The following is a 46,007-nucleotide window of genomic DNA, read 5'->3' on the forward strand; positions in this document are numbered from 1 at the left end:
CGCCGGCCTCGCCGCCGCGCTGCCGTCCCAGGCGGCCGACGCCTTGCAGAAGGCGCCCTACGGCACCACCGCCGACGGCAAGGCGGTCGAGCAGTACACCTTGAAGAACGCCCACGGCATCGTGGTGAAGTTCATCAGCTACGGCGGCATCCTCACCGACATCGACACGCCCGACCGCCACGGCAAGCTGGCCAACATCGCGCTCGGCTTCGGCTCGCTGAAGGACTACGAGAAGTACAACGGCAACATCCACTTCGGCGCCCTGATCGGCCGCTACGCCAACCGCATCGCGGCCGGCCGCTTCACCCTCGACGGCAAGACCTACCAGCTGCCGATCAACAACCCGCCCAACACCTTGCATGCCGGCCCGAACAGCTTCGACGCCAAGCTGTGGTCGGTACAGCCGGTGACGGTGCCCAACGGCGTCGGCGCCGAGCTGACCTACGTGAGCCCCGACGGCGAGAACGGCTTCCCGGGCACGCTCACCGCGCACGTGCGCTACATCCTCGACGACAGCGACGCGCTGCACATCCAGTACAGCGCCACCACCGACCGCGACACCGTGATCAACCTCACCAACCACAGCTACTTCAACCTGGCCGGCCAAGACGCCGGCAGCGTGGAGGACCAGCTGATCGAGATCGCCGCCTCGCGCTACACGCCCACCGACGCCACCTCGATCCCCACCGGCGAACTGGCCCCGGTCGCCGGCACGCCGTTCGACCTGCGCAAGCCCACGCCGATCGGTAAGGGCCTGCGCTCCTCCAACCCGCAGATGCTGTGGGCGCACGGCTACGACCACAACTTCGTGCTCGACAACGGCGGCAAGGGCAAGCCCGCCTTCGCCGCCCGCGTGTCCGACCCCAAGAGCGGCCGCGTGCTGGAGGTCTCCACCACCCAACCGGGCCTGCAGTTCTATACCGCCAACGGGCTGGACGGCAGCGTGGCCGGCAGCACCGGCAAGGCCTACCGCCAGGGCGACGCCTTCGCGCTGGAGGCCGAGCACTTCCCCGACTCGCCCAACCAGCCGAAGTTTCCCAGCACCGTGCTGAAGCCGGGCCAGACCCTGCACGAAGAAACCGTGCTGCACTTCGCGGCCCACTGAGCCGCGCAGCGCAACGCCACGCAGCCGGCGCCCACGCGGGCGCCGGCATGCCTTGGGATCAGCCCTTCGCCGCCAGCACTTCGGGGTTGAGCGGCGACACCGGCTTGCCCGGCTCCGCGCCGATCACCGCCAGCACGTTGTCCGCCGCCATGTCGGCCATGGCGCGGCGGGTGGTGAAGCTCGCGCTGGCGATGTGCGGGCTGAGCACCACGTTGTCGAGCGCGAGCAGGTCCGCATGCACCGCCGGCTCGCCCTCGAACACGTCGAGGCCCGCCGCCGCCAGGCGCCCTTCGCGCAGGGCCGCGGCCAGCGCCGCGTCGTCCACGATGCCGCCGCGGGCGATGTTCACCAGCACCGCCGTGGGCTTCATCAGCGCCAGTTCGGCCGCGCCGATGGCGTGGCGGTTGGCCGGGGTGAAGGGCAGCACCAGCACGAGGTGGTCCACCTCGCGCAGCAGCGTCTCCTTCTCCACCCAGGCGGCGTGGCAGCTGCGTTCGAGTTCGTCGGAGAGGCGCGTGCGGTTGTGGTAGAGCACGCGCATGTCGAAACCGGCGGCGCGGCGCGCCACCGCGCGGCCGATGCGGCCCATGCCGAGCACGCCGAGCGTGCGGCCGTGCAGGTCCACGCCCAGCCAGTCGTCGAAGTGCACGCCCTGCTTCGGCCACTCGCCCGCGCGCAGCCAGCGCTCGGCGGCGCCCACGCGGCGCGCGGCCGCCATCAGCAGCGCCCAGCCGTAGTCGGCGGTGGTCTCGTTGAGCACGTCGGGCGTGTTGGAGGCGAGCACGCCGGCGCGCGTCAGCGCCGGCAGGTCGAGGTTGTTGTGGCCGACGCCAAGGTTGGCGACGACCTTGAGCCGCGTGTTGCCTTCCAGCACCGCCGCGTCGATGCGATCGACCAGGCCGACCACGGCACCGTCCACGCCGGCCAGCCTGGCGCGCAGCTCTTCGGGGGAGTAACGGCGTTCGACCGTCTCGGCCTCCACCTCGAACTGTTCGGCCAGCCGCGCCAACACCTCGGGGAACAGCGGGCGCGACACCCACACTTTCTTCTTTTCGCTCATGCTCGATCCATCCAGTCGTAACGGCCACCGGCGGATCGACGGCGTCGCCGCCGGTGGCGCAGGGCCCGAAGGCCGTCAGGCGATGCGGGGCTGCACTTCGCCCACGTCGCCGCATTGCGCGCGATGGCGCAGGGCGTGGTCCATCAGCACCAGCGCCAGCATGGCCTCCACGATCGGCGTGGCGCGGATACCCACGCAGGGGTCGTGACGGCCCTTGGTGACCACCTCCACCGGCTCGCCGGCGAGGTTCACGCTGTGCCCGGGGATCAGGATGCTGGAGGTGGGCTTGAAGGCCACCGACACGGCGACCGGCTGCCCGCTGCTGATGCCGCCCAGGATGCCGCCGGCGTGGTTGGACGCAAAGCCGTCCAGACCCATTTCGTCGCGATGCTCGCTGCCGTGCTGGGCCACCGCGGCGAAGCCGTCGCCGATCTCCACGCCCTTCACGGCGTTGATCGACATCATCGCCGCGGCGAGGTCGCCGTCGAGCTTGCCGTAGATCGGCTCGCCCCAGCCCGGCGGCACGCCTTCGGCCACCGCGCTCACGCGCGCGCCGACCGAGTCGCCGGACTTGCGCAGCGCGTCCATGTACTTCTCCAGCTCCGGCACCTGCGCGGCGTCGGGCCAGAAGAACGGGTTCTGCTCCACCGCCGCCCAGTCGAAGCCGCGCGGCGTCACCTCGCCCAGCTGCGAGAGGTGCGCGCGCACGCGCACGCCGTAGCGCTCGGCCAGCCACTTCTTGGCGACCACGCCCGCGGCCACCCGCATGGTGGTCTCGCGCGCCGAGGAGCGGCCGCCGCCGCGCGGGTCGCGGATGCCGTACTTCTGCCAGTAGGTGTAGTCGGCGTGGCCGGGGCGGAAGGTCTGGGCGATGTCGCCGTAGTCCTTGCTGCGCTGGTCGGTGTTGCGGATCAAGAGCGCGATCGGCGTGCCGGTGGTGCGGCCCTCGTACACGCCCGAGAGGATGTCGATCTCGTCGCTCTCGCGCCGCTGCGAGGTGTGCCGGCTGCGACCGGTGGCGCGCCGCTCCAGGTCGTGGCGGAACTCCTCCGCGCTGATCGGCAGCCCCGGCGGGCAGCCGTCGATCACGCAGCCGATGGCCGGCCCGTGGCTTTCGCCGAAAGTGGTGACGGTGAAGAGTTTGCCGAAGGAGTTGCTGGACACGGGAAAGCCGGGGACGAGGGAACGGTTGGCGCGGCGCCCGGGCAAGGCCAGAGGGTTCGCGGCCTTACATCTTGCCACGTCGCGGCCGGTCACGCTCGGCGCCGCAAGGGTTTGCGCCCTCGCCGCCCGCCCCGCGCCGCCACGGTTCGCGCCCTGCGCAGGGGCATCGCGCCGATCCGTTTAGCCGTCCGCCCCGCGCCACTCGCGCGCCAGCAGGCCGAACACCACGTCGTCCATCCACTCGCCGCAGGTACAGGCTCTCGCGGAAATGCGCCTCCTGGCGCATGCCCAGGGCACGCAGCAAGGCCAGGCTGGCCATGTTGCGCGGATCGGCCGCCGCCTGGACGCGATGCCGCCCCAGGACGTCGAACACGAAGCGCAGCGCGCGCAACGCTTCGCGCGCCAGCCCCTGGGCCTGATGCGCCGGCGCGAGGCTGATGCCGAACTCCACCGAGGCCCGCGGGCCCGCCGGCACGCACAGCCCCAGGTCGCCGACCAGAGCACCGCTTTCGCGCAGGCGAATGGCGCGCTGGAACCAGCCGTCCGGCACGCCGGGGGCCAGTGCCGCCTGCGCCGCGATGAAGGCCTGCGCCTCGGCTTCGCTCTGCGGCCGCCAGCTCTGGTAGCGGGCCACGCGCTGATCCGCGCGGTAGGCGAACAGCGCGGCGGCGTCTTCGCGCCGCAGGGCATCGATGGTCAGGCGCGGCGTTTGCAGTTCCATCCGCACTCGCCCGCGGCGCCGACGCCGGCCCGGCTCAGGCGCGCGCCACGGCCGCCGCGCGGATCGCCGCCGCGTGCTCGACGAGATCGCGCCGCTCCAGCGCGAAGATGCCCATCTGGCCGACCTTGAACTCCAGCCACACGAAGGGCACCTCCGGCAGCAGCGCGGCCAGCGCCCGCTCGCTCTCGCCCACCTCGACGATCAGCAGGCCGTCCCCGGAGAGGTAATCGGCCGCCTGGTCGAGGATACGCAGGCAGATGTCCAGCCCGTCCTCGCCCGAGGTGAGACCGAGCTTGGGCTCGTGCGCGTATTCGCCGGGCAGCGCGGCGTATTCGTCTTCGGTGACGTAGGGCGGGTTGGAGACGATCAGGTCGTAGCGGCGGCCGGCCAGGGCGCCGAACAGGTCGGACTTGACCGCCTCCACGCGCCCCTCGACGTGCTGGAATGCGATGTTCTCGCGCGCCAGCGACAGCGCCTCGTCGCTGATGTCCACGATGTCCACCTGCCAGGCGGGGTTGTACTCGGCCATGGCGATGCCGATGCAGCCCGAGCCGGTGCACAGGTCCAGCGCGCGCTCCACGTGGCGCTCGTCCAGCCACGGCGAAAAGCCGTTCTCGATCAGCTCGGCGATCGGCGAGCGCGGCACCAGCGCGCGGCGGTCGCTCTTGAACTTGAGGCCCGCGAACCACGTCTCGCCAACCAGGTAGGCCACCGGCACGCGCTCGGCCACGCGCCGCTCGATCAGCGCCAGCACGCGCCCGCGCTCCTCCGCGGTGAGTTTGCCCGCGCCGTACGCGGGCGGGATGTCCGGCGGCAGGTGCAGGCCGGCCAGCACCAGGTGCGTGGCCTCGTCGATGGGGTTGTCGTGGCTGTGGCCGAAGGTCAGCCCGGCGGCCGAGAAACGGCTGGCGCCGTAGCGGATGAAGTCGATGATGGAGGCAAGTTCGGCGGTCACGAGGTCGGCTGCAAGAAGTCGCAAATCGCAATTATAGCCGACGCCGCGCGGCGCCCGCCGCCCCGTTCCGCCGCGCCCGGGCAAGCCCTGCAATTGCCGGAGGAAACCAATTCAGCGCAATTTATCGCGGCAATTAAATTCGAATGCAATGATTATCCGAAAAATAATAGCTGTCGTATTTTATTTCGCAAAAAACGAAACGTTGACACTCAAAAAACGAGAAGCTAAACATCACCGGTCGCCGTTATCGGCGACCTCCCTCCCACTTGATTTTCTTGCCTCATTTTTATTATTCCGGGGAAATCCACGCGATGATGTCTTCACTCCATACGCGCCGGCGCCGTTTGCGCCGAACCACCCTGGGCGCGGCGGTCGCCGGCGTGCTCGGCCTGTCCGTCCTGACGCTGCCGCAAGTCGCGCACGCCCAGTCCTCCTACGGCACCATTTACGGTTCCGCCCGCGCGGGCGATACCGTCCACATCACCTCCGCCAGCACGGGACGCAGCCAGGACGTCACCGTCGGTGGCAACGGGCAGTACGCCGTCAACGGCCTGCCGCTCGGCCACTACACGGTCACCCTGGTCGAGAACGGCGCCACTACGGCGACCCAGGAAACCACCGTGGTCGCCGGCTCGTCGATCCAGGTGAACTTCGCCAATGCGGCCAGCGCCGCCAGCGCGCGGCAGTTGCAGGCCGTCACGGTCACGGCTCCCTCGCCGAACTCGATCGACGTGAAGTCCACGACGGTGCGCACGGTGTTCACCGCCGAGCAGCTCCAGGACCTTCCCGTGCCGCGCAACGTGCTGGCCGTCGCGGCGCTGACGCCCGGCACCGTGGGCAACTCCACCTTCGGCCCGCCGTCCTTCGGCGGTTCCTCGTCGGCCGAGAACAGCTACTACATCGACGGCTTCAACGTCACCGACATGTACAACAGCATGTCCTTCGCCCATGTGCCCTGGTTCGCCATCGCGCAGGAAGACGTGCAGACCGGCAGCTACGGCCCCGAGTACGGCTTCTCCACCGGCGGCGTGGTGAGCGTCAACACCAAGCAGGGCACCAACCAGTGGAAGGGCGGCGTCGACGTGCAGGTCAGCCCCTACGCCTGGCAGGGCCATGCGCCGGACGTGTATTACCGCAACGGCAATCTCGCCAGGTCCTACGAGGGCGACAACAGCTCCGACCGGACCTACAGCGCCTGGATCGGCGGGCCGATCATCAAGGACAAGCTGTTCTTCTTCGGCGCCGCGCAGTTCAGCCAGGACAAGACCAGCGTCCTGAGCAACAACACCCAATTGCTCCCGCCCGGCGGCTACAGCACGCCGATCCAGGCCGGCGCCTGGAAAACGCACAAATCCTCGCCCTATTATCTCGGCCGCCTGGACTGGAATATCACCGACAACAACACGGCTACCTGGACCTCGGTCAATAACGTCAATCACGAGGCCCAGCGGATGTACGACCTGGCCTACGACAGCCAGCTGCAGCCGCATTTCGGCAATTACGTGGGCACTGGCAATTACAAGACCGGCGGCCGCGTCAACGTGTTCAAGGACGTGTGGCAGATCACCGACGGCCTGACCTTGACCGCCATCTACGGCCATGCCACGTTCTACAACCCGAACGAAGGCAACCCCCAGTCCGTCTTCGCCGCCAGCAGCGGCGTGAAGAGCACCTACAACGGCGTGCTGGGCTCCGCCGGCACCGCGTGCCCGGCCATCTCCGACCAGCGGGCTGGCATCCTCAACGGCAGCATCACCCAGCCGATCCAGGGCTGCTCGGTCTTCCCGGCTCAATCGACCTCCAATCCGGTAGACAAGCGCAAGACCGGCACCGTCAACCTCGAATGGGTGGTGGGCGACCACGACATCGTCGGCGGCGCGAGCAAGGAGAGCTTCACCAGCAAGGGCGGCTCGACCCAGACGCAGTACACCTACCAGACGGACGACGGCCAGGGCAGCTTCACCGGCACGCCCTATCAGGACTACACCCAGCAGTTCCTGTTCCAGACCTCGGCCTCGGTCGGCATCCACACGACCTCGGCCTACCTCAAGGATTCCTGGACCATCGACCAGAACTGGCTGTTCAACTACGGCGTCCGCTACGACAAGTTCTCCGACTACAACGGCTCGGGCGACACCTTCATCAAGCAGTCGCACATCTGGCAGCCGCGCCTGGGCCTGAGCTGGGACGTGTTCGGCGATTCCTCCCTCAAACTCTACGCCACTGCCGGCCGCTACGCGCTGCCGGTGGATTCGGGCGTGGCCCTGCGCGCGGGCAGCCCGTCCATCTTCACGTACGACTACTTCACCTACAGCGGCGTGGACCCGGCGACGGGCCTGCCGATCAATGCCAAGGAAATTCCCGGCTCCAAGCAGATCATCAACGGCGAGAGCGGCCAGCCCGTCGCGCCGGGTAGCTATTCCGACCAGTCGCTCAAGCCCTATACGCAGGACGAATACACCCTGGGCTTCCAGAAATCGCTGGACGACGGCTGGATCCTCGGCGTGCAGCTGATGCGCCGTCACCTGCACACCGCCATCGACGACTTCTGCGACTGGCGCCCGTTCGCCGCGTGGGGCGCCGCGCACGGCTACGGCGACGCGATGGCCGCGGCGGGCAGCAACGTCGCGCCACCGGTCGACCAGGGCGGCTGCTTCCTGTTCAACCCCGGCTCCGGCGGCACCTGGAACGTGGACCTCACCGGCAACGGCCAGCAGACGCCGGTCCACCTGTCCGCCGCCGACATCGGCTCGCCCAAGGCCAAGCGCGACTACAACTCGGTGACCTTCAGTTTCGAGCGCCAGTGGGACAACGTGTGGTACCTGAAGGGCTCCTACGTGTGGTCGCAGTCCTACGGCAACACCGAGGGCATGGTGGGCACCGACGTCGGCCCGACCGGCCAGGCCGACGCCGGCACCACGCAGGCCTTCGACTACCCCGAGATCATGCAGGGCGCCGGCGGCTACCTGCCGAACGACCACCGCCACGTGATCAACTTGTTCGGTGCCTGGAAGTTCAAGCCGGAGTGGCAGCTCGGCTTCACCGTGAACATCGCTTCGGGCGCGCCGATCAGCTGCTACGGCTACTACCCGGACACCGCCATCGCGGGCTACGAGGGCTACGGCAACTCCTACCACTACTGCAACGGCAACGTGGGCAGCGACGGCGTCATCGACACCACGACCAACACGGTGTCCTCGCGCGGCCATGCTGGCCGCACGCCGTGGACCTACGTGCTGAGCCCCTCGCTCAGCTACATGCCCGAGCGGGTCAAGGGCCTGACGCTGCGCCTGAGCGCCACCAACCTGCTCAACAACGTCAAGCCGGTCACCGTGTACTACACCGGGCAGACGGGCGGCAGTTCGACCGGCAGCGGCGCGCAGGCGGATCCCACCTACAAGCTGGGCAACATGTACGAAACCCCGCGGCAGTTCATGCTGGAGGCGCAGTACGACTTCAACCTCTGAGCATCAGGGATAGCTCAGCTCTCCCTTGGCGCCACCGCTCCGCGGTGGCGCCTTTTTTGTCCGTGGCGGTGTTATTTCTTCCCGACACGTCCGGGCGAGCCCATGGCTGCCCCTATAATTCACCGGATGACTTTCAACGTTCTCCTGCAATACCTCCTCCCCCACCGCGCCCTCTCGCGCGTGGTCTACTGGGCCACCCGCTGGACCTTCTCGCCGTGGAAGAACTTCCTGATCGGCCAGATCGTGCGGCACTACGACGTGGACATGAGCCAGGCGCTGCAGCCCGACGCGCTGGCCTATCAGCACTTCAATGCGTTCTTCACCCGCAAGCTGCGGCCCGACGCGCGCCAGGCGGATGCCGACCCCGCCACCGTGATCTCGCCCGCCGACGGGCGCATCAGCCAGGCCGGGCCGATCGTGGACGGGCGCATCTTCCAGGCCAAGGGCCAGAGCTATACCGCCGCCGAGCTGCTGGGCGAGGAGGCCGCGGCCGCGCCCTATCGCAACGGCCGCTTCGCCACCGTGTACCTGTCGCCGCGCGACTACCACCGCGTGCACATGCCGCTCAAGGGCACGCTGAAGGAGACCGTGCACGTGCCCGGCCGCATCTTCAGCGTGGCGCCGTTCGCGGTGGAGGCGATCCCGCGCTTGTTCGCGCGCAACGAGCGGCTGGTGTGCCACTTCGAGGGCGAACACGGGCCGTTCGCGGTGGTGATGGTGGGCGCGATCCTGGTGTCCTCGGTGGCCACCGTGTGGGACGGCCTGGTGATCCCGCCCTATGCGCCGTCGATCCGCCGCAAGTCCTTCGCCGGGCAAGACATCACGCTGGCGCGCTTCGCCGAGATGGCCCGCTTCAACATGGGCTCCACCGTGATCCTGCTGCTGCCCGAAGGCATGGCCGAACTCGACGCGCTCGCGCCGCAGCAGGCGGTGAAGGTCGGCCAGCGGCTGGGGATGCTGGGCCAGGACTGACGCAATGCGTCGTTTTGTGACGCCCTAGGCTCAAACCCGCCGTCACATCCCGCTATGTTCGGTCGTTAACGCCGGCGGCACCCTCGTCGCCGGCGGCAGACCGATCCGAGGGGAACGCATGCGCCTACTCAGCCAGCTGATCGCACTGGGCCGCCATCGCCAGTTGAACCGCCAGTTCCGCACCATCGAACGCAACATCCAGGCTTTGCCCCGCCAGGGGCGCGCACGCCTGGGCGCCCTCACCCTGCGCGAGATCGGCCAGGCCTCGCGCAGCGATTTTCCCCACCTCTACGGCACGCCGCCGGAGCAGCGCTACCTGCCGTGGGGCCAGGGCACCATGATCGGCTACGCCCGCGCCCGCTCCGAGAATGCCGAGGTCGCCCTGCGCGGCATGGCGCTGTGGCTGGCGGCGGCCTATCACGAAACCAAGGATGCGCCCCATGCCGGCCTACGTGCGCAGCATCGCCAGCTGATGCGCATCGTGCGCGAACTCAAGGAACTGCGCGGCGACAAGGCGGATGCCGCCAGCGCGTGGATGCACTCGGGCACAACGGCCTGAGCGCCGCGCCCGCGATCAGCGGCAGGACGGCAGCTTCAGCGCCTGCCCCACCTTCAGGTGGTGGTGCCTGAGGTCGTTGAGCTCGGCCACTTCGCGCACGTCGGAGCAACCCATCTTGCGCACGATGCCCGCCAGGGTGTCGCCCCGCCGTACCACGTAGGAGCGGGCCCGCGCGGCGGCGCGCGAGGAAGGCGCCGGCGGCGCCGAAACCATCGCCGGCACCACCGGCAGCACCGCGGTGTGCAGGTCGTTGGCCAGGATCGGCCACGGCCCGTCCACGCAGCGCGCGGCATAGGCGGGCTCCAGCAGCCTGGGCACCGCCAGCTGCGCGCCGGCTGGCTGCACCACCTGCGGGTCCAGCCGCGGATTGAGGTTGCGCAGGGTGCGGAACCAGCCCTCCGGCATGCCGCCGGCCGAGCCCAGGCACACGGTGAGCTCGCTGATCGACGCCGCCCGCTTCAGCACCACGCGGCCGGGCACGCCGTCCACCTTGGGGAAGCGCAGGTTGTAGCTGTCCGGATGCAGGAACAGCCACGCCGCCGCCAGCACCGCCGGCACGTATTCGCGCGTCTCCTGCGAGACCTGGCTGTAGATCTTCGGGTCGTAGAGGCTCACCGACGGGTCGTCGCCCGCCATGCGCCGCATGCGCCCCTCCCCGCCGTTGTAGGCGGCCAGGGTCAGTTCGAGGTTGTTGTTGAAGGCGCGCAGCTGCTCGTCGAGGTACTCGGCATTGGCACGCGCCGCGGCGGCCGGGTCGAAGCGCATGTCGAAGCCGCTGTCGCTGGTGAGGCCAAAGCGCATGCCGGTGGCGTACATGAACTGCAACGGCCCCGCCGCGCCCGAGCGCGACACCGCATGCACCTTGCCGCCCGATTCCTTGGCCAGGATGCCGAACAGCAGCGCCTCGGGCAGGTCGGCCTGCTGGTACTGCGGCCACATCTGGTAGCGCAGGTACTGGTAATTGACCCAGGCGTCCATCAGGTTCGGGCGCCACTGGGTCAGCCACATCTCCAGCGCGGCTTTCACCGGGCCGTTCATGGCGATCAACTCGGACAGCTTCTGCCCGCGCAGCAGGGTCACGCTGCGCTGGGCCTGCGGCAGCGCCTGGGTGACGGGCGAGCCCTCGTTGCCCACGGTGGCGCCTTCGGGCGCCGCGTCGCCCAGGCTGTCGGCCTCGTCGCCGTCGAAGAAGCTGCCGTCCTTGAGGCGCAACAGCCGGTCGAACACGGAGAAGAAGCGCTGCGGGTCGCAGCCCGCCGTGTCGCCGCAGCGCGCGGCGGCGTTCTTGAGCTGGTCGAGCGAGGCGTCGAGTGTTTTCTGCGAGGCCTGTGCGTTGCCCTCGCGCGCCTGCACCAGCGCCGTCTCGTAGCCCTTGCTGGCCTGGTCGAGCTGGGCGTACAGCGCCAAGGCACCCGCCGGCGCCGCGCCGCCCTTCACGCCGCCGCCTCCCGCACACGCGGCAAGCGCGGCCGTGGCCGCGGCGAGCAAGGTGGTACGCAGGATTCCGGAACGGGAGAGCGACGGCATGGCAGGCGACCACCTTCTAGAAGCGGTACACGATAGTGGGCGTAAGAAACTGATTCAATAAAACTTGATCGCCCATCGCATAGCCCGCTCACGCGCCGCGAAGGTGGCGCCCCTGCTGCCCCGGCCGCAACGGCCGGCATGGCGCCAAAGCAGTCCCGGCGGCAGCCCGCGCGACTTGGTCGCCGCCCCGCCCCGGCGACTACAATCGTCCCGTTCCCAACGGATGGATGTACATGAGCGAGATCCTGATCGGCCGCAACGACGCGGCCAGCGTCGCCCTCGACCCGCACTACGGCAACCGCCACGGCATGATCGCGGGCGCCACCGGCACCGGCAAATCGGTGTCGCTGATGGTGCTGGCCGAAGGTTTCTCGCGCCTGGGCGTGCCCTGCTTCCTGGCCGACGCCAAGGGCGACCTGGCCGGGCTCTCGCAGGCCGCCGGCGCACCGGGCGACAAGCTCAAGGCGCGACTGGAGAAGCTCAAGCTCGCCGACTGGAAACCACAGGCCAACCCGGTGGTGTTCTGGGACCTCTACGGCAAGCTCGGCCACCCGGTGCGCGCCACCATCAGCGAGATGGGCCCCACCCTGCTCGGCCGCGTGCTGGAGCTCAACGACACCCAGCAGGGCGTGCTGGAGATCGCCTTCAAGGTCGCCGACGACCACGGCTGGCTGCTGCTCGACCTCGACGACCTGCGCGCCATGCTCGGCTTCGCCGCCGAGAACGCCAAGGAGATCTCCACCAGCTACGGCCTGATCAGCACGCAGAGCATCGCCGCCATCCAGCGCGCCCTGCTCAAGCTCGAGCAGGACGGCGCCGAGCAGTTCTTCGGCGAGCCCGCGCTGGAGCTGGCCGACCTGATGCACCAGGACATGAGCGGCCGCGGCGTGATCAACGTGCTGGCCGCCGACCAGTTGATCCTAAAGCCCCGCCTCTACGCCACCTTCCTGCTGTGGCTGCTGTCGGAGCTGTTCGAGCAGCTGCCGGAAGTGGGCGACATCGAGCAGCCCAAGCTGGTGTTCTTCTTCGACGAGGCGCACCTGCTGTTCGACGACTGCCCGCCCGCGCTGCGCCAGCGCGTGGAGCAGGTGGTGCGGCTGATCCGCTCCAAGGGCGTGGGCGTGTACTTCTGCTCGCAGAACCCCGACGACGTGCCGGGCGAGATCCTCGGCCAGTTGGGCAACCGCGTGCAGCACGCGCTGCGCGCCTTCACCCCGCGCGACCAGAAGGCGGTGAGGGCCGCCGCCGAGACTTTCGTCGCCAACCCCAAATTGAACGTGGCCGAGGCGATCACCCAGCTCGCCGTGGGCGAGGCGCTGGCCTCCACCCTCGGCAACGGCGGCGTGCCCAGCCCGGTCGAGCAGGTGCTGGTGACGGCGCCCGAGTGCCGCATCGGCGCCATCACCGAGGCCGAGCGCGCCGCCGTGCGCCAGCGCTCACCGATCGGCGGCAAGTACGACACCGCGGTCAACCGCGAATCGGCCGCCGAGCTGCTGGCCAAGCGCGCGGCCGACAAGAGCGCGGACGTTGAGAGCGCCGCGAAGGACGCGCCCGCCGGCGCAGGCGCCGGCTGGGGCGATGCGCTGCGCGACGCCCTGCTCGGCACCAAGCGCCGCCAGGGCATGATCGAGGCGGTGGCCAAGTCCACCCTGCGCGCCGCCGGCACCAAGCTCGGCCAGCAGATCGTGCGCGGCGTGCTGGGCGGCATCTTCGGCGGCGGCAGCCGCCGCTGAGGGAGGAACTCACGATGAAACAGCTCAAGCGCATCGGTCTGCTCGCCATCCTGCTGCTGGCCGTCGCCGTCGGCCTCGGCCTGCACTACGTGCTGCCGCACCACGCCGTGGTCTACCTCACCGGCACCGAGGTGAAGCGGATGGACCACAACGGCATCGTCACCGCCAACAACCCCGCCGACGGGCCGACCCGCGACGTCTACTTCATCAACGCCGAGACGCCGCAGACGCACGAGCCGCGCGTGTTCCGCAACGACGACACGCGCTTCGGCTTCCCGTGGTACTTCAAGTTCGACGCCGCCGACCTGCAGGCGCAGGCCCAGGGGCTGGCGCGCAACGAGAAACAGCTGGTGCTGGTGACCTACTACGGCTGGCGCCTGCGCATGTTCTCGGCCTTCCCCAACGCGGTGTCGGTGAGCGCCACCGACAGCGCCGAGCCGCCGTTCCCGTGGTTCAACACGGTGCTGTTGCTGCTGGTGCTGGGCGTGGCGGTCTATCTCGCCCTGCTCGCGCGGCGCTGGAAGCGCTACCGCCGCGGCAAGCCGCCGGGCGGCGCCGGCGCCTGACGCCACCACACACTCCTGCATCCCCTCTTCCCCACCCCCGATTCCCTGTCTCACGCCCATGAGCCGCTGGCGCCCCCCCGCACCCCGTTCCACCGCCATCATCACCCGCGACGGCTTCGAGAGGCTCAAGGCCGAGCTCGACCACCTGTGGCACACGCTGCGGCCCGACGTGGTCAAGGCACTGGCCGCCGCCGCGGCCGAGGGCGACCGCTCGGAGAACGCGGAATACACCTACCGCAAGAAGCAGCTGGGCGAGATCGACCGCCGCGTGCGCTACCTGTCCAAGCGCATTCCCTCGCTGAAAGTGGCCGAAGGGCGGCCGGCCGACGGCGAGGTGGTGTTCTTCGGCGCGTGGGTGGAGCTGGAGAACGTCGCCAGCGGCGATAGCCACCGCTACCGCATCGTCGGCCCCGACGAGACCGACGCCAGGCTCGGCTGGATCAGCATCGACTCGCCGCTGGCGCAGGCGATGCTGAAGAAGCGCCTGGATGACGAGTTCGAGGCCCAGCTGCCCGGCGGGCGCTGCGGCTTCGCCATCGTCGCGGTGAGCTACGACGGCTAGCCGCCAACGAAAAAGGGCCGCCGGCGCAACGCACCGGCGGCCCCGTCCGTCGAACGCTTACTTGTCGCCGCCGGCGGACTCGTCGCCCGCCTGCATCAGCGCGGCGATCTGCGACTGGTGCGACTCGTAGAAGGCCACGTTGGCCTTGTTGATCTTGTTCTGGTCGACGTAGCGCGCCAGCTCCGGCTGGGTCTTGGCCTGCACCGCGATGCCGGCGTTCATCAGCGCGATGTTGGCGAGCAGGAACTCGCGCGGGGTGAAGCCGTGCTTGGCGACCAGTGGCTCGATGCGCTTGTCGCCGCTCATGGCCTGCTTCACCAGGTCGTCCAGGGTGTGGATCTGCGAAGGGTCGCCCGCCTGCTGCGACTTGATGCCCATCGCCTTGCCTTCCTTGGTGGTGGCCACCAGGCGGTTGAACACGTCCTCGTTCAAGGTGTAGGTGCGGATCGCCTGCTGGTCGGCCTCCGGCAGGCCGGGCGCGGCCTGCGCCTGCGCCCACAGCGGCAGCAGCAGCATCAACAGCGCGAACAGTCCGCCCCAGGCTCGGCGCAGCATCGGGCCTCGCGACAGTTGGGTGGTCCGTGCGTTCATCGGCAACCTCGTCGGTGCTTGCAAAAGGGACCACGAGCCTAGCACCCCCCGCCCCGCCTCGACCGCAAAAGCGGGGCCAGGGGTTCAGCTGCCGCAAAGACTCGCGATGCTCCCGCTCGATCTGCGCGAGGCGCGCGTCGCGAGCCTGCTCGCCGATCCAGCGAGCAGGCTCGGCCTGCTGGCAGCAGCATGTAGCGCATGTCGACGAAGGGCCGCAGCACGCGGCTGCCGGCCGGCGCGAAGCCCGCCAGGTCCGGGATGCGCGCGAGATTGCCACGCTCGCGCTCGCCGGCCACGCCCGCCCCGTGGCCGTAGCCGAGGATGAAGGCGGCCAGCCGTTCGCGCAGCGGGGCATCGAGGCCCTCGCGCAGCACCAGCACGCCCGCGGGGATCGGCGGCGAGCGCCAGCGCCCCGGCTGCGCCAGTAGGCCGTCGAGATCGCGGATCGGCCCGCCGGCGCGCACGATCAGCAGGGCCGCGTTGCCCTGGACGCCGTCGCGTCGCGCGAACTGCGCCACCACGCGCATGCGCTGGCGCGTGACCGCCTCCACGGAGAGGAAGGCCACGTCCACCTTCTGCGCCGCGATCGCCTCGGACAGACCCGCGTAGCGGCTCACCGACACCATCGACACCGGCCGGCCCAGCTGCCGCGAGAGGTCGTCCAGCAAGGGCTTCCACTGCTGGCGCGACTCGGCCGCGCTGCCGATCGGCAGGATGCCGAAGCGGATCATGCCGAAGCGGATCATGCCGAAGCGGATCGGCTCGCCGGCGGCCGGCGCCGCGCGCGGCGCGGCCGAGCAGCAAGCCCAGCACCCATGCGAACCCGACAGACCGCCCCCGGCCCGACCGTATCGCGCCCATGCCCTGTCCCCCGTACCGCTCCGGCAGGTTATCAGCGTTGCGCGGCCGCGGCGGACGCCGCCGCTAGCCGGCCAGCGGCGCGGGATAGCGCCGGCCGCTGCGCAGCGGCCGGAAACAGAGCGCATCGTGGTAGAACGCCTCCGCGCCGTTGTCCGCGTGCCAGTGCGGGATGCCGGACAGCGGCAGCGGGCGCAGCTCCTGCGGATCGCCCAGCAGGCATCCTTCGGCGATCGCCCTCGCGCAGCAGGCCAGCGCCCGCTCCATGCCGCCCTCTGCCGGCAGCTGCACCGCCAGCGCCTTGGCCACCAGCAGGCGGCCCGGCGTCAGCGCGTGCTCCAGCAGCGCGTGACCGAACACGGCGACCTCGATGCGCCCGTCCGCCCAGGCCTGCCGCTCGCGCCAGAACAGGCCGTGCCAGTCGTGCGCGTCCCACAGCGCGAGCAGGGCCGGGTCGCGCAGCACCACCACCGCGCCGGCCTCGTCGAAATGGGTGAGCGCGCATTGCGGCCGCGAGCGCTGCTTGGTGCCCATGTGCGCGATCTCGCCCACCTGGCGCCGGTTCAGCGCCCGCTTGAGCGATGGATAACGCAGCCACGCCAGCGCGTTGAACAGGTCGTGCCAGTTGCGCTCACGGGTGGCGACGACACCGCGCTCGGCGATGCGCTGCTCGTAGTGCAGGCCGTCGGCGAGCAGCGCCGGCGTCTGCGCGGCGAAGCGCACGGCGGCTCCGGTCGGCAGGCCCGCATTGAGCGCCTCGATGGACGGCCATTCGGCGCCCTCGAGCCAGCCGGCATGCTCGCGCCAGGCCGCCAGCGGCATGCGCTCGAACACGTCGCGGTCGACCGTGCCGCGCGGCGGCGCGACGTAGCGCATGGACGGCTCAGACCACCTTGAGCGCGGGCTGCGCCAGGCGCGCGTAGAGATCGTGCGCATCGGCGTCCTCGACCACCACATCGACGAACTGGCCGGGCTTGAGGCCCTGCCCGTCCGCGATGCGCACCACGCCGTCGATCTCCGGCGCGTCGGCACTGGAGCGCGCCAGCGCGCCGTCCGCGTTCGCCTCGTCCACCAGCACGCGCAGGGTCTTGCCGAGCTTGCGCTGGAGCTTGGCGGCGGAAATCTCCGCCTGCACTTCCATGAAGCGCTCCAGGCGGTCCTCCTTCAGCTCCTCCGGCACCGCGCCCGGCAGCTCGTTGGCCTTGGCGCCCTCCACCGGCGAATAGGCGAAGGCGCCCACGCGGTCGAGCTCGGCCTCGCGCAGGAAGTCGAGCAGCTCCTCGAACTCCGCGTCCGTCTCGCCGGGGAAGCCGACGATGAAGGTGCTGCGCAGGGTGATGTCCGGCACCGCGCGACGCCAGGCGCGGATGCGCTCCAGCGTCTTGTCGATGTTGCCGGGGCGCTTCATCAGTTTCAGGATGCGCGGGCTGGCGTGCTGGAACGGGATATCGAGGTAGGGGAGGATCTTGCCCGCCGCCATCAGCGGCATCACCTCGTCCACGTGCGGGTACGGGTAGACGTAGTGCAGGCGCGTCCACACGCCGAGTTCGGACAGGCCCTCGCACAGCTCGGTCATGCGCGTGCGGTAGGCCTTGCCGCGCCACACGCGCTCGGCGTATTTCACGTCCACGCCGTAGGCGCTGGTGTCCTGGGAGATCACCAGCAGCTCCTTCACCCCGCCCTTGACCAGCTTCTCGGCCTCCACCAGCACCTCGTCCACCGGCCGCGAGACCAGATCGCCGCGCATCGAGGGGATGATGCAGAAGCTGCAGCGGTGGTTGCAGCCCTCGGAAATCTTGAGGTAGGCGTAGTGCTTGGGCGTGAGCTTCACGCCCACCGAGTCGTCAGCCTGGGCGTCAAGACGCCCAAGCGGCCCGATGTCGAGGAACTTGTCGCGCCGGGGCGGCAGCGCGCTGTGCACCGCGCTCATCACGCTGGCGTAGTCCTGCGGGCCGCTGATCGAGAGCACGTCCGGGTAGGCCTCGCGGATCAGCTCCGAGCGCTTGCCCAGGCAGCCGGTGACGATCACCTTGCCGTTCTCGTGCAGCGCCTCGCCGATGGCGTCCAGCGACTCCTGCACCGCCGCGTCGATGAAGCCGCAGGTGTTCACCACCACCGCGTCGGCGGCGTCGTAGCTCGGCACGATCTCGTAGCCCTCGACCTTGAGCTGGGTGAGGATGCGCTCGGAATCGACCAGCGCCTTGGGACAGCCCAAGCTGACGAAACCGATCTTCTGCGTGCTGGCGGGTGCGGACATGGCGGCGAGGCTTGGGGCAAAGGTGCAAAGTGTACTGCGGGCCGCCGCCCGGTCACGCATGCCTGCGACCACGCCGCCTTGCCATGCGATGCCGCTACACTCGCCGGTCGCACGCCATCGCCGGCAAACCCCTGCCGCGCCTGCTGGAGGAGACCATCGCCATGGGCCATTCGCTGGAACTGAACACACCATTCGCCACCGTCGGCGCCTACCTCGCCGAACCGGCCGGCCAGCCCAAGGGCGGGCTGGTGGTGATCCAGGAAATCTTCGGCGTCAACACGCACATCCGCAACGTCGCCGACCGCTATGCCGGGGCGGGCTACACCGCCATCGCACCGGCCTTCTTCGACCCCATCGAGTTCGGCGTGGAACTGGGCTACGACGAGCCCGGCTTCGCGCGGGGGCGCGAGTTGGTCGCCAAGCTGGGCCTGGACCGCGCGGTGGAGATCGTGGCGGCCGCCGCCAAGGCCGTCGCCACCGCCGGCAAAACCGGCACCGTGGGCTACTGCTGGGGCGGCACCGTGGCCCTGCTCGCCGCGCAGCGGCTGGGCCTGCCCTCGGTGAGCTACTACGGCGCGCGCAACGCGCCCTTCCTCGACCAGCCGGCCAAGGCGCCGGTGATGTTCCACTTCGGCGAGAAGGACCCGAGCATCCCGCCGGAGGTGGTCGCCCAGCACCGCGAAAAGCTGCCGCAGATGGAGGTGTACACCTACCCCGCCAGCCACGCCTTCAACCGCGACGTGGACCCCAAGGCCTACCACGCGGCCAGCGCCCAGAAGGCCTGGGAGCGCACGCTGGCCTTCTTCGACAAGCACCTTGCCCCGACATGAGCGCCGCCGTGTTCACGCTCGACCCGCGCCTGGCCGCGGACACCCTGCCGGTGGCGCGCCTGGCGCTGTGCGAGGTGCGGCTGATGAACGATGCGCGCTTCGCCTGGCTGGTGCTGGTACCGCAGCGCGAGGCCCTCGTCGAAATCGACGACCTCGACGAGGGCGCGCAGCAGGCGCTGTGGCAGGAAGTGCGCCGCGCCGCCGCCGCGCTGCGCGAGAGCGCCCCCTGCGACAAGCTCAACCTCGGCGCGCTCGGCAACATCGTGCGCCAGCTGCACGTGCACGTGGTGGCGCGGCGTGAGGGCGACGCGGCCTGGCCGGGGCCGGTGTGGGGCAGCGGCAAGGCCGAGCCTTATGCGCCCGACGCGGCGGCCGCGCTGTTGGAGGCCCTGCGCGCGGCGCTGGCGCCCGCCGCCCTGCCCTGATCCCCACGCCGCCGGCGCAAAAAAAGCCCGCGGCATGCCGCGGGCTTTTTCGTCAGAACGCGAGCGCGCTTACTGCTGCCGCGAGGGGTCGTAGCCGCTGCCGGCCGCGTCCTTGCCCTTGAGCTCGTCGTTCATCTTCACCGGCGCGTGGTAATCCTCCAGCTCGCGCGCCTTGGTCTCGACCGGGTTGATCTTCTTCAGCACGCCATCGTCGTCGTAGTAGACGATGAAGCCGTAGTCGAGTTGCATGCGCGCCATGAACTGCAGGTGCTGCTTGCGGATCTTCGAATCGTCGCTGCGGGTGAGCAGCACGGTCTTGGGCAGCTTGCCGGTGTCCTTGAGGTAGGCGAAGTGGCTGCCGGTATCCAGCGCCGACAGCACCGCGCCGTCGACCAGGAACTGGCCGCTCTTGTAGGCCTGGATGGTGGTGTCGAACTGCCCCTTGGCCTGTGCGGCGACCGCCTCGTCCCGCGCGGCGCCGCGATGGCAACCGGCCAGCGCCAGCAGGCTGCCGAGCACCAGGGCGCCGCAGAGGCGGGTGAGCAACGGGGAAAAACGGGTCATGCGGATCTCCTGGCGATCAGGTGGAACGGGTCGAGTGTAGCGCCGCGAAGCGCGGCGATGCGCGAGCGGGCTCGGCCTTGTTCAGGCGGGCGGTCAGGTGCGCGGCAGGGTCACGCCCTGCTGGCCCTGGTACTTGCCGCCGCGGTCCTTGTAGCTGGTCTCGCATTCCTCGTCGGATTCGAAGAACAGCATCTGCGCCACGCCCTCGTTGGCGTAGATCTTGGCCGGCAGCGGGGTGGTGTTGGAGAACTCCAGCGTCACGTGGCCTTCCCACTCCGGCTCCAGCGGCGTCACGTTGACGATGATGCCGCAGCGCGCGTAGGTGCTCTTGCCCAGGCACACCGTGAGCACCGAGCGCGGGATGCGGAAGTACTCCACCGTGCGCGCCAGTGCGAAGGAGTTGGGCGGGATGATGCACACGTCCGCCTCCACGTCCACGAAGCTGGTGGGGTCGAACGCCTTGGGGTCCACGATGGTGGAATTGATGTTGGTGAAGATCTTGAACTCGCGCGCGCAGCGCACGTCGTAGCCGTAGCTGGAGGTGCCGTAGGAGACGATGCGCCCGTCGCCGTTGTGCTTGACCTGGCCCGGCTCGAATGGCTCGATCATGCCGTGCCGCTCCGCCATGCGGCGGATCCACTTGTCGGATTTGATGCTCACGCAGACTCCCATCGCGGTCGTTGTCCCGTCGGCCTCGGGGCTCGGGACACAAGACGTCGAAAATAACGGATCGACGGATACCCCGCCAGTCGAGCGGGGTCGCACCGCCAGGCTCCGCCACCGCCTGGCACGCATCCTTCTCCCCGCCGGGGAGAAGGCGCCGGCAGGCGGATGAGGGGACCTACGAAGCGAGACATCATTCAGCATTCCGCTCCGTAGCGCCCCTCCCCACCGGGGAGAAGGAGCCGGCGCATATCAGGCCGAGGGCGCCCCCTGCACCACGATCTTGCCCAGCCCCAGCGACCGGTTGCGCGGCTGGCGCGACAGCCGCCCCGCCGTGTTGCGGGCGATTTCGCGGTAGCGCGCGGCGAGGTCGGAGTCGGGCATTGCCGCCACCGTGGGCGTGCCGCCGTCGGCCTGCTCGCGGATGCGGATGTCCAGCGGCAGCGAGCCAAGGTAAGGCACGTGGTACTGCTCGGCCATGCGCGCGCCGCCGCCCTCGCCGAAGATGTGTTCCTCGTGGCCGCAGTGCGAGCACACGTGGGTGGCCATGTTCTCCACCACGCCGAGCACCGGCACCGCCACCTTCTCGAACATCTTGAGCGCCTTGCGCGCGTCGAGCAGGGCAATGTCCTGCGGCGTGGTGACGATCACCGCGCCGGCCACCGGCACCTTCTGCGACAGCGTGAGCTGGATGTCGCCGGTGCCCGGCGGCAGGTCGATCACCAGGTAGTCGAGCAGGTCCCAGCGGGTGTCGTTGAGCAGCTGCATCATCGCCTGGGTGACCATCGGGCCGCGCCAGATCATCGGCGTCTCCTCGTCCACCAGGAAGCCGATGGACATGGCCTGCAGGCCGTGCGCGCGCATCGGCACGATGCTCTTGCCGTCGGGCGACTCCGGCTTGCCGTGGATGCCGAGCATGCGCGGCTGGCTGGGGCCGTAGATGTCCGCGTCCAGCACGCCCACCTTCGCGCCCTCGGCGGCCAGCGCCAGCGCGAGGTTCGCGGCCACGGTGGACTTGCCCACGCCGCCCTTGCCGGAGGCGACCACGATGATGTTCTTCACGTTCGGCAGCGGCGCCAGCTCGCCCTGCACCTTGTGCGGCTGGATGCGGCTGGACACCGACACCGCGGCCGAGTCGATGGCCGCGTCCGCCTCCAGCGCCCGCCGCGCCTGCGCGGCGAGCGCCTCGGCGGCGCCGGCGGCGGGATAACCGAGCTGCACGTCCACCGACACGCGCGCGCCGTCTACGCCCACCGCGCGCACGGCCTCGGCCAGCGGCGCGCCGGTGTGCGGGTCGATGAGGTCGCCGAGGAGGCGGCGGACCAGGGCTTCGCTCGGCTGGGTCATGTCGATGCGGCGTGTGGCGGGAGATCGCCCATTATGCAGCACGCCCCGCCGCGACGCGCCCGCCGGCGTTGCGCGTCGCAGCTTGACGCCTGCCGGGCCCGCCGCCACGCTCCGCCCGTACTTTTTCGTATGGAGATGCCCATGAAGCCGCTGCTGCGCCTGTCCGCGTTCGCCCTCCTGCTGTCGTCCGCCGGGCTGGCCTGGGCCGCGACCAACACCCCGGTGGGCACCTGGAAGACCATCGACGACAAGACCCACCAGCCCAAGTCGATCGTGGCGATCACCGAACAGGGCGGCGAGCTGCAGGCCAAGGTGCTCAAGGTGCTGCAGTCGGACGAGGGCCCGCACCCGACCTGCACGAAGTGCGAAGGCGAGCGCAAGAACCAGCCGGTCGAGGGCATGACCATCATGTGGGGCGTGAAGCCCGACGGCGACGAATGGAGCGGCGGCAGGATCCTCGACCCCAAGAACGGCAAGGTCTACAAGGTCAAGCTCAGCCTGCTCGAGGGCGGCAGCAAGCTCGACGTGCACGGCTACATCGGTTTCGCGCTGATCGGCCGCAGCCAGGTGTGGGAGCGGCAGGAGTAAGCGCAGCCGGTCGGGATGCGACGCCCCTGGGCCGCCGCAAGGGCGCCATGGCGGTGCGGCGGCGCTGGGCACAGGGCGCATCGTTGAAGCCCGTCACGCCGGCGCAGGCCGCATCCAGTGCCGAGGCGCCACGGACAAGCGAAGACGTCCTGAAACGCCGCCCTGCGCCGGGGCGGCGGGAATCCTACGAGGTGCGCATCCCGGCCGCCTCCGCGCGCAGCCGCCAGGCAGCGCCGCTCAGCGCCGCACCACCCGGGCCGACGCCGCCACCACCGCCAGCAGGGCCGCCACCGCGAGCAGCGCCCAGCGCAGGTTACTGGCGTGCGAGAGCAGGCCGATCAGGGCCGGGCCGCACAGCAGGCCGAGGTAGCCCAGCGTGGTCACGGTGGCCATGGAAATCGCCGGCGAGGTGCCCGGCAGGCGCCCCACCGCACTGAACATCGCCGGCACCACGTTGGCCCCACCCAGGCCCACCAGCACGAAACCAAACAGGGCCAGCGCCGGCCACGGCAGCGCGATCGCCAGCAGGTAGCCGAGGGCGGCCAGGCCCGCGCCGGCGCGCACCGTCCACACCGGCCCCACGCGCGCCACCAGCCAGTCGCCGCCGAAGCGGCCCGCCGCCATCGCCACCGAGAAGCAGGCGTAGCCCAGGCCGGCCACGGCCGGCGCGAAGCCGCGCTCCTCGCGCAGGAACAGCGCGCTCCAGTCCAGCATCGAGCCCTCCGCCATGAAGCTCGCGAAGCACAGCAGGCCGAGCAGCCACACCAGCCCGCGCGGCAGGCGGAACGGGGCGCGGCGCTCGTGCGCCGGCTCCGCCTCGTCGAACAGGTGGTCGCGCGCGACCAGCACCAGCAGCGCCAGCAACAGCGATACGCCCACGGCGCAGCCCGCCAGCGGCAGGCCCGCAGCCAGCAGCGCGCTCATCCCCGCCGAGCCGGCGAGGCCGCCCAGGCTGAACAGGCCGTGGAAGCCGGACATCAGCCCGCGCCCGTCGCGCCGCTCCACCTCCACCGCGTGGCCGTTCATCGCCACGCCCAGGGTGCCGACCATCGCGCCGAACACGGTCAGCGCCGGCACCAGCGCGACCACGCCCGGCGCCAGCGCGAGCAGCGGCAGGGTGAGGCAGGCCAGCAGGCCCGAGCCCACGATCACCGCGCGGTAGCCGCGCCGCTGGGCCAGCACGCCGGCCAGCGGCATCGCCACCATCGAGCCGCCGCCGAAAGCGAGCAGGATCAGCCCCAGCTCGGCGTCGTCCAGGCTCAGCCGCGCCTTCACGTAGGGCACCATCGGCGCCCAGCTGGACACCACCATGCCGCACACCAGGAAGATCGCACGGGTCGCCCAGCCGGCCGCAGCCAGCGAGGCGACGGGCCCCGCGATGCGCGCTTCGTTGACCACCTTCACGACGGGTTCTCCAAAACACGTGGGGGAAAGACGCAACGATCCAGGCAACCGGGAAAAATAAAAGCGGGCTGCGTCCGCATGCCGCGGGGCGGCCCGGCGGCGCGAACGATGGTGACAGCCCGCGTGCCATAATGCATGGCTCTGTCGCCACGATCCGAGCCATGTCCCGCCGACTCCTCGTCACCCACGCCCTGCCCTACGCCAACGGCCCGCTGCACCTGGGTCACATGCTGGGCTACATCCAGTCCGACATCTGGGCGCGGGCGCAGCGCATGGCGGGCAACGAGGTGGTCTACGTGTGCGCCGACGACGCGCACGGCACGCCGATCATGCTGGCCGCCGAGAAAGCCGGCATGACGCCGGAGGCCTTCATCGAACCGATCCGCGCCGGCCACGAGGCCGACTTCGCGGCCTTCGGCGTGGGCTTCGACCACTACCACAGCACGCATTCGCCCGAGAACCGCGAACTGTCGGCGCTGATCTACACGCGCCTGCGCGATGGCGGCTACATCGCCCGCCGCGACATCCAGCAGTTGTTCGACCCCGAGAAGCAGATGTTCCTGCCCGACCGCTACATCAAGGGCACCTGCCCGGTATGCGGCACGCCGGACCAGTACGGCGACAACTGCGAGAACTGCGGCGCCACCTATGCGCCCACCGAGCTGCTCGATCCCTACTCGGTGGTCTCCGGTGCCACGCCGGTGCTGAAGGATTCCGAGCACTATTTCTTCGAGCTTTCCAAGTTCGAGTCGCTGCTTCGCGACTGGTTCGACGGCAAGCTCACCGGCGGCCGGCCGGTGGCCAACGCCGGCGTGGTGGCCAAGCTGCGCGAGTGGCTGGACGGGGGCCTGAAGGATTGGGACATCTCGCGCGACGCGCCCTACTTCGGCTTCCCCATCCCCGACGCGCCGGGCAAGTACTTCTACGTGTGGCTGGACGCGCCGGTGGGCTACCTCGCCAGCTTCAAGGCGCTGTGCGACAAGACCGGCCTGGTCTTCGACGACTTCCTCGCCCCCGGCAGCCAGGCCGAGATGCACCATTTCATCGGCAAGGACATCATCAACTTCCACGGCCTGTTCTGGCCGGCGATGCTGCACGGCGCGCAGCTGCGCACGCCCACCGCGCTGCACGTCAACGGCTACCTCACGGTGAACGGCGCCAAGATGTCCAAGTCGCGCGGCACCTTCATCCAGGCGCGCACCTACATCGACGCCGGGCTGCACCCGGAATACCTGCGCTACTACTTCGCCACCATGCTGGACGACGCGCCGGTGGACGTGGACCTCGACCTCAAGGCCTTCGAGGAGCGCGTCAACTCGCACCTGGTCGGCAAGTGGGTGAACATCGCCAGCCGCACCGCCGGCTTCGTGCACAAGTTCTTCGACGGCCACCTGGCCGGCCAGTTCGGGCCGGAGGAACAGGCGCTGTGGAACGCCCTGCTCGAGCACTACGACGGCGTGGCCCGGCTCTACCGCGACGGCGACTTCGCCGGCGTGGCGCGCCGCTTCGTGCTGATGGCCGACCTGGTCAACGGCCACATCGCCGCCAAGGCGCCGTGGACGATGGCCAAGGACGAGGCGCGACGCGAAGAGCTGCACCAGGTGTGCTCCTTCGCCATCGCCGCCTTCCGCCTGCTGGCCGGCCTGCTCAAGCCGATCCTGCCGGCCACCGTGGCGGCGGCGGAAACCTTCCTCGACGCGCCGATCGCCGACTTCGACGACGCCCGCGCCGAGCTGCACCACCACACCCTCAACGCCTTCGAGCCGCTGCTCGGCCGCGTCGATGCCAAGCGCATCGAGGCGATGGTCGAGGCCTCGAAGGCATCGCTGGGCGCCCCCGTCGCGGAGGCGCCCGCCAAGCCACCCAAGGAAACCCGCAAGACCATGAGCGACACTGCCGCCCCGACCCAGCCCGCCGAGACGGACGCCCCCGCCACCATCGGCATCGACGACTTCGCCAGGCTCGACCTGCGCGTGGGCAAGGTGCTGGCCTGCGAATTCGTGGACGGCTCCGACAAGCTGTTGCGCTTCGAACTGGACGCCGGCCCGCTGGGCACCCGGCAGATCTTCTCCGGCATCCGCGCCGCCTACGGCGAGCCGGACAAGCTGGTGGGCCGCAACGTGGTGTTCATCGCCAACCTGGCGCCGCGCAAGATGCGCTTCGGCCTCTCCGAGGGCATGATCCTCTCCGCCGGCGAGGGTGGCGCCGACCTGTTCCTGCTCGATGCGGACCAGGGCGCGCAGCCGGGCGCCACGGTGCGCTGAGGCACGCCCCTCTTCCACGAAAAAGGCCGGCTTCATGCCGGCCTTTTTCGTGGAGACTTCGCCACCCAACGCATCCAGTGTAGGAGCGCGCCCTGCGCGCGACCGCCCTTCGCCTCGCCCACCCTATCCGGCCACTTGAAAAGGCACCGTCGCGCGTAAGACGCGCTCCACAAAAAGCAAGACGGCACGAGCCGCTCAGGCCGGCTGCCCGAAGCTTCCGGGGCTCTTGTCCGTCGCGCACCACTCGGGCTTGCGCGCGGGGCTGGCCTGGGTCAGCGCGTGGCGCACGCGCTCGGCGTCGAAATCCTTGCAGTACACCGGCGTGCCGGGCTGCTGGCGCCAGGACTCGTCCAGGCCGCCAGCGTCGATGGCGTCGAAGCCGAGCTGCTCGACCAGCGCCAGCGCCTTGGCCTTGGCCGCCGCCCCGTCGCCGGCTACCGGCAAGGCCACGCGCCCGGGCGTGCCGGCCGGCCGCCCTTTCTGGTCCAGGCTGTTCGCGTAGATGCTGTTGAATGCCTTGACCACCGGGCGGCCCAGCTGCTGTTCCACCCAGCGGCTCTCGGGCAGGCCCGACTCGATGCCGGCGATACGCCCGTCGCGCTGCTGCGGGTAGTAGTTGCCGGTGTCGATCACCACCACCTCGTCGGGCACGCCGGCGAAGAGGTCCTTGGGTAGTTGCGGAATCTCCGATTCGGGAATCGTCACGACCACGATCTCGCCGGCCCGCGCGGCCTCGCGGGCGGTCACGGCGCGGGCACCGGTCGCCTGCGCAAGCTCCGCCAGCGAGGCCGGGCCGCGCGAATTGGCGATGGACACCTCGTGGCCCAGTTCACCCAGCCGCTTGGCCAGCACGCTGCCGATCATGCCTGCGCCGATGATGCCGATCTTCATGTCTGCTCCTTAAAATCCAAGAGATGATCGATCCACATGCGGCGACGCCCGGAGCGATTCAAGCCACTGAAAAAACTTGCGCCGCTACAATGGGCCGGTGAACCGCGATACCCCCATGCCCTGCGCCGACCGAACCCCTTCCGCCGCCCTGGCGACGCGCCCGCGCGACGCGGACGAAGGCCGCGCATGAACGCCCCGCTGGCCGACCGCATCGACGCCCTGCTGCCGCAGACCCAGTGCGAGCAGTGCGGCTACCACGGCTGCCGCCCGTACGCGGAAGCGCTCGCGCGCGGCGAGGCCGAGATCAACCGCTGCCCGCCCGGCGGCGCGGCCGGCATCGCCCGGCTCGCCGCGCTGCTGGGGCGCCCCATCCTGCCGCTCGATCCCGCGCACGGCGTGGAGAAGCCGCGCCAGCTGGCGCGCATCATCGAGGCCGAGTGCATCGGCTGCACCAAGTGCATCCAGGCCTGCCCGGTGGACGCCATCGTCGGCGCCGCCAAGCTGATGCATACGGTGATCGCCGACGCCTGCACCGGCTGCGAGCTGTGCGTGCCGGCCTGCCCGGTGGACTGCATCGTGCTCGAACCGATGCCCGTCGCGCAGCAGGACCCGGCCCACGCCGACGCGGCCCGCGCGCACTTCCGCCGCCGCGAGGCGCGGCTGGCGCGCGAGCGGGCGCAGCGCGAGGCCGAGCTGGCGGCGCGCAAGGCCGCCGTGGAGGCCGCCGGCGCGGCCAAGGAAAACCCCGTACTGGCTGCCCTGGCGCGCGCCCGCGCCCGGCAACAAGGAACCCCCAAGTGAAGCGTGCCGACGTCGTCGAACTGTTCTCCCGCCTGCGCGAACTCAACCCCCACCCCACCACCGAACTCGAATACCGCACGCCGTTCGAGCTGCTGGTGGCGGTGGTGCTCTCCGCCCAGGCCACCGACGTGGGCGTGAACAAGGCCACGCGCAAGCTCTACCCGGTGGCGAACACGCCGCAGGCCATCCTCGACCTCGGCGAGGACGGCTTGAAGCGCTTCATCAGCACCATCGGCCTCTACAACGCCAAGGCCAAGAACGTGATCGCGCTGTGCCGCCTGCTGATCGCGCAGCACGGCGGCGAGGTGCCGCGCTCGCGCGCCGCGCTGGAGGCGCTGCCGGGCGTGGGCCGCAAGACCGCCAACGTGGTGCTCAACACCGCCTTCGGCGAGCCGACCATCGCGGTGGATACGCACATCTTCCGCGTCGCCAACCGCACCGGCCTCGCGCCCGGCAAGGACGTGCGCGCGGTGGAGGACAAGTTGGAGAAAGTGGTGCCCGCCGAGTTCAAGCAGGACGCCCATCACTGGCTGATCCTGCACGGCCGCTACGTGTGCAAGGCGCGCAAGCCCGACTGCCCGCAGTGCGTGATCCGCGACCTGTGCGCCTACAGGCACAAGACGCAGCCGGCCTGAGCGGGGCGCCGTCTCCGGCAAGGCTTGCGTCGAATCCGTAGCCTGCGCAGCGGCGCGCCGCCGCGCGGCCGTGGCGTCGCCCGCGTGTCCGGGCTCGAGCGGGCGCCCTCGCCGCGACGGGCTTTCCAAGGCACCTGGACATGCCCTTGACGCCCACTGCACGCCACGCTGGCGCGGCGAGAGGTCCATGGGCACCTTCGACACTGCCGCGGCGGCCGTGTCGATTTCGTCCGGCCCCGTTCGTCTATCCGGGGAAGCCCGCCGGTCCCCCACCGGCGCGACAAACCACGCGACGAAGGAGCACGACGATGTCAGCCCGTTTCCAGCGCATCACGCCATTCCTGTGGTTCGACGACCAGGCCGAGGAGGCCGCGAACTTCTACGTCTCGATCTTCGAGCACTCCCGCATCGTGGACACTACCCGCTACGACAAGGCCGGCGCCCAGGCCTCCGGCCGGCCGGAAGGCTCGGTGATGACCGTCGCCTTCGAGCTGGACGGCCAATCGTTCACCGCCTTGAACGGCGGCCCGGTGTTCAAGTTCAACGAGTCGCTCTCGCTGGTCGTCAATTGCCACACCCAGGAGGAGGTGGACCACTACTGGAGCCGCCTCGCCCACGGCGGCGACCCCAAGGCACAGCAATGCGGCTGGCTGAAAGACCGCTACGGCCTCTCCTGGCAGGTGGTGCCCACCGAACTGATGCAGTTGCTCGGCGACCCCGACCCGGCCCGCGCGCACCGCGCCACGCAGGCCATGCTCACGATGAAGAAGATCGACCTCGCCGCGCTGCGCAAGGCGGCGGCGTAGGCGGACCCGCGCCGCCGCGCTTGTCATGGCGGCGCGTCATCGGCGAGGGCGGCGATGAAGCTGCTGCTGGGCGGCGACGTGATGACCGGGCGCGGCATCGACCAGATCCTGCCCCACCCCGGCGACCCCACGCTGCACGAACCATGGATGCGCTCGGCCCTGAACTACGTGGCGCTGGCCGAGCGCGTCTCGGGCGCGATCCCGCGGCCGCAGCCGTTCGACTACGTCTGGGGCGAGGCGCTCGCCGCCATCGCGCCCCACGCGCCCGACTGGCGCATCGTCAACCTGGAGACCAGCCTCACCGCCGACGGGCAGCCGGCGGCCAAGGGCATCCACTACCGCATGCACCCGACCAACGTCGGCTGCCTCGCCGTCGCCGGCATCGACTGCTGCGTGCTCGCCAACAACCACGTGGCCGACTGGGGGCCGCGCGGCCTGACGGACACGCTGGACACGCTCGACGCCGCCGGCCTCGCCCACGCCGGCGCGGGGCGCGATGCCGCGGAGGCGATGCGGCCCGCGGTGCTCGCTGGCACCAATAGGCAGCGCGTGCTGGTGTTCGCCGCCGCCAGTCCGTCTGCCGGCGTGCCGCAACACTGGGCGGCGGGGCCCGCGCAGGCCGGCGTGTGGCTCCTGCCCGAGGACGATCCGCAGGCGCCGGCGGCCTTCGCCGACGCGGTGGCGCGCTGGGCGCGACCGGGCGACCTGGTGATCGCTTCCCTCCACTGGGGGCCGAACTGGGGCTACGCCATTCCCGAGGAACGTCGCCGCTTCGCCGAAGCGCTGGTGGAACGGGCCGGCGTGCATGTCGTGCACGGCCACTCCTCCCACCACGCCCTGGGCATCCAGGTGCACCGCGGACAGCCGCTGCTCTATGGCTGCGGCGACCTGGTCAACGACTACGAAGGCATCACCGGCTACCAGGCGTTCCGGCCCGAACTGGTGCTGGCCTACCTGCTGGAGCTGGACGAGCACACGCAGCGGCTGCGCTCACTGCAAATGCTGCCGTTCCGGCTACGGCGCCTGCGCCTCGAACGCGCCTCCGGCGAAGACCTGGCCTGGCTGTGCCGGCGGCTCGACCGTGAGTGCGGGCGTTTTGGCGGGCAGGTCGAACCCACCTCGACCGGCACGCTGGTGTTGCGCCTGCCGGCCTGAGCCTGCCCATCGCAACCTCTGGCTGACCGGCTGACCGGCCTCGCCCTCGCCGTGCCGCTGAACGGCTGCAACAGCTACGCAAACCGACCATGACGCCGCTGCGTATTCAGGCCCAGCGACCACCGTGTCCGGCACTAGATGGGCAACGTTGCCGCTGACCGATGTCCAACGTGGCGTCGCTGCCGGTACTAGTTGGTCCGCCACTCATCACCAGGCATGATCCGGCACATGAACTCGTCGAACATGGGTACGGTGAATGCCGTATCACCATGACTCGGGCTCCAAATCATGCCTTTTGAGATCAGCTGGTTACGGGTTGGCCCCAGAGCTGTGACCTTTCGGTCAAGAACGGTGGCTATATCGCCAGAACGATGAGGGCCGGGGCCGAGCTCGGCCATGGCACGCAAGTAGCGTCTCTCCGAGGGCGTCATCCGGTCAAAGCGAACGCGGAAAAAGCTCTCATCGAGCGCGGCAGTCGCTTCCACCGAGGCCGTTTCAACGTCCCTGGACGTGATCGGCGAGGTCTCCGCCACGTCCCATGCGTGCTTGCCCCATTCCTGCAGGAAATAGGGGTATCCCTTCGTTGCATCCAAAATTCGCTGGGTTGCGGCAGGCTCATAGGCGACTCCCAGACCACGGACTGGCACCTCGAGCGCGTCCCTTGCCGCTGCATCATCCAGCGGGCCAACAAATGGGAAATCGAACAGTCGCTCAGCATAGGACTTAGCGCGCCCCGTCTGCCCCGGAAGCTGCGGAAGGCCTGCGCCAACAAGCATCACCGGAACCTGTTGCTGCGCGCAGCGATGAAGCGCGGTGATCAAGGACGCGAGTTGCTCCTCTTCGACATACTGCATCTCGTCCACGAAGAGGATCAGCGCCGTGTCGGCAGCCTTCGCGGCGCGCCCCGCCGCTTCCAGCAGGGCCTGGAGATCGTGTTCCAGGTCGCCGTTGTCGGCTAGCCCCGGCTCGGGATCGAAATCGATGCCAACTTCGATGTCCTCGTACTTCACCTTGAGTGCCTTGGCGAAGCCTGCGAGAGCGCTAAGGGCACGCCTACCCAGATCGCGGGCCTTCTCAAACCGGGACAAACGTAGCAGTGCCTGTCGCAGCTGCGGCGCAAGGATGGCCGGCAAGGATCGCCCTTCGGGAGCCTCGATGCGCAACGTATGGAGGCCGGCAGCCTCCGCATTGTCGCGCATGCGATCAAGCAAGACGGTTTTGCCGACCCCGCGCAATCCAATCATCAGCACGCTTTTGGCTTGCCGTCCGGCGCGAATACGCTGGGTCGCGATATCCACCAGCCGAAGCAGGTCATCACGACCAGCCAGTTCGGGAGGAGGCGCTCCGGCACCGGGGGTGTAGGGGTTGGTGATAGGATCCATAGCCAAATTCTATGTCGATATTTTCGTTATTACAACATCGCGATAATTTCCATAACTAAGGAATAACCAAACCCTAAGGCGATGGACGGTGGTGAGCTACGGCGAGGCGCGCGAGCGCCTGGTGCTGCCCGGCGCCACCCGCGACGAGGGCCTGGAGAACCGCCGCGTCTCGCTGGTGATCGACTCGGCCGGCCGCGGCGGCGCGATGTAGCGGCAGCGGCAAGGCAGGCCGCGGCGACGCTGTCCGATGGGCGCGCGTGGCTCGCCATGAAAGCCGCGTGCAGGCATGTCGCCCGCACGGACGCTCAACGCACGTGCAGCCAGTGCACGTAGAGGCCGTGCGCCTTGTCCTCGGAGCGGTGTCCCCCGCGCCCTTCCACCACCACGCCCCAGGTGGTGCGCAGGCCGTCGCCCAGCGGGCGGTCCACGCGCACCTGTTCGCCCTGCGGAATGGGAAAGCTGGTCTCCAGCACCATCACCTGCTCGCGCTCCCACACCAGCACCGCGGGCTTACCGGCGCCGGCACCCCAGCCGACGTGGATCTCCACCTGCCGCGGCGTGTAGCTGCCGCGGTTGTCGAGCGTCCAGCCCTCGGTCTTGCGCAGCAGCGATTCCAGGCGCGGGTCGTTCCAGTCGACCTGGTTGGGCGACGCCTTGGGGCGCGGCTTGTGATGCGTCATGGATTCGACCTTTCGTAAAGCGGGTGCAGGCGGCATGCCCTTCCGCGCGCCGGCGCCGCATCCGCAGGCTCAACGCCGGATCGCGCGCACGGCATGCCGGACATCCAGGTGCCAACCAGGGTTGTCGTCCGCGGCGGGAAATTCTTGAGGCCGCCGGCGCGAAGCCGGTCATCCGGCGCCGATGGCGATCCCATCGCACCGCCGGATGCCCCGGCGCCGCACCGCATCGCGCGGCGCGCAGCCGGTTCACTTCAGCCTGATGCGCAGCACCTGGTAGGGCGGCCGGCGCAGGTCCTTGCCGCCGTGCAGGCCGGGCAGGCGCTGCCACTGGCCGATGCTCACGTAGAGGTAACCGTTGCGGCAATACAGGCCGTCCGGCCAGATCAGCCGCGGATCGCGCGCCACCAGGGAGAACCCGCCATGGGTATCCTTCTTGAGGATGGCGTAGCGCGAGGCGTCGCCGAAATACAGCGCGCCGGCATCGTCCGTGGCGATGCCGCCGTTGGAGAAGGTCTGCCCCTCGAAATGGACGGCCTTCTTGAGCGCGTCCTCGGACAGCGAGAAATCGCTCAGCGCCGCCGTCGGCAGGCTGTAGTAGTTGGGGTTGGTGGGAATGGTCCAGTACAGCGTCTTGCCGTCCGGCGACAGCTCGATGCCGTTCACGCCGCCCTGCGGCATGCTGGGGTGATCCACGCTATAGGCATGCGGCTCGCCCTCCACGTAGGTCATGAAGCCGGGTGCCGGCGAGGTCTCCGGCTGATCGCGGAACAGCTCGCGCATGCGCCCCGTGGCCACGTCCACCACGATCAGCGAATTGTCCGGCTTGGCGTAGCCGTTGTTGGAGATGTAGATCGTGCCCGCGGCGCCATGGCCGGGGTCGAAGCGCAGGTCGTTCAACTGGATGGTGTCGCGGAAAAACGGCTGGTGGAACACGATGGTCTTGACGATCTTGCGCGAGGGGATGTCGATGCCCACGATCTTGGCCGCGCCGTCGGGGATGCCGTCGATGCCGGCGCGCTTGCCCTCGTCCAGCACCCACAACGTGTCGCCGTGCAAGGTCAGGCCCAGCGGCGAGACGATCCACTCGGCATAGGGCTTGTTCGACGGCAGCGTGGTGGCGGCGTCGGGAAAGGCCACCGGCTTGCCGCCCACCACTTCCACCAACGAGGGTAGCGCATGGTTGGCGCCCACGCGCGGCAGGGTGAGGAACATCCGCCCCGCGGGCGTCACCACCACGCCCGCGGCCTCGGCCGGCAGGGACGCGGCCACCTCCACGTTGCCCGTGCCGGCGAAGCCGGCCGGCTGGTCCGCCATCGCCGGCACGGCGACCACGGCCAGCGCGAGCTTGAACACCCCGGCGAGAAACCTGCTTTCCATGCTCACTCCTTGGCTGCTCGGAACAAAGCGTGCGGCGCGCATGGGATCGGGCGGGGATGCCGGCTGCGGTCGTAAGCCATCGGGACTCGTCGTTTCGCCGGCTGTCATCCGGCACGGCGACTCGGCGACGGCCGGAAAGAAGCTTGCGCCGTGCACGATGCACGCGCGCCGCGATCCATGCTCCGGGGCAGCACACATGCCGCATCGGCGAGGCCGCCCGGTGCCTACAGGCGCCCCAGCCTACTCCGCCTCGTCCGCAATGAATTGCGGATGATGGGCCGGGCGTCCGCGTTACGCGGTGCCGGTGCGGGCATGGCGTCGATCGAAGGGTTCACACTCCGCACCTGCACTTCTCGCTCGCGCCCGGCGTTCCCGGCGTTTCCCACTCCGCATCCGACGCCCGCCCCCGACGCGCCTCACCGCACCAGCGCCCCGATGGCCTCGACGATCCGCTGCACCTCGCCGGCGTCGAGCACCAGCGGCGGCAGCAGGCGGACGGTGTTCCCGTGCGTCACGTTGATCAGCAGGCGATGCTCGCGCAGGGCGTCGAGCATCAGCTCCCGGCAGGGCCGGTCCAGTTCGATGCCGATCATCAAGCCGAGGCCACGCACGTCCACCACGCTGGGCCGGCCGGCCAGCGTGCGCCGCAGGCCGTCGAGCAAGGTTTGGCCCTGTCGGGCGGCATTCGCCAGCAGCCCTTCCCGCTCGATGGCGTCCAGCGTCGCGCAGGCCGCGCGGCAGGCCAGCGGATTGCCGCCGAAGGTGCTGCCGTGGCTGCCGGGGGTGAACAGTTCGGCGGCCTCGCCTCTCGCCAGGCAGGCGCCGATGGGCACGCCGTTGGCGAGGCCCTTCGCCATGGTCAGCACGTCGGGCACGATGCCCTCGTGCTGGAAGGCGAACCAGCGACCCGTGCGCCCCATGCCGCTTTGCGCCTCGTCCAGCATCAACAGCCAGCCGTGGCGCGTGCAGTGCTCGCGCAGCGCCTTGAGGTAGCCCGGCGGCGCGACCTGCACGCCGCCCTCGCCCTGCACCGGCTCGGCCAGCACCGCGACGATGTCCGCGCCGTGCTCGCGCGTGGCCGCCTCCAGCGCGGCCACGTCGCCCAGCGGCACCCGCACGTAGTCCTCCACCAGCGGTTCGAAGCCCGCGCGCACCGTGTCGTTGCCGCAGGCCGAGAGCGTTGCCAGGGTGCGGCCGTGGAAGGCGTTCTCCATCACCACCACCCGCGGCCGCGCCACGCCGCGGCGCCGGGCGTAGAGGCGCGCGAGCTTGAGCGCGGCCTCGTTGGCCTCCGCGCCCGAGTTGCTGAAATGCATGCGCTGCATGCCCGACAGCCCGGCCAGCCGCTCGGCCAGGCGCAGCTGCCAGCGGTTGCCGTAGAGGTTGGAGACGTGCAGCAGCTTGCCGGCCTGGTCGGCGATCGCCTCGACCACCGCCGGGTGCGCGTGCCCCAGCTGGGTCACGCCCACGCCGGCGATCGCATCCAGGTATTCGCGACCCTGGCGGTCCCACAGCCGGGTGCCGCGGCCCACGACGAAATCGACCTCCAGCGGGTGGTAGGTCTGCATCAGGTTGGCCGGCGGCGCCTGCCAGGCGACCGGCTCGTTGTCGGGAAGGCTTGCTGCGTCGAGAGGCTGGGGCCGGCTCATGGGTGGACTCCTTGGGAACGTGTCCGGCGGAGTATCTTTGGCAACCCATGCGGGATAAATGCCGCAGGGCTTCGATCACCTTCAAGAGTGGATTGATAATGGACCTGTACCAAGCCATGAAGGTGTTCGTCGCCGCCGTCGAGGGCGGCAGCCTGACGGCGGCGGGCGAGCAATGCGGCATCTCCACCACCATGGCCGGCAACCACCTGCGCGCGCTGGAGCAGCGCCTGGGCGTGAGCCTGCTCCGGCGCACCACGCGGCGGCAGCACCTGACCGAGTTCGGCGCGGCCTACTACCAGCGCTGCCTGGACATCCTCGGCCTGGTGAGCGATGCGGACCGCATGGCCGAGCAGGCGCAGGCGGCCCCGCACGGCACGCTGCGCATCACCGCGCCGCCCACCTTCGGGGCGGAATGCCTGATGCCCATGCTGGCCGATTACCTGGCGGCACACCCTTCAGTGAAGGCCGACGTGGTGCTGACCGACCGCGTGGTCGACCTGATCGCCGAGGGCTTCGACGTCGCCATCCGCCTCGGCACCCTGGAAACCTCCAGCCTCGTCGCCCGGCCGCTGGCGGACTACGGCCTCACCCTCTGCGCCGCCCCCGCCTACCTGCAACGCCGCGGCACGCCGGCCAGCCCGCAGGAGCTGGCCGCGCACGACTGCCTCGCCTTCGCCTACCCCACCGGCACCGAATGGCGCTGGACGGAGAAGCACTGGCGCATGCGCGGCGCGCAGGGCGAGGTCAGCGTGGAGGTGGGCGGCCGCGTCACCGTCAACAGCGCGCCCGGCCTGCGCCGCGCCGCCCTGAGCGGCCTGGGCATCGCCATGCTGCCCAACGCGCTGGTGGGCGAAGACCTGCGCCGGGGCACGCTGGTGCCGCTGCTCGCCGGCTACCGCCTGCCGACCCGCCCGATGCACCTGCTCTACCCGCAGGACCGCTACAAGCTGCCCAAGCTGCGCAGCTTCGTGGCGTTCGCGGTGCGCGCGTTCGGGACAGAAAACGCGGCGACGTGAGCGGAAACGTCATCGCAGGCAGAGCCCCGGATACTGGTAGCGATAGGCCGACGTAGTCGGTGAGCCGACAGTAGCGCGTTTCTCGGGCACGACACAGAAGGGCCGGCGTCCAGAGGAATCCTCGAAGATGCGCTCACCTGGTGCGGGGCGAATCAGGGGCAGTATTGGGCCTTCCCGAAGGCCACTGCCAAAGCTCGGTAACTGCTGTCTCCACTTGCCCATCCACCCTCTGGCAATGGAGCATGAAGCACTGATTTAGGGGAGTATCCGATGAAGAAGAGACTTGGCTTGCTTGTGCTGCCGCTGTTGCTGATGCTTGGCCTTGCCCACGCTCAGTCTGGCAAAGTCACCTACGTGTACACCGACCCTCAGGGCACGCCTCTGGCAGAGGCCGATGTGAATGGAAACATCACAGCGACCTTCGACTACAAGCCATATGGAAGCCAGGCACTAGGCAGTCCGCCTACCGGCCCCGGCTACACGGGGCATATGAACGATCCTGACGCCGGACTTGTTTATATGCAGGCACGTTATTACGACCCATCGGTTGGCCGATTCCTCAGCACCGACCCAGTGGAACCAAAAGCTGGCGACACGTTTAATTTCAATAGACATGCCTATGTCAACAACAACCCCATCAAAAACATCGACCCGGATGGACGAAATGGAGTTGAGGCTTTTGGTGGACTCTTGTATCAAAGCTTCCAATTTATACAAGGAAACGGATTCGACGGCGAATCAATAGCCGGGGCATTAGTCGATGGATACAATGGCGAAGGAGATGGCATTGTATCCGCCGCACTGGATGACATCAGCGCGGCCACTGCAGTTACTGGAGGCGTCGGCCTGGCGAAAACAGCCATACAACTAGCCACTCACCAGACTGGCGAGAAAATCATTTCTCAGCTTGCAAAAAATGCAATTAAAGATGACGTAAAAGGAAATGTGCGGCAAATCGTAAAGAGCGGGAGGCATCTGGAGAGGGATGCCTCCACCGCGATGAAGGGGGGGGCAAGATTGGCGAATCACGAGGCGCCAAGGGGACAGTTCGAACTGCGGAGCATAGTGACGGAACTAGAGTTAGCGTGAGAAATTTTTCTGGAAAAGATGGAGGCGGAAGACCGACCATTCAAGTTAATGACCCGGCCACAAAAATTGTCACCAAGTTGCGATATGAAGAGCACTAGGCTCGCGCAACTCAGCATTGATCTATCTTCACGGTATGGCCTGCCTGCCCTGGATTACGACAACTGGGCAGAACTGACCCTATTCGGCGGCATCGGCATGGATCTTCAAACGTTCAATGCGTTGGCCGCCGCTGCAATTTCGCGCGGAGACACTGCAGCGACCATCTACGAACTGGAGTCACTCAAGATCGAATTCTCTCCTATTCCGATAGGCCTGGACTTCGAGTCGTTCAACCAGCTCAAGGCGAATACCGCATGCCTCTTCGAGGTAGCGATGGTCCCTCCTTCCCGTAGATGGGCGGCACTATTGACGGATGAATTGAAAACCTTCGTCTATGGCCCTCTGGATTTCTTGGCCGACGTGTCGCGTCTTGCGCCAGAGGACATGCAATAAATTTTGCCGGCTACCGCCTACCGACCCGCCCGATGCACCTGCTCTACCCGCAGGACCGCTACAAGCTGCCCAAGCTGCGCAGCTTCGTGGCGTTCGCGGTGCGCGCGTTCGGGACGGACGGCGCGATACCGTGAACGGCAACGCCGCCGCCGCGGCGGGCTGCGGCGCGGATGCGGGACGACGGCCGGCGTCTTTGCGACGCGGGACAGCCGTCAGGCCCATGGCGGGGGGCGCCTCACCGCTGGCCTGCGATCAACGCCTTCACGCGCTCCGCATCCGCATCGCTGGCCGGGGTGTAGATCACCAGGCCGAGGTCGGGCTGGCCGTCGATCGCGAAGGCGGAATAGTCGAGCGCGATCGGGCCGGCCTGCGCGTGGCGGATCAGCTTGCTGCCCTCGCCGTGGCGGAGCACGTCCTGGTCGAGCCACATCGCCGCAAACTCGGGGCTCGACTGGCCAAGCTCCTCGATCAATGCCATGGCGTAGTCCGGCATGCCCGCGCGGGTGGTGTCCGCCCGCAGCACCGCCACCATGGAGCGCGCCACCTCGTCCCAGTTGGGCATTTCCTCCCGCAGGCGGGGGTTGCCGAAGACGAGGCGGAGGATGTTGCGCCGGCCGGCTTCGAGCGTGGCGTAGTCGGTGAGCACGGCGGCGGCGGCGCGGTTCCAGGCCACCACGTCCCAGGCGGCGTTCTTCACGTAGGCGGGGCTGTATTCCAGCGCATCGAGGATGCGCTGCAGGCGGACCGAGACGCCGGCGGGCGCGTGGTAGCGGATCTCGGGTGGCCGCCGCTGCGCCAGCAGGAAGAGGTGCTCGCGCTCCACCGCCGTGAGCGCCAGCGCGCGGGCGAGGCGCTCGAGCACCTCGGTCGAGGGCGCCCCGCCCCGGCCCTGTTCGAGCCAGGTGTACCAGGTGGTGCTCACGTTCGCGCGCTGCGCCACTTCCTCGCGCCGCAGGCCCGGCGTGCGCCGGTGCATGGCGGGGAAACCGAAGGCCGCCGGGTCAAGCCTGGCGCGGCGGTCCTTGAGGAAACTGCCGAGTGGGTTGTTATCAGTGAGGGGCATGCTCAGCCTGTCAGTGGCCATACCGGTATGACGCCACGGCTTCACCGCCACGGCGCCAGGACTCCACGATGGCGGTCCCACACCGACTCGACAAGGATCCAGCATGCGTGTCTTCGTTACCGGCGCCACGGGCTTCGTCGGCGCGGCCATCGTCCAGGAACTTCTCGGCGCGGGCCACCGGGTGCTCGGCCTCGTGCGCTCGGAGGCGGCCGCCCAATCGCTGCGCGCCCTCGGCGCCGAGGTGCACCACGGCGACCTCGACGACCTGGACAGCCTGCGCCGCGGCGCGGCCGCGGCGGACGGCGTGATCCACACCGCCTTCAACCACGACTTCTCGAAATTCGCGGAGAACTGCGAGGCGGAACGGCGCGCCGTCGAGGCGCTGGGTCGCGTGCTCGAAGGCTCCGGGCGCCCCCTGCTCGTGACCTCCGGCGTGGCGCTGCTGGCGCCGGGCCGCGTCGCGACCGAGGACGACGTGCCGCCGCCGCCCGGCCCCGCTTATCCCCGCGCGTCGGAAACGGTGGCCGCCGAACTGGCCTCGCGCGGCGTGCGCGCATCGGTGGTGCGCCTGTCGCCGTCGGTGCACGGCGAGGGCGACCACGGGTTCGTGCCGCGCCTCATCGCCATCGCGCGCGCGGCGGGCGTGTCGGCCTACGTGGGCGACGGGCTCAACCGCTGGCCCGGCGTGCACCGGCACGACGCCGCCCGCCTCTACCGGCTGGCGCTGGAACGGGGCGCCACGGGCGGGCGGTATCACGGCGTCGCCGACGAGGGCGTGCCGGTGCGCGAGATCGCCGAGGTCATCGGTCGGCGCCTCAACGTGCCGGTGGTGGCCAAGCCCCGCGAGGAGGCCGTCGCGCACTTCGGTTTCCTGGGGCATTTCCTGGCCATGGACTGCCCGACGTCCAGCACACGAACGCAGGAGCGGCTGGGCTGGCGCCCGAGCGGGCCCGGGCTGCTCGCCGACCTCGACCAGGCGCATTACTTCGCCGGCTGAAAGCGCCCGCTCAGGCGCGCCGCCCCGCCACCGGCCGGCGCTTCGGGCGGCCGCCGTGTCCCGGCCGCGCCGTGCGGCTTGGCCCGCTCAGGGCGCGCCCGGCAGCAACCCCCGCTCCACCAGCACCGGCGGGCGGCGCGCATGGGTCGCCTGTTCGTAGGCGTAGGCCCAGCCCAGCAGGTCGCCGTCGCGCCACGGGCGCGCGGCGATCTCCAGGCCGAACGGCAGGCCGCCGGGATAGAAACCGGCCGGCACCACGATGGCCGGCACGCCGAGGCGGTTGGCCCAGCCGGTCTCGCTGTGCGGGCCGCCGCTCAGGCGGCCGTCCTGCGGCATGGTCTCGTCGGGCGGCGGCATCTGTGCGCTGGGGTAGATAAGGCCGTCCAGGTGCAGGCGGTCGAGCGCGGCCTCGTACTCGGCCAGGGCGGCGCGCTGCGGCGCGTAGTAGCGCGCCTGGGCGTCCGGGTCGTCCGCCAGCCGCCGCTGCGGTACGGACGGCGGCGCGGGCCGCCCCTCCGGCACGGGGTCCGCGGCGGTGCGCGTGCCGGTGAGCGTCATCGGCAGCGGCGCGCCCACGTGCTCGGCGTACTCGGCCGCGGAGCGGTAGTCTGCCGGGCCGAACGCGGCCAGCCAGCGGTCGGTGCCGTCCAGCCGGTACGGCCGCGTGTCGACCTTGGCCGCGGCGTCGAGGAAAGCGCGCGGCAGCAGGGTGTCGTCGATCACCACCGTGGCGCCGGCGGCGCGCAGCTGCGCGATGGCGGCCATGAGCATCGCGCGCGTCTGCGGCCGCAGCGTCACGTAGCGCGCGGGTTTGTCGCCGCTGCCTTCGTCGGCGCGGGTGTCGAGGATGAAGGCGGGCACGCCGAAGCGCTTGCCACGCAGCGCATCCTGCTTGAGGTAGGCGGTGTACGGGCCGGGCTGCGCCCTGGTGGCGGCGCCTTGCGTGCGCGCGTCGAGCGGGTCTTCGCCGGCCATGGCATCCAGCGCGACGGCCGCGTCGGCCACGTTGCGCGCGATGGGGCCGGTGTTGTCGCGCAGCCAGTCCAGCGGCGCGATGCCGGCGATGCTCACCAGGCCGCGCGTGGGCATCAGCCCCACCAGGGCGCTGGTGCCGGCGGGCATGCGGATGGAGTTGGCGGTGTCCGTGCCGGTGCCGAGCAGGGCCATGTTCGCGGTCACCGCTGTCACCGTGCCGCCGGAGGAGCCGCCCGGCGAGTAGCGCACGTCGTAGGCATTGCCGGTGCGGCCGAAGGCGCTGGAGCGGTTGGTGTCGCTGGCGGCGAAGTCGGGCATGTTGGTGATGCCGAGGATCACCGCGCCGGCGGCGCGCAGCTTCGCCACCACGGTGGCGTCCTTCGCGGCGACGAAAGCGTGCCCCGGCAGCGCGAAGCCCTGCCAGCCGTCGGTGTCGGGCAACCCCTGCACCGCTGTGTTGGCCTTGATCACGATGGGCACGCCCCACAGCGCACCATGCCGCGCCTTCGGCGGCTGCGCGTCCTCGCGCGCGGCGATGGCCAGCGCGCCCTCGGCGTCCACCGTCTGCACCGCGCGGTAGATGCCGTTGTAGCGGGCGATGCGGCCCAGGTACCAGCGCGTCACCTCGGCCACGCTGTAGCGGTGCCTGGCGTACAGCGCATGCAGGCGCGGGATGTCGATCTCCAGCAGGTCGCGATCCATGTGCGCCTGCTGCGCGGCGGGGAGCGCGGGCAGCTGCGCCGGCAGGGGCAGCGTCTGCGCATGGCCCGGCGCGGCGCTGGCGAGGAAAGCGACGAGCGCAAGACGTGCAGGCCATGGCATGGCTGAGGGCTCCGGACAAGGGGAAACCGGCACGTTAGCATGGCCCCCGCACCCGCTCGCCGGCCGCCGTCACATGATGCCGATGCCACCATCCGCCGTGCATCCATGGCCGTCCAAATGCCTGCCGAGCCCCTCCTTAGCCTCGCCAAGAATCGGGCCAGTGGAAAGGACGGCCGGCGAGCGATGCACGGCACCGTGATGGCCCGCACATTCCCACCGGGGTGCATGGACTTACGGCCATGCCGCGTCGTCCAAGCCCTACAACGCGCGGCGGAGCGCCGCTAGGGCCACCGGGCTATGGCGGCGGCATCGCCGCCGCCGCAAAGTTCGCCTCGCTCCGGAACTGACCGGAGCAGACGAGCCACGCACGGAGACGGCCATGACGAAGAAACCCACCGCCCAGTTCCGGTTGATCCACGGCAACGGTCACCCGGTGCTCACCCTCCACCTGCCCAAGGGCTCGCCGTTTGCCGAGGCGAGCAAGTACGACAAGCTGCGGCAGGAGATCATCCACCGCCTCACCGGCTGCACCGCCTGCACCTCGGGCGTGCCGTTCCAGATCGTGGACGACCCGGTGATCCTCACCGCCGTCGAAGCCGCCAAGGTGGTCGAGCGCTTCAACGAGCAGATCGGCCGCGAGCTGGCCGCCTGACGACGCTGCCGGGCATGAACGTCCACGGCCCATCGGCCGGCGTCGGGGTGCTGTTCAATCCCGCCCTCGCGGGATTCGTGGAGCATCACTCCGACGCCGTCGATTTCTACTCGGTGATCCCCGAGCGCTTCTGGGTCGACCACGGCCGCGGCGCCGCGCCGCGCTTCGCGCCGCTGCCGCACGAGGTCGGCCTGCTCGAGCGGCTCGCCGCGCGCAAGCCGGTGACGGCGCACGGCATCGGCCTCTCCATCGCCAGCGCGTCGCTGTTCGACCTCGACTACGTGGCCCAGCTCAAGGACTGGAAGCGGCGCTACGGCTTCGCCTGGGTCAGCGAGCACCTCGCCGCCATGCGCCTCGCCGGCGGCGCGGGCAGCGACCACCATGCCGGCCTGGCGCTGCCGCTGCCGTGGGACGAGGAACTGCTGGCCCTGCTGTGCCCGCGCATTGCGCGCGTGCAGGAGGCGCTGGGCGGGCCGATCGCGCTGGAGAACGGCGTGGAGTACACGCCCGTACCGCACGCCGAACTGAGCGAGCCGGCCTTTCTCAACGCACTGACCGCGCGCACCGGCTGCGGCATCCTGCTCGACCTGCACAACCTCCACGTCAACGAGCGCAACCTAGGCCGCCCGGCCCGTGGCTTCATCGACGCGCTCGACCTCGACACGGTGGTGGAGATCCACATCGCCGGCGGCTCCAGCCTGCACGGCATCTACCTCGACGCCCACTCCGGCCCGTGCCCGCCCGAAGTCTTCGCGCTGCTGCGCCAGGTCGCCCCGCGCTGCCGCAACCTGCGCGGCGTCACCTTCGAGTTCCTCGAATCGTATTTCCCCTCGATGGGCGAGGAAGGCGTGCTGGAACAGATCGAGCTGGCGCGCGAAGCCCTGCGGCCCCCGGAACACCCGCCATGTCCCTCGCCGAATTCCAGCGCGCACTCGGCGACCTGATCGCCTCGCCGGTGCGCTGCGCCAAGGTGCGGCGCCTCCCCGGCCTGGCCCTCGCCGGCTACGCCCTCACCGCGCGCGCGCGCGAGCGCCTGCTGGGCATGGCCGGCGACCCGCGCATGGCGATGAACTGCACGCTCTACCGCGTCAACCGCCTCATCCCCCTGCACGCGGTGCTGCCGCGCAGCTGCCGCCTGCTCGGCAGCCGGCTGGGCGGCGTGCTCGACGCCTATTTCGCCGGCGAGCGCGACGGCACGCTGCAGTTCGGCATGGAGGCGAGCCGCTTCGCGCAATGGCTGGCGGCGCGACACGACACGACCCCGGCCCTGCGCGACCTGCTCGCCTTCGAGCTGGCCTGCCACGCGGTCATCAGCGCGGCCGGCGAGCCGGAGCGCGGCGACGACCCGCGCCGCAGGACCCTCGCCCTGCGCCACGACATCGGCGCGCTGCTGGCCGCCGCGGAAGGCGAGGAGCCCCCACCGCTGCCCGCCCCCGTCCTGCTCGAACTCGACGCGCGCGGCGACGCGCTGGTGCTGACGCTGGTCGAGCCGGCCAACGCCTGAGGACTCGTTCGCGCGCGCCTCGCAGGCGCCGCTCGGCGGCGACCACTCGGCGACGGTCATCGCTCGCTGATAGGCCATGCCATCAGGCGGCACGTCGGCTTCGCGCCGCGCCTTCCATCATCCGCTGCCGGCTGCTGCCGCCACGCGCGCGCCGCCCCATCCTGCGTCATTCGGCCACGTCCACGCGAAGGCCATGGCGGCGCGAACCGCGCCCGGCGTGCGATGCAGCGGGCATAATTTCCCTTTTTCGCCCGGCCCCCGGCCGTCATCCAAGAGAAGACGATGAACCTCAGCGACTCGCAGCCGTCGGGCTGGCAGTTCTCCCAGCGCGCCCTCAAGCTCACCAGTTCGGCGATCCGCGAGATCCTCAAGGTGACCGAGCGCCCCGAGGTGATCTCCTTCGCCGGCGGCCTGCCCTCGCCCGCCACCTTCCCCGCCGAGCCGATGCGCGAGGCCGCCGGGCGCGTGCTGCGCGACGCCCCCGGCGCCGCGCTCCAGTACAGCGCCACCGAGGGCTACCTGCCGCTGCGCGAGTGGATCGCCGCGCGCTACGGCGTGCGCGTGGGCCAGGTGCTCGTCACCACCGGCTCGCAGCAGGCGCTGGACCTGCTCGGCAAGGCGCTGATCGACCCCGGCAGCCCGGTGCTGGTGGAAACGCCCACCTACCTCGGCGCGCTGCAATCCTTCTCGCTCTACGAGCCGAGCTACGTGCAGGTGCCCACCGACGGGCACGGGCTGCTGCCCGAAAGCCTCACGCCGGCGCTCACGCAGGGCGCGCGCTTCCTCTACGCGCAGCCGAACTTCCAGAACCCCACCGGACGCCGCCTGCCGATCGAGCGCCGCCGCGCGCTGGCCGCCTTCGCGCAGGGCAGCCCGTTCCCGGTGATCGAGGACGACCCCTACGGCGCCCTCAACTACGCCGGCGAGCCGCTGCCCACCCTGCTCTCGATGGCGCCGGACCACATCGTGCACCTGGGCACCTTCTCCAAGGTACTCGCGCCCGGCCTGCGCATCGGCTACATCGTTGCTCCCGAGGCGCTGCACTTCAAACTCGTGCAGGCCAAGCAGGCCACCGACCTGCACACGCCCACGCTGACCCAGCGCATCGCCTTCGAGGTGGTCAAGGACGGCCTGCTCGACCGGCACATCCCCGAGATCCGCCAGCTCTACAGCGCGCAGTGCGACACCATGCTGGACGCGCTCGCCCGCCACATGCCCGAGGGCGTGCGCTGGAACCGCCCCGAGGGCGGCATGTTCATCTGGGTCGAGCTGCCCGCGCACATCGATAGCCTGCAACTGCTCGACGCCGCCATCGCCCGGAACGTGGCCTTCGTGCCGGGCGCGCCGTTCTTCGCCGGCAGCGCGCCGAGCAACACGCTGCGCCTCTCCTTCGTCACCGTGCCGCCGGCCAAGATCGAGGAAGGCGTGGCGAAGCTCGGGCAGTTGCTGCGCGAGCGGCTCTGACGCCAGCCATGCGGCAAGAGCCGGTTCACTATTTTCTTGCGGACTGACTTGCGGACTGAAAGGTGGGTTCTTGCTTGCGAAGCCGCACGCTGGCTCGCCTGCGGCGGGCTTTCGTCCGCCTGCCGGCGGCCGAGTTACTTTTCTTTGCTTGCCCAATGACGTGCCCAGAACCTGTTCATGATTTTCCTGTCGGTCGGGGAAGCTGGTCCTTGCCTGGGCGGGTCGTGCGTAGACGGCGGGCTGTCGCTCGCTTGATGCGTTTGCGTGTGGTGGCTCGCCTGCGGCGGGCTTTCGTCCGCCTGCCGGCGGCCGAGTTACTTTCTCTTGCTTGCCCAAGAGAAAGTAACCAAAGAGAACGGCACCCCGATGCGGCGC

Annotated in this window: 44 protein-coding genes; 24 read left to right on the top strand and 20 right to left on the bottom strand. The window is 69.8% G+C overall.

The window, feature by feature from the left end; translation table 11 throughout:
• Positions 1 to 1,105: aldose epimerase family protein (locus ACH65_RS09175; RefSeq protein ID WP_049622295.1), on the top strand; the 1,105-nt coding region annotated here is incomplete at its 5' end.
• Positions 1,106 to 1,163: 58 nt separating this feature from the next.
• Here the strand turns inward: ACH65_RS09175 and ACH65_RS09180 are convergent.
• From ACH65_RS09180 to prmB, 4 genes are all read right to left on the bottom strand, one after another.
• Positions 1,164 to 2,165, bottom strand: coding sequence for a 2-hydroxyacid dehydrogenase (locus ACH65_RS09180; protein WP_049622296.1), 1,002 nt, complete (start codon positions 2,163 to 2,165; stop codon positions 1,164 to 1,166).
• Between the two features lie 75 nt (positions 2,166 to 2,240).
• On the bottom strand, positions 2,241 to 3,329 hold the full coding sequence (gene aroC / locus ACH65_RS09185) for a chorismate synthase (RefSeq protein WP_049622297.1): 1,089 nt from the start codon (positions 3,327 to 3,329) through the stop codon (positions 2,241 to 2,243).
• A gap of 64 nt (positions 3,330 to 3,393) precedes the next feature.
• Positions 3,394 to 4,050, bottom strand: coding sequence for a GNAT family N-acetyltransferase (locus tag ACH65_RS09190; RefSeq protein WP_237561480.1), 657 nt, complete (start codon positions 4,048 to 4,050; stop codon positions 3,394 to 3,396).
• 34 nt (positions 4,051 to 4,084) lie between these two features.
• Positions 4,085 to 5,005, bottom strand: coding sequence for a 50S ribosomal protein L3 N(5)-glutamine methyltransferase (gene prmB / locus ACH65_RS09195; RefSeq protein ID WP_049622298.1), 921 nt, complete (start codon positions 5,003 to 5,005; stop codon positions 4,085 to 4,087).
• A 344-nt stretch (positions 5,006 to 5,349) separates the two neighbouring features.
• Here prmB and ACH65_RS09200 point away from each other — a divergent pair, with 344 nt between their 5' ends.
• From ACH65_RS09200 to ACH65_RS09210, 3 genes are all read left to right on the top strand, one after another.
• On the top strand, positions 5,350 to 8,472 hold the full coding sequence (locus ACH65_RS09200; protein ID WP_049622299.1) for a TonB-dependent receptor: 3,123 nt from the start codon (positions 5,350 to 5,352) through the stop codon (positions 8,470 to 8,472).
• 126 nt (positions 8,473 to 8,598) lie between these two features.
• Positions 8,599 to 9,444, top strand: coding sequence for an archaetidylserine decarboxylase (asd, locus tag ACH65_RS09205; RefSeq protein WP_049622300.1), 846 nt, complete (start codon positions 8,599 to 8,601; stop codon positions 9,442 to 9,444).
• Positions 9,445 to 9,562: 118 nt separating this feature from the next.
• On the top strand, positions 9,563 to 10,003 hold the full coding sequence (locus ACH65_RS09210) for a hypothetical protein (protein ID WP_049622301.1): 441 nt from the start codon (positions 9,563 to 9,565) through the stop codon (positions 10,001 to 10,003).
• A 15-nt stretch (positions 10,004 to 10,018) separates the two neighbouring features.
• Here ACH65_RS09210 and ACH65_RS09215 read toward each other — a convergent pair whose 3' ends face one another.
• Positions 10,019 to 11,530, bottom strand: coding sequence for a transglycosylase SLT domain-containing protein (locus ACH65_RS09215; RefSeq protein ID WP_049622302.1), 1,512 nt, complete (start codon positions 11,528 to 11,530; stop codon positions 10,019 to 10,021).
• Between the two features lie 233 nt (positions 11,531 to 11,763).
• Between ACH65_RS09215 and ACH65_RS09220 the strand changes: the two genes are divergently transcribed.
• Genes ACH65_RS09220 through greB form a run of 3 tightly spaced genes read left to right on the top strand, consistent with a single transcriptional unit; the run spans position 11,764 to position 14,391 of the window.
• Entirely contained in the window at positions 11,764 to 13,263 is a 1,500-nt protein-coding gene (locus tag ACH65_RS09220) for a helicase HerA-like domain-containing protein (RefSeq protein WP_049622303.1), read from the top strand.
• 14 nt (positions 13,264 to 13,277) lie between these two features.
• Positions 13,278 to 13,829, top strand: coding sequence for a DUF1523 family protein (locus ACH65_RS09225; RefSeq protein ID WP_049622304.1), 552 nt, complete (start codon positions 13,278 to 13,280; stop codon positions 13,827 to 13,829).
• Positions 13,830 to 13,887: 58 nt separating this feature from the next.
• Positions 13,888 to 14,391 carry a transcription elongation factor GreB gene (gene greB / locus ACH65_RS09230; protein ID WP_049622305.1) on the top strand — a complete coding sequence of 168 codons (504 nt, stop codon included), beginning with the start codon at positions 13,888 to 13,890 and terminating at the stop codon, positions 14,389 to 14,391.
• A 57-nt stretch (positions 14,392 to 14,448) separates the two neighbouring features.
• On the opposite strand, the gene ACH65_RS20550 is transcribed toward greB, so the two are convergent.
• The 4 genes from ACH65_RS20550 to rimO form a co-directional block, all read right to left on the bottom strand.
• A complete protein-coding gene (locus ACH65_RS20550; protein WP_202594178.1) occupies positions 14,449 to 14,982 on the bottom strand; it encodes a hypothetical protein in 534 nt (177 codons plus the stop codon).
• Positions 14,983 to 15,020: 38 nt separating this feature from the next.
• On the bottom strand, positions 15,021 to 15,728 hold the full coding sequence (locus ACH65_RS20555; protein ID WP_049622307.1) for a PhnD/SsuA/transferrin family substrate-binding protein: 708 nt from the start codon (positions 15,726 to 15,728) through the stop codon (positions 15,021 to 15,023).
• 178 nt (positions 15,729 to 15,906) lie between these two features.
• A complete protein-coding gene (locus tag ACH65_RS09245; RefSeq protein WP_049622308.1) occupies positions 15,907 to 16,716 on the bottom strand; it encodes a DUF3025 domain-containing protein in 810 nt (269 codons plus the stop codon).
• A gap of 7 nt (positions 16,717 to 16,723) precedes the next feature.
• Positions 16,724 to 18,097: a 30S ribosomal protein S12 methylthiotransferase RimO gene (rimO, locus tag ACH65_RS09250; RefSeq protein WP_049622309.1), complete on the bottom strand. Its 1,374-nt coding sequence runs from the start codon at positions 18,095 to 18,097 to the stop codon at positions 16,724 to 16,726.
• Positions 18,098 to 18,258: 161 nt separating this feature from the next.
• On the opposite strand from rimO, the gene ACH65_RS09255 reads away from it, so the two are divergent.
• Both ACH65_RS09255 and ACH65_RS09260 read left to right on the top strand, forming a co-directional pair.
• On the top strand, positions 18,259 to 18,927 hold the full coding sequence (locus ACH65_RS09255) for a dienelactone hydrolase family protein (protein WP_049622332.1): 669 nt from the start codon (positions 18,259 to 18,261) through the stop codon (positions 18,925 to 18,927).
• Entirely contained in the window at positions 18,924 to 19,352 is a 429-nt protein-coding gene (locus ACH65_RS09260) for an HIT domain-containing protein (protein WP_049622310.1), read from the top strand. Before ACH65_RS09255 ends, ACH65_RS09260 begins: the two co-directional genes overlap by 4 nt.
• Before the next feature lie 69 nt (positions 19,353 to 19,421).
• Here ACH65_RS09260 and ACH65_RS09265 read toward each other — a convergent pair whose 3' ends face one another.
• From ACH65_RS09265 to apbC, 3 genes are all read right to left on the bottom strand, one after another.
• Complete coding sequence (locus ACH65_RS09265) at positions 19,422 to 19,916, bottom strand: hypothetical protein (protein WP_049622311.1); 495 nt, start codon at positions 19,914 to 19,916, stop codon at positions 19,422 to 19,424.
• Positions 19,917 to 20,009: 93 nt separating this feature from the next.
• A complete protein-coding gene (gene dcd, locus ACH65_RS09270; RefSeq protein ID WP_049622312.1) occupies positions 20,010 to 20,576 on the bottom strand; it encodes a dCTP deaminase in 567 nt (188 codons plus the stop codon).
• Positions 20,577 to 20,831: 255 nt separating this feature from the next.
• Positions 20,832 to 21,926 carry an iron-sulfur cluster carrier protein ApbC gene (apbC, locus tag ACH65_RS09275; RefSeq protein ID WP_049622313.1) on the bottom strand — a complete coding sequence of 365 codons (1,095 nt, stop codon included), beginning with the start codon at positions 21,924 to 21,926 and terminating at the stop codon, positions 20,832 to 20,834.
• Positions 21,927 to 22,067: 141 nt separating this feature from the next.
• Between apbC and ACH65_RS09280 the strand changes: the two genes are divergently transcribed.
• Positions 22,068 to 22,514 (top strand): DUF2147 domain-containing protein, encoded by a 447-nt coding sequence (locus ACH65_RS09280; RefSeq protein ID WP_049622314.1) that lies wholly within the window; start codon positions 22,068 to 22,070, stop codon positions 22,512 to 22,514.
• A 237-nt stretch (positions 22,515 to 22,751) separates the two neighbouring features.
• On the opposite strand, the gene ACH65_RS09285 is transcribed toward ACH65_RS09280, so the two are convergent.
• Positions 22,752 to 23,918: an MFS transporter gene (locus ACH65_RS09285; protein WP_237561481.1), complete on the bottom strand. Its 1,167-nt coding sequence runs from the start codon at positions 23,916 to 23,918 to the stop codon at positions 22,752 to 22,754.
• Positions 23,919 to 24,079: 161 nt separating this feature from the next.
• On the opposite strand from ACH65_RS09285, the gene metG reads away from it, so the two are divergent.
• Positions 24,080 to 26,182 carry a methionine--tRNA ligase gene (metG, locus tag ACH65_RS09290; protein WP_049622315.1) on the top strand — a complete coding sequence of 701 codons (2,103 nt, stop codon included), beginning with the start codon at positions 24,080 to 24,082 and terminating at the stop codon, positions 26,180 to 26,182.
• 195 nt (positions 26,183 to 26,377) lie between these two features.
• On the opposite strand, the gene ACH65_RS09295 is transcribed toward metG, so the two are convergent.
• Positions 26,378 to 27,073 carry an NADPH-dependent F420 reductase gene (locus ACH65_RS09295; RefSeq protein WP_049622316.1) on the bottom strand — a complete coding sequence of 232 codons (696 nt, stop codon included), beginning with the start codon at positions 27,071 to 27,073 and terminating at the stop codon, positions 26,378 to 26,380.
• Positions 27,074 to 27,259: 186 nt separating this feature from the next.
• On the opposite strand from ACH65_RS09295, the gene rsxB reads away from it, so the two are divergent.
• The 4 genes from rsxB (at position 27,260) to ACH65_RS09315 (ending at position 30,470) form a co-directional block, all read left to right on the top strand.
• On the top strand, positions 27,260 to 27,874 hold the full coding sequence (gene rsxB / locus ACH65_RS09300) for an electron transport complex subunit RsxB (protein WP_049622317.1): 615 nt from the start codon (positions 27,260 to 27,262) through the stop codon (positions 27,872 to 27,874).
• A complete protein-coding gene (nth, locus tag ACH65_RS09305) occupies positions 27,871 to 28,509 on the top strand; it encodes an endonuclease III (protein WP_049622318.1) in 639 nt (212 codons plus the stop codon). The genes rsxB and nth overlap by 4 nt, the downstream gene beginning before the upstream one ends.
• Before the next feature lie 308 nt (positions 28,510 to 28,817).
• Positions 28,818 to 29,315, top strand: a complete 498-nt coding sequence (locus tag ACH65_RS09310) for a VOC family protein (RefSeq protein ID WP_049622319.1) — start codon at positions 28,818 to 28,820, stop codon at positions 29,313 to 29,315.
• Positions 29,316 to 29,369: 54 nt separating this feature from the next.
• Positions 29,370 to 30,470 carry a CapA family protein gene (locus tag ACH65_RS09315; protein ID WP_049622320.1) on the top strand — a complete coding sequence of 367 codons (1,101 nt, stop codon included), beginning with the start codon at positions 29,370 to 29,372 and terminating at the stop codon, positions 30,468 to 30,470.
• Between the two features lie 188 nt (positions 30,471 to 30,658).
• Here the strand turns inward: ACH65_RS09315 and ACH65_RS09320 are convergent, their stop codons facing one another.
• Positions 30,659 to 31,852 carry an ATP-binding protein gene (locus ACH65_RS09320; RefSeq protein ID WP_049622321.1) on the bottom strand — a complete coding sequence of 398 codons (1,194 nt, stop codon included), beginning with the start codon at positions 31,850 to 31,852 and terminating at the stop codon, positions 30,659 to 30,661.
• Between the two features lie 88 nt (positions 31,853 to 31,940).
• On the opposite strand from ACH65_RS09320, the gene ACH65_RS21010 reads away from it, so the two are divergent.
• A complete protein-coding gene (locus tag ACH65_RS21010) occupies positions 31,941 to 32,063 on the top strand; it encodes a hypothetical protein (protein ID WP_272913764.1) in 123 nt (40 codons plus the stop codon).
• A 94-nt stretch (positions 32,064 to 32,157) separates the two neighbouring features.
• Here the strand turns inward: ACH65_RS21010 and ACH65_RS09325 are convergent, their stop codons facing one another.
• The 3 genes from ACH65_RS09325 to ACH65_RS09335 form a co-directional block, all read right to left on the bottom strand.
• Entirely contained in the window at positions 32,158 to 32,532 is a 375-nt protein-coding gene (locus ACH65_RS09325; RefSeq protein WP_049622322.1) for a hypothetical protein, read from the bottom strand.
• Positions 32,533 to 32,778: 246 nt separating this feature from the next.
• Positions 32,779 to 33,909: an L-dopachrome tautomerase-related protein gene (locus ACH65_RS09330; protein ID WP_049622323.1), complete on the bottom strand. Its 1,131-nt coding sequence runs from the start codon at positions 33,907 to 33,909 to the stop codon at positions 32,779 to 32,781.
• A 416-nt stretch (positions 33,910 to 34,325) separates the two neighbouring features.
• Positions 34,326 to 35,558 carry an acetylornithine transaminase gene (locus ACH65_RS09335; protein WP_082190228.1) on the bottom strand — a complete coding sequence of 411 codons (1,233 nt, stop codon included), beginning with the start codon at positions 35,556 to 35,558 and terminating at the stop codon, positions 34,326 to 34,328.
• 98 nt (positions 35,559 to 35,656) lie between these two features.
• Here ACH65_RS09335 and ACH65_RS09340 point away from each other — a divergent pair, with 98 nt between their 5' ends.
• The 3 genes from ACH65_RS09340 to ACH65_RS09345 all read left to right on the top strand — a co-directional run bounded on the left by ACH65_RS09340 (position 35,657) and on the right by ACH65_RS09345 (position 38,155).
• Positions 35,657 to 36,574, top strand: coding sequence for a LysR family transcriptional regulator (locus tag ACH65_RS09340; protein ID WP_049622324.1), 918 nt, complete (start codon positions 35,657 to 35,659; stop codon positions 36,572 to 36,574).
• 270 nt (positions 36,575 to 36,844) lie between these two features.
• Positions 36,845 to 37,663: an RHS repeat-associated core domain-containing protein gene (locus tag ACH65_RS18950; protein WP_082190229.1), complete on the top strand. Its 819-nt coding sequence runs from the start codon at positions 36,845 to 36,847 to the stop codon at positions 37,661 to 37,663.
• Positions 37,664 to 37,681: 18 nt separating this feature from the next.
• Entirely contained in the window at positions 37,682 to 38,155 is a 474-nt protein-coding gene (locus ACH65_RS09345; RefSeq protein ID WP_153242542.1) for a hypothetical protein, read from the top strand.
• A 235-nt stretch (positions 38,156 to 38,390) separates the two neighbouring features.
• On the opposite strand, the gene ACH65_RS09350 is transcribed toward ACH65_RS09345, so the two are convergent.
• Positions 38,391 to 39,218 carry a helix-turn-helix transcriptional regulator gene (locus ACH65_RS09350; RefSeq protein ID WP_049622326.1) on the bottom strand — a complete coding sequence of 276 codons (828 nt, stop codon included), beginning with the start codon at positions 39,216 to 39,218 and terminating at the stop codon, positions 38,391 to 38,393.
• Positions 39,219 to 39,321: 103 nt separating this feature from the next.
• Here ACH65_RS09350 and ACH65_RS09355 point away from each other — a divergent pair, with 103 nt between their 5' ends.
• Entirely contained in the window at positions 39,322 to 40,215 is an 894-nt protein-coding gene (locus ACH65_RS09355) for an SDR family oxidoreductase (RefSeq protein WP_049622327.1), read from the top strand.
• Positions 40,216 to 40,302: 87 nt separating this feature from the next.
• On the opposite strand, the gene ACH65_RS09360 is transcribed toward ACH65_RS09355, so the two are convergent.
• Positions 40,303 to 42,012: an amidase gene (locus tag ACH65_RS09360; RefSeq protein ID WP_202594179.1), complete on the bottom strand. Its 1,710-nt coding sequence runs from the start codon at positions 42,010 to 42,012 to the stop codon at positions 40,303 to 40,305.
• A 379-nt stretch (positions 42,013 to 42,391) separates the two neighbouring features.
• Here ACH65_RS09360 and ACH65_RS20290 point away from each other — a divergent pair, with 379 nt between their 5' ends.
• From ACH65_RS20290 to ACH65_RS09380, 4 genes are all read left to right on the top strand, one after another.
• Positions 42,392 to 42,664 (top strand): hypothetical protein, encoded by a 273-nt coding sequence (locus ACH65_RS20290; protein ID WP_049622328.1) that lies wholly within the window; start codon positions 42,392 to 42,394, stop codon positions 42,662 to 42,664.
• Positions 42,665 to 42,678: 14 nt separating this feature from the next.
• Positions 42,679 to 43,608: an MbnB/TglH/ChrH family RiPP precursor modification enzyme gene (locus ACH65_RS09370; protein WP_049622329.1), complete on the top strand. Its 930-nt coding sequence runs from the start codon at positions 42,679 to 42,681 to the stop codon at positions 43,606 to 43,608.
• Entirely contained in the window at positions 43,569 to 44,168 is a 600-nt protein-coding gene (locus ACH65_RS09375; protein ID WP_049622330.1) for a hypothetical protein, read from the top strand. Before ACH65_RS09370 ends, ACH65_RS09375 begins: the two co-directional genes overlap by 40 nt.
• A gap of 282 nt (positions 44,169 to 44,450) precedes the next feature.
• Entirely contained in the window at positions 44,451 to 45,632 is a 1,182-nt protein-coding gene (locus ACH65_RS09380) for an aminotransferase-like domain-containing protein (RefSeq protein ID WP_049622331.1), read from the top strand.
• Positions 45,633 to 46,007 lie beyond the last annotated feature (375 nt).

The organism is Frateuria defendens (assembly GCF_001182895.1).
Classification (GTDB): Bacteria; Pseudomonadota; Gammaproteobacteria; order Xanthomonadales; family Rhodanobacteraceae; genus Frateuria_B; species Frateuria_B defendens.

Coding starts and splice junctions, on each gene's coding strand:
- ACH65_RS18950 (WP_082190229.1), top strand. CDS start 36,845: ATGAAGAAGAGACTTGGCTTGCTTGTGCTGCCGCTGTTGCTGATGCTT.
- ACH65_RS09210 (WP_049622301.1), top strand. CDS start 9,563: ATGCGCCTACTCAGCCAGCTGATCGCACTGGGCCGCCATCGCCAGTTG.
- ACH65_RS09370 (WP_049622329.1), top strand. CDS start 42,679: ATGAACGTCCACGGCCCATCGGCCGGCGTCGGGGTGCTGTTCAATCCC.
- ACH65_RS09325 (WP_049622322.1), bottom strand. CDS start 32,532: ATGACGCATCACAAGCCGCGCCCCAAGGCGTCGCCCAACCAGGTCGAC.
- ACH65_RS09295 (WP_049622316.1), bottom strand. CDS start 27,073: ATGAAGATCGGCATCATCGGCGCAGGCATGATCGGCAGCGTGCTGGCC.
- ACH65_RS09320 (WP_049622321.1), bottom strand. CDS start 31,852: ATGGATCCTATCACCAACCCCTACACCCCCGGTGCCGGAGCGCCTCCT.
- asd (WP_049622300.1), top strand. CDS start 8,599: ATGACTTTCAACGTTCTCCTGCAATACCTCCTCCCCCACCGCGCCCTC.
- ACH65_RS09375 (WP_049622330.1), top strand. CDS start 43,569: ATGTCCCTCGCCGAATTCCAGCGCGCACTCGGCGACCTGATCGCCTCG.
- ACH65_RS09380 (WP_049622331.1), top strand. CDS start 44,451: ATGAACCTCAGCGACTCGCAGCCGTCGGGCTGGCAGTTCTCCCAGCGC.
- ACH65_RS09180 (WP_049622296.1), bottom strand. CDS start 2,165: ATGAGCGAAAAGAAGAAAGTGTGGGTGTCGCGCCCGCTGTTCCCCGAG.
- ACH65_RS20550 (WP_202594178.1), bottom strand. CDS start 14,982: ATGAACGCACGGACCACCCAACTGTCGCGAGGCCCGATGCTGCGCCGA.
- ACH65_RS09265 (WP_049622311.1), bottom strand. CDS start 19,916: ATGACCCGTTTTTCCCCGTTGCTCACCCGCCTCTGCGGCGCCCTGGTG.
- ACH65_RS09355 (WP_049622327.1), top strand. CDS start 39,322: ATGCGTGTCTTCGTTACCGGCGCCACGGGCTTCGTCGGCGCGGCCATC.
- ACH65_RS09225 (WP_049622304.1), top strand. CDS start 13,278: ATGAAACAGCTCAAGCGCATCGGTCTGCTCGCCATCCTGCTGCTGGCC.
- ACH65_RS09220 (WP_049622303.1), top strand. CDS start 11,764: ATGAGCGAGATCCTGATCGGCCGCAACGACGCGGCCAGCGTCGCCCTC.
- ACH65_RS20290 (WP_049622328.1), top strand. CDS start 42,392: ATGACGAAGAAACCCACCGCCCAGTTCCGGTTGATCCACGGCAACGGT.
- ACH65_RS09315 (WP_049622320.1), top strand. CDS start 29,370: ATGAAGCTGCTGCTGGGCGGCGACGTGATGACCGGGCGCGGCATCGAC.
- ACH65_RS09190 (WP_237561480.1), bottom strand. CDS start 4,050: ATGGAACTGCAAACGCCGCGCCTGACCATCGATGCCCTGCGGCGCGAA.
- ACH65_RS09255 (WP_049622332.1), top strand. CDS start 18,259: ATGGGCCATTCGCTGGAACTGAACACACCATTCGCCACCGTCGGCGCC.
- ACH65_RS09350 (WP_049622326.1), bottom strand. CDS start 39,218: ATGCCCCTCACTGATAACAACCCACTCGGCAGTTTCCTCAAGGACCGC.
- metG (WP_049622315.1), top strand. CDS start 24,080: ATGTCCCGCCGACTCCTCGTCACCCACGCCCTGCCCTACGCCAACGGC.
- rimO (WP_049622309.1), bottom strand. CDS start 18,097: ATGTCCGCACCCGCCAGCACGCAGAAGATCGGTTTCGTCAGCTTGGGC.
- ACH65_RS09335 (WP_082190228.1), bottom strand. CDS start 35,558: ATGAGCCGGCCCCAGCCTCTCGACGCAGCAAGCCTTCCCGACAACGAG.
- ACH65_RS20555 (WP_049622307.1), bottom strand. CDS start 15,728: ATGATCCGCTTCGGCATGATCCGCTTCGGCATCCTGCCGATCGGCAGC.
- ACH65_RS09280 (WP_049622314.1), top strand. CDS start 22,068: ATGAAGCCGCTGCTGCGCCTGTCCGCGTTCGCCCTCCTGCTGTCGTCC.
- rsxB (WP_049622317.1), top strand. CDS start 27,260: ATGAACGCCCCGCTGGCCGACCGCATCGACGCCCTGCTGCCGCAGACC.
- ACH65_RS09245 (WP_049622308.1), bottom strand. CDS start 16,716: ATGCGCTACGTCGCGCCGCCGCGCGGCACGGTCGACCGCGACGTGTTC.
- apbC (WP_049622313.1), bottom strand. CDS start 21,926: ATGACCCAGCCGAGCGAAGCCCTGGTCCGCCGCCTCCTCGGCGACCTC.
- greB (WP_049622305.1), top strand. CDS start 13,888: ATGAGCCGCTGGCGCCCCCCCGCACCCCGTTCCACCGCCATCATCACC.
- ACH65_RS09345 (WP_153242542.1), top strand. CDS start 37,682: ATGGAGGCGGAAGACCGACCATTCAAGTTAATGACCCGGCCACAAAAA.
- ACH65_RS09340 (WP_049622324.1), top strand. CDS start 35,657: ATGGACCTGTACCAAGCCATGAAGGTGTTCGTCGCCGCCGTCGAGGGC.
- ACH65_RS09260 (WP_049622310.1), top strand. CDS start 18,924: ATGAGCGCCGCCGTGTTCACGCTCGACCCGCGCCTGGCCGCGGACACC.
- ACH65_RS09310 (WP_049622319.1), top strand. CDS start 28,818: ATGTCAGCCCGTTTCCAGCGCATCACGCCATTCCTGTGGTTCGACGAC.
- ACH65_RS09215 (WP_049622302.1), bottom strand. CDS start 11,530: ATGCCGTCGCTCTCCCGTTCCGGAATCCTGCGTACCACCTTGCTCGCC.
- ACH65_RS09360 (WP_202594179.1), bottom strand. CDS start 42,012: ATGCCATGGCCTGCACGTCTTGCGCTCGTCGCTTTCCTCGCCAGCGCC.
- ACH65_RS09330 (WP_049622323.1), bottom strand. CDS start 33,909: ATGGAAAGCAGGTTTCTCGCCGGGGTGTTCAAGCTCGCGCTGGCCGTG.